We start from the raw sequence: 57,671 nt of genomic DNA, 5'->3' as shown, positions 1-57,671 counted from the left end.
TTTCGTCATCGGGTCGGCTGCGCGTGCTGCGCGCGCCATACTTGCCCTGCAAGGTCAGATAGACGTCATTCCAGCGCGAATAGTCGCGCCCCACGTCGCGGCCGCTGGAATCGAACAGCACGATGCCGTGCCGGTCCGTGATGGTGATACGGTAATCGAGGGTTTGCTTGCGCACGCCATTGATATTGACGTCCACGCCATGGCGCGCATAGTCCTGCATGCGCTCGGCCACGGGCGACTGCGCCAGCGTACCCGCCTTCAGATCGGGCGCCACCAGGCTGGCCAACAGTTGCGAGGTATCGACCAAGGTATCTTCCAGGGTCGAACGCACGCCCGGCTTGACCTGCTCCATGAAGACATTCAGCAGGAACCACGCGGCCAGGCCCACGATCAGGAAGTAGCCCAGCAAAATGCGCAGGCCGATCCTCATGCGCCGGCCAGGCTGTAGCCGAGGCCACGGTGGGCGTGGATGGGATCGACCTGCGCATCGACGGCGCGCAGCTTGGCGCGCAGCGATTTGACGTGCGCATCGACCGTGCGCTCGAGCGTGTCGGGCGCTGCGCTCCACACGCGCTCCATCAACTGCGCGCGCGACAGGACGTGGCCGGGATGCTCGAGCAAGGCCTTCAACAGCAGATACTCGTAGCGGGTCAGGTCCAGCGGCTGGCCATGGAACAGCACGCGCGCCTCGAGCGCGCGCAACTCGAAGCGCGCCGGCACCGGCGCACCTGGCAAGACGGCAGCAGCTATCGTCATGCCAGTCTCGCGTGGCACTTGGGCGACACCTGCACGGCGCAGGATGACGCGAATGCGCGCCACCAGTTCGCGCGGCGAAAACGGCTTGGTGACGTAATCATCGGCGCCGATTTCCAGGCCCACGATGCGGTCGATTTCATCGCTGCGGGCCGTCAGGAAGATCACCGGCGCCTCGGAAAACTGGCGCAGCCGGCGGCATACTTCCAGCCCGCTCATGTCGGGCAAGCCCACGTCGAGCACCACCAGCACGGGCAATGGAGCGGTGTCGCCGGGCGTGGGACGCAAGGCGGCCAGGGCCTGTTCGCCCAGCATCACATGGCGCGGCGTAAAGCCGTCCGTGCGCAGGGCATAGGCGATGCTGTCGGCTATCGCCTGTTCATCTTCCACGATCAGAACAGTCTTGGACATGGCGGCGGCACGCATTGATGGACAAGCCCGGAGTATCCCTGAAGCGGGCAAGCGGCGTCAATCGCGCGCCTTGCCGTGCGCTGGCGAAAAGCCGCCCATACCAAAAAAACTTATAGTATATTTATCACAGCATGACTCCACTGATACACCGTGTCCAACACCCGTACGAGGAGACTATGAAGACCCATACCATCAGCCTGCTATGCGCTGTCAGCCTGCTGGCCGCCTGCGCGGCGCCAGCGACACTCACCACCTCCAACGCACAACACGACGCCTGCAACGCGGCCGAACTCAAAGGCCAGTTTGGCGAAGCAGAACTGGCTTGTGTGCAGGCGCTACGCAGCGCCGAGCAGGCAGGAGCCAGCGCAGACATCCTCTCCCAGCGCCAGTACAACCTGGGCCGCATCAAGCGCTTGCAGGGCAAGAATGTCGAAGCGGAGCAACTGTACCGGCAAGCCCTGGCCACGGAAGAAGCGGCGCAGCCACGCAGCGATGCGCGCGTCGGCCGCCGCATGGTGGAACTGGCGTCGGCGCTGGCGGCGCAAGGCAAGTGGCAGGAAGGCACGGGCTATCTGGAACGCGTGCTGCCGCTGTTGCCGAAGCTGTCGCCCGCCTCGCGCACCTATTCGGCAGAAGTGCTGCGCCAGTACGCCAGACAACTGCAAGGTGGCCCGCAAGCCGCGCTGGGCGCGCGCTTTGACGTGGTGGCAGCCAGCCTGCAATAAGGCATCTCCTCGGCCCAGCCTAAGGCTGGGCGACGTGGATGCTGGCCTTGATGTGCTTGAGGTGGGCCACGATGGTGAACGTCATCACCACCAGCAGCGACCAGGAGCTCCATTTGCTGACATGCACCGCCGACCAGGCGCCAAGCTGGTTCGGATAGCGCCACACGCCCCAGAAGGTGCTGATGTTTTCGGCCAGCCAGATAAAAAAGCCGACAAGCACGAAACCGAGCAGCAAGGGCATGCTGCGGTCGCGGTCGAGCGGGCGGAACACCACGGTGGTGCGCGCGTACAAGCCCAGCGCGCAAGCGGCCAGATACCAGCGATAGTCGCCGATGTAATGATGGGTGAAGAAGTTGGCGTAGATCAGCAGCGCGATCAGCACCGCCATCCAGTACGGCGGATGGTGGCGTATCCGCATATCGAGCAGGCGCCAGGTCTGGATGATGTAGCTGCCGACGGCGGCGTACATGAAACCGGAAAACAGGGGTACGCCAAGCACCTTGCTGTAGGCGAAGTCGGGATAGCTCCACGACTGGATCGTTCCCGATACCTTGAACACCTCCAGCCCGAAGCCGACCGCATGAAACAGGCAGATGGCTTTCAACTCATCCCACGTTTCCAGTCCGCTCCAGACCATCGCGCCCTGGATCGCCAGCGCCACCAGCAGCAGCACGTCATAGCGCGGCAGGCCGAACAGACCGGCGCGTGGCACCAGGAACACGGCAGCAAAAAACAGCCCCACGAACAAGCACGACCTCGCCTCCTTGATGCCGAAATACAGGAATTCAGTCAGGAAGCGTGGCCAGCCGCGCAAGCGGCTACGGGGCGCGGCATTTAACAGGTGAGTATCGAGGGCATTGAGCATGCAGCAACTTTATCGACCGGCCGCGACACTGTAAAGCGATTTTGCACGCGTACGGCGGCCACCCCTGTTAGTCATGCACCAATAGCAATGGGGCCGGGCGCACTCACGATTGTGAGCAGGCCCGGCCCCATCATCAGGCAGCGGGACACCCCGCCGGCCTGGAACAGCTGTCAACACCTGATGCTACGGTATTGTCAGCCGCCCTTGAAACTCTTATTGCAGTTTGATTTCAACATCAACACCAGCTGGCAGGTCCAGCTTCATCAGCGCGTCAACGGTTTTGTCCGTTGGGTCAACGATGTCCATCAGGCGTTGGTGCGTACGGATCTCGAACTGATCGCGCGAAGTTTTGTTGACGTGCGGGGAACGCAGCACATCGAAACGTTGAATACGGGTAGGCAGTGGTACTGGGCCTTTGACGACAGCGCCGGTGCGCTTCGCGGTTTCAACGATTTCCAGAGCGGACTGGTCGATCAGTTTGTAATCGAAAGCCTTCAGGCGAATACGGATTTTTTGGTTTGGTGCCGACATGATATTTCCTTAAAAGAACGAACCGCGCGGTCTGCACGGCAATGAGGTCATACTGGAATTTCTGACGCAACAACCGTCAGGGTCGACATGATAGCACCAAAATGCTTGCCAACCCCGGCAGTTGAATAAAAAGAAGGGCGCCGGGCGACGACGCGTCTTCTTTTATGCAGGCTTAAGAATTAAGCCAGGATTTTTGCAACAACACCAGCGCCGACGGTACGACCGCCTTCACGGATAGCGAAGCGCAGGCCTTCTTCCATCGCGATCGGGTTGATCAGCTTGACGGTGATCGACACGTTATCGCCTGGCATGACCATCTCTTTGTCTGCTGGCAACTCGATCGAACCAGTCACGTCCGTCGTGCGGAAGTAGAACTGTGGACGATAGTTGTTGAAGAATGGCGTATGACGGCCGCCTTCGTCTTTCGACAGAACATAGATCTCGCCGGTGAAGTGGGCGTGTGGCTTGATCGAGCCTGGTTTTGCCAGAACTTGACCACGTTGCACGTCTTCACGCTTGGTGCCGCGCAGCAGCAGACCAACGTTGTCGCCTGCTTGACCTTGGTCCAGCAGCTTGCGGAACATTTCCACGCCGGTGCAAGTCGTTTTGACGGTATCGATAATACCAACGATTTCGATCTCTTCGCCGACTTTAACAATGCCGCGCTCGATACGACCGGTCACAACAGTACCGCGACCCGAGATCGAGAACACGTCTTCCACTGGCATCAGGAAGGCACCGTCAACAGCGCGCTCTGGCGTTGGGATGTACGAATCGAGGGCATCGGCCAGACGCAACACTGCATCCACGCCCATTTCGCCTTCTTTGCCTTCCAGCGCCATACGTGCCGAACCTTTGATGATAGGCACGTCGTCGCCAGGGAACTCATACTTCGACAACAGCTCGCGCACTTCCATTTCAACCAGTTCCAGCAGCTCTGCGTCGTCGACCAGGTCGCACTTGTTCAGGAACACGATGATGTATGGAACGCCAACTTGGCGGGCCAGCAGGATGTGTTCGCGGGTCTGTGGCATTGGGCCGTCAGCTGCGGAGCACACCAGGATCGCGCCGTCCATCTGCGCAGCACCGGTAATCATGTTTTTGATGTAATCGGCGTGGCCTGGGCAGTCAACGTGCGCGTAGTGACGCGCTGCCGTTTCGTACTCGACGTGAGCGGTGTTAATCGTGATACCGCGCGCTTTTTCTTCTGGTGCTGCATCGATCTGGTCGTATGCTTTAGCTTCGCCGCCGAATTTCTTCGACAGAACCGTTGCGATTGCAGCGGTCAGCGTAGTTTTACCGTGGTCGACGTGGCCGATGGTGCCGACGTTGACGTGCGGCTTGGTCCGTTCGAATTTACCTTTTGCCATTTTATTCTTCCTTAGAACAATGATTTAAATGTAGGGACCGGCATTCTCGTGAAAGCCGGCCCGGAACTTCTATTACTTAGCTTTCGAGCTTACGATTGCTTCAGTCACATGCTTAGGTGCTTCAGCATAGTGCTTGAATTCCATCGTGTAAGTCGCACGACCTTGGGTCGACGAACGCAACGATGTGGCGTAACCGAACATTTCCGACAGAGGCACTTCGGCCTTGATGATCTTGCCGCCACCACCAGCAATTTCATCCATGCCTTGCACCATACCGCGACGCGACGACAAATCGCCCATCACGGTACCGGCGTAGTCTTCCGGCGTTTCCACTTCCACGGCCATCATCGGCTCCAGGATGACTGGCGATGCTTTGCGGCAGCCATCTTTGAATGCCATCGAAGCGGCCATGCGGAATGCATTTTCGTTCGAGTCAACATCATGGTACGAACCGAAGAACAGCGTGACTTTAACGTCAACAACTGGGTAACCAGCCATCACGCCCGAAGTCAGCGTGTCGCGCACACCTTTTTCAACTGCAGGGATGTATTCGCGAGGAACGGTACCGCCCTTGATCGCGTCAACGAATTCGAAGCCCTTGCCCGGTTCTTGCGGTTCGATCTTCAGAACCACGTGACCGTATTGACCACGACCACCCGATTGCTTGACGAATTTGCCTTCCGACTCTTCGCACACTTTACGGATCGTTTCGCGGTAAGCCACTTGTGGCTTGCCGACGGTCGCTTCAACGTTGAATTCGCGCTTCATGCGGTCAACGATGATGTCCAGATGCAACTCGCCCATACCGGCGATGATGGTCTGACCCGATTCTTCATCGGTACGCACGCGGAACGATGGATCTTCTGCTGCCAGACGGTTCAGCGCCAGGCCCATTTTTTCCTGGTCAGCCTTGGTTTTTGGCTCGACTGCCTGCGAAATCACCGGCTCAGGGAAGACCATGCGTTCCAGAACGACGCTTGCCTTTTCGTCGCAAAGCGTATCGCCAGTGGTGGTGTCTTTCAGACCCACGACGGCAGCGATGTCGCCAGCGCGCATTTCCTTGATTTCTTCGCGCTCATTGGCTTGCATCTGCACGATACGGCCAATACGCTCTCTCTTCTGCTTCACGGAGTTCAGGACCGAATCGCCCGAATTCAATGTGCCCGAATAGCAGCGGATGAAGCACAGCTGACCCACGAACGGATCGGTTGCGATCTTGAACGCCAATGCCGAGAATTTCTCATTGTCGTCGGCTGCGCGCTCAACTGGCTGCTCGTCCTCGTCCAGACCTGGGACAGGTGGAATGTCGATTGGCGATGGCAGATACTCGATCACCGCGTCCAACATTGCCTGTACACCCTTGTTTTTAAAGGCGGTACCGCACAGCATTGGAACGATTTCGCTGGCGATGGTACGCTGACGCAGAGCAGCCTTGATCTCGGCTTCCGACAGTTCGCCTTCTTCCAGGTACTTGTTCATCAGTTCTTCGGACGCTTCAGCAGCGGCCTCAACCATGTTTTCGCGCCACTTGGCAGCTTCAGCAGCCAGGTTGGCAGGAATTTCGCCGTATTCAAACTTCATGCCTTGCGAAGCGTCATCCCAGATGACCGCTTTCATCTTGACCAGATCGATAACACCGGTAAAGAGGTCTTCAGCACCGATAGGCATCTGAATTGGCACTGGGTTGGCTTTCAGACGCGAACGCATCTGATCGTAGACCTTGAAGAAGTTGGCGCCGGTACGGTCCATCTTGTTCACGAAGGCCAGACGTGGCACTTTGTACTTGTTCGCCTGACGCCAAACCGTTTCCGATTGTGGCTGCACGCCGCCGACTGCACAGTAAACCATGCAGGCGCCATCCAACACGCGCATCGAACGTTCTACTTCAATGGTGAAGTCAACGTGACCTGGGGTGTCGATGATGTTGATGTGATGCGGAGGGAAATTGTTTGCCATGCCCTTCCAGAAGCACGTAACAGCAGCCGAGGTAATCGTGATGCCGCGCTCTTGCTCTTGCGCCATCCAGTCGGTGGTGGCAGCGCCATCATGGACTTCGCCCAGCTTGTGGTTCACGCCCGTGTAGAACAGAACGCGCTCGGTGGTGGTCGTCTTACCTGCATCGATGTGAGCGGAGATACCGATATTGCGGTAGCGCTCAATGGGGGTCTTGCGGGCCATAATTAATCCTAAATGAATGGACAAAACCGAGCAGCATTTTTTTGCAAAAATGAGCCCGGCCTCGAACAACAGATGCTTGACAGCCACCTTGCGGTAGCTGGCTTTATATTAGAAGCGGAAATGCGAGAACGCTTTGTTCGCTTCAGCCATACGATGGACTTCGTCGCGTTTTTTCATCGCGCCGCCGCGGCTTTCAGCCGCTTCCATCAGCTCACCGCCGAGGCGTTGTGGCATCGATTTTTCGCTGCGCTTGTTAGCAGCTTCACGCAACCAACGCATGGACAGAGCCATACGACGGACTGGGCGAACTTCGACCGGCACCTGGTAGTTTGCACCACCGACGCGACGGGATTTCACCTCAACCAGCGGCTTGGCGTTGTTGATTGCGGTAGCAAAAACTTCGAGCGGATCTTTGCCCGATTTTGCTGCGATGTGCTCGAAAGCACCGTAGATGATGTTTTCTGCAACCGATTTCTTACCGGACAGCATCAGCACGTTTACAAATTTAGCGACATCAGTGTTGCCGAATTTTGGATCTGGCAAAATTTCGCGCTTGGGTACTTCACGACGACGTGGCATATCAATTCCTTTCAATCTTCAGTTGAGCGCGCGTTCTTCGCACACTCGCGGACGACCATCATAGTCTTCCACTTACTCGACCAGATGCGGTCGACTACATTCACTTAGCTAGTTGCCACTGAGCGAAACTTGGGTTTGCTGCATACAACTTATTACTTCTTGCCTGCTTTAGCGCGCTTGGTACCGTACTTCGAACGCGATTGCTTACGGTCTTTAACGCCTTGGGTATCCAGGGCACCGCGAACCATGTGGTAACGCACACCCGGCAAATCCTTAACGCGACCGCCACGCAACAGCACAACACTATGCTCTTGCAGGTTATGGCCTTCACCGCCAATGTACGAAATGACTTCGAAACCATTGGTCAGGCGAACTTTAGCGACTTTACGCAGAGCCGAGTTAGGCTTCTTTGGAGTCGTGGTGTAAACACGTGTGCAGACGCCACGTTTTTGCGGGCTGTTTTCCAGCGCCGGCGATTTGCTCTTCACGGTCAAAGCGACGCGTGGATTGCGAATCAATTGATTGATGGTTGGCATCGTTATAAATCCAACAAAAAACTACGATTAATAACCCGGGCAAGATGCCCGGCGACTAAAACCTCGTCCCGCTTTCATCTACTGCGCACCGGAGGCGCCCGCAGCCACTCGATAAGGAGCGGCCATGAAATGCCAAGCAATACGTAAACGATGAGCAGAATAAAATCGAGAACTCGCTAGTTTAGACCTTGTGTTACAGGGGGTCAATCAGTTTACCGCTTTTTGCTATAAAAAAAGGCAAAAGATACGGGTTTTTGTGGCATTTTGACTAATCTTTGGCGATGCGGCGCGCACGACGGCACCCCGGAACGATTAATTATTTGGAATTCTTTCCCTGCAGCCAAGCATCGGACGCGCGCATTCTTGTATGACCGCAACACAACAAAAGGACTGATAATAGCGGACATTTTTCGCTGCGCTCCTGCCCCCTTTATGCACCCCTTGCTTCGCCCCGCCAATCTGTTCCTGCTCCTGACATATGCCTTGCTGACGACCGTGCCCTTCATCCCCATGCTGCTGGGACGTCCGCTCGAGCATCCCTGGCAGATGCTCACGTTCGAGCTGCTGGCCTGGCTGGCCGTCTGGAGCATATTCAAGCGCCCCGCGTATTTCCACTGGCTGCTGGTGCCCGCCTTCCTCGCCCTGCCGACGGAAATCTACCTGTTCATCTTCTATGGCCAGGGCATTTCCACGCACCACCTGGGCATCATCTTCGAGACCAGCCCCAAGGAAGCGATGGAATTCCTGGGACAAAAAGTGTGGCTGATGGGCGCTGTCATGCTGGGCGTGATCGCCTGGTGTGCGGTCAGCTGGTTGGCCGCCATGCGCACGCGCGACCTGGACTGGCGCGGCAAGACGCGCCCGGCCGCCTTCCTGCTGCTGATCCTGCTGGGCGGCTTCTGGTGGTATGGCTACGAATTCGGTTTCGACGCCAAGGCCCTGCATCGCGCCGCCGCGCCAGCCAAAGCCAGCACGCCGGCGGCCAGCGGCAAGGCGGGCGCCTCCGGCTTCGGCGACGCCAGCTCGGCCGAAGACGAGACGGCCGAGGAAGACGACGAGAGCAGCAAGCCGGAGAACGCCAGCATCGCCGGCGCCGATGAAACGGGCCTGGGCTGGCCCAGCCTGCCCCACTGGGCGCGCCTGCCCTACGCGTTCGACACCGTCAGCAATTCCTGGCCGTTCGGCCTGGCCGCGCGCGGCTTCGATTTCTACAAGGAGCGCAAATACCTGGCCGAGCTGGGACAGAAAAGCAGCAGCTTCCGTTTCGGCGCGCACCAGCAAGATCCCGATCCCCATCCGGAAGTGGTGGTCATGGTGATCGGCGAATCGTCGCGCTACGACCGCTGGAGCCTGAACGGCTATGAGCGCGACACCAATCCCCTGCTGAAACAGGAAAGCAACCTGGTGCCGCTGGCCGACGTCATCACGGCCGTTTCCGCCACGCGCCTGTCCGTGCCTGTCATCATCTCGCGCAAGCCGGCCACGCAAAGCCTCAAGGATGGGTTCTCGGAAAAATCCTTCCTCACCGCCTACAAGGAAGCGGGCTTCAAGACCTACTGGCTGTCGAACCAGATCTCGTTCGGCCAGTTCGATACGCCCGTCTCCGTGTTTGCCAAGGAAGCGGACGTGGTGCAATTCCTGAACCTGGGCGGCTTTACCAACAATTCAAATTTCGACCAGATCCTGTTCGATCCGTTCAAGAATGCGCTGGCCGACCCGGCACCGAAAAAACTCATCGTGCTGCACACGCTGGGCAGCCACTGGAACTACAGCCAGCGCTACCCCAAGCAATTCGACAAGTGGCAGCCGTCGCTGTTCGGCGTCGACAAACCCGTCTACACGGACACGGCCATCAAGCCGCAGCTGAACAACAGCTACGACAGCTCCATCCTGTACACGGACTGGTTTTTATCGCAAGTGATCGGCATGCTGAAGGACGATGGCCAGCGCACTGCCCTGCGCAGCTCGCTCGTCTATGTGGCCGACCATGGCCAGACCCTGTACGACGGCACCTGCCGCCTGGCCTTCCACGGACATAACACGCAGTTCGAATTCCACGTGCCCGCCTTCGTCTGGTATTCACCGCAATTCCAGCAGCACTATCCCGACAAGGTGACGCAGCTGCAACGCCATCAAAAGGCACGCCTGTCGACGGAAAACATGTTCCACACCCTGCTCGACCTGGGCGACATCCGCTTTGCCGGCGAACAGCCTGAATGGAGCATCGCCAGTCCCCGCTTCAAGCAGCACAAGCGCTATGTCGACAGCTACGGCTGGACCAACTACGACAACGCCATCATCCGTGGCGATTGCCGCGAAGTGATCGACAAGAGCACGCCGGAAAAACAGGACAAGTAAGGGCGGTCATCAGGCCCGTTTAAGGACGCCGCCGCAATCGGCCGGTTGCGCCATGTGCGTGCTGAGCCAGTCGAAGACCTGCCCCGCCTTCGCCTCGATGGCGCTGCCGAAGCCCCGCTGCGCCAGCAGGGCGATGCCGTTGGTGGCCTGCAGCACGCCAGGTGCCAGCAGCAGCGCGCCGGCGTCATCGCGGCGCACGCACCACGGCGCCAGGCAGTCTTCCAGCAGCGGTCCCAGCACCAGGTTGTGCGACGAGACGATCACCAGGTGGCGCGCGGCCAGCGTATGCAGCACGGCGGCCGCCGCCGCCACCGATTCGAGGTGGTTCGTGCCGCGGAAAATTTCATCGATCAGGAACAAGGCCGGCGCGCCGCTCTCGGCCAGCGCCAGCAATTCACGCGCGCGCCGCAGCTCGGCGATGTACAGGCTCTCGCCCCCATCGAGCGAATCTTCATTCTGCATACTTGCATACACGGCCAGGCGCGGCACATCAGCGCTGTCCGCATGACAAAAGCCAAAGGCCCGCGCGCAGACCAGGTTCAAGCCTATGCAACGCAGCAAGGTGCTCTTGCCGATACCGTTCTGGCCGGAGATGAAGCACCCCTTGCCTTGCACGCCGAACGACAGCGGCGCGGCGTTCTCCAGCAAGGGATGCAGCATGCCCTGCAAGGCCAGCGCGCGCGGCGCCGCGGTGCCCGCCCAGCAAAACACGGGGGCCGCACGCAGCTGCCTCGCCAGCGCCAGGTCCGCTTCCAGCTGTGCCACCTGGGTAAAGCTGTCACGCAGAAAAGGCAGCTGCTGCGCCACCAACTGGCGCGTGCGGAAGTAGCGCTTGACGTTTTTCAGCAGGAGCCAGTCGCCATACTCGACCAGCAGCGTATCGACGAAGGGCACGTAATGCAGCAGCGAGCGCTCGATGGCGCGCGTCAGCTTGGCCGCCTGCGCGCCGCCGGCCGCCAATGGCAAGGCTGCCGGCACATCGAGCCGCGCTAGCGCGGCACGGGTTTTCAGCAGGTGGCGCAAGGTATCGAGCGTACGTTCCCATAGCTTGGCGCTTTCGTAAAAACGCACCTGCACGGTCATCAGCGCAACACAGGCGGCCAGCACGCCAAACAGCGCAGGCCAACCCACCAGCCAGCTGGCGGCAATGGCCAGCAACAAGGCCAGCGGCACCAGCCATAGCCAGGCACTCCACCGGGGCGCCGATGCCAGCGTCGCACCGAACAGGGTCTCGCTCACTTCCGTATCGGCCTGACGCAAGGGCAAGCAGGCGCGCTGCAGGCTGGCCGCCTGGGCCGGATCGTCCAGCAATCGTCGGATGCGCCCAATGGAGCCGGGATCGGCCTGGCCACCGCTCAGGCGCCGGTGCAGCTCCTGCTGGCCAAAGATGCTGGTCTCGCGCGCCAGCTGCGCCGCATACTGGTCGAGCAGCAGCTCGTTCCAGGTCTGGCCATCGAGCGATGGCGCCTCGCCCGTCAACCGCTGCAGCATCGCCACATCGCTGCGCGCGAAAGGATAATCAAGCGCCGTCGCAAAGGCGCGGGCAGGGAAAAGTTGCTGGAGGGATGGATGCATGGCGCCTGGGGAGGGGTCAAAAAAGAAGTCGCCACAACAGATGCAGGCGATTGCCAATTTATCAAGTGCAAGCTGCGCGACGGACACGTTGGACAACGCGGACACGGCGGACAGCCGGACGCTAAAAATTTTCCCCATTCAAATCAACGACTTAATAACTGGCACGGATCGTGCATTGGAAAAGTCATCCTTCACGAGACCTGACCATGATCCGCGATACTTCCTCCCAAGATGCCGTACTGTCCGCCCCGCCGGGCCAGCGCCACAAGCAACGCGCCCTGCTGCTGGCTGGCGCCGTCATCGTCATCGGCGCCGTCATCGCTGTCGTTGCCGGCTGGCGCAACAGCGAGCATTCCGTCAACAGCAGCCGCCTGCGCATCGCCGACGTCACGCGCGGCACCCTGATCCGCGACGCCGCCGTCACCGGCCGCGTGGTCGCCTCGATCAGCCCCACCTTGTATTCGACCACGGTGGCCACCGTCACGCTGAAAGCGAAGGCGGGCGACACCGTGAAGAAAGGCGATATCCTGGCCGTGCTGGAGTCGCCGGACCTGTCCGACGCCCTCAAGCGCGAACAATCGAGCGTGCAGCAGCTGGAGGCGGAAGTGGCGCGCCAGCAGATCCTGGCCAAGAAACAGAAACTGCTGGCGCGGCGTGAAGCCGATACGGCCGAAATCGATCGCCTGTCCGCACAGCGCACGCTCGAGCGCTATGAGAGCGTGGCGCAGGTGGGCATCATCGCCAAGATCGATTACCAGAAGGCCAAGGATGCCTTGAATTCAGCCGATATCCGCAGCAAGCACGCCTCGCAGGCGGCGGGCCTGGAAAGCGAAGATGTGACCTTGGCACTGAAAACGAAAAGCAATGAACTCGAACGCCAGCGCCTGGTGCGCGACAACGCCCAGCGCAGGGTCGATGAACTGACCGTGCGCGCCCCCGTCAACGGCTTTATCGGCACCCTGTCGGTAGCCAACCGCAGCGTGGTGCAAGCCAATACGGCCCTGATGACCTTGGTCGACCTGTCGCAGCTGGAAGTCGAGCTCGAGGTGCCTGAAACCTACGTCGCCGACATGGGCCTGGGCATGCGCGCCGAGATCGAAACGGGCGTCATCAGGGCGACCGGCAAGTTGTCGGCGCTGTCGCCCGAAGTGGTGAAAAACCAGGTGCTGGCGCGCGTGCGTTTCGATGGCGTGCAGCCAGCCGGCCTGCGCCAGAACCAGCGCGTGGCGGCGCGCCTGCTGATCGATGAAAAGCCGAATGTGCTGATGCTGGCGCGCGGCTCCTTCGTCGAAGCCGAAGGTGGCCGTTTCGCTTACGTCGTGCGCGACGGCGTGGCCATCCGCACGCCGATCAAACTGGGCGCGACCAGCGTCTCGGCCGTGGAAATCCTCGACGGCTTGAAACTGGGCGACAAGGTGGTGGTCGCCGGTACGGAAAACTTTGCGAACGCTGCCCGCGTCTCGCTCAATTGAATCTCCTTCATCTCACTATACAAGAGGCCCCTCCATGCTGCGCATGCAAAACCTGAGCAAAGTCTATCGTACCCACATGATCGAAACCCACGCGCTGCGCGGCTTCGACATCCATGTGCAACAAGGTGAATTCGTCACCGTCACCGGGCCGTCCGGTTCGGGCAAGACGAGTTTTCTGAACATCGCCGGCCTGCTCGAGGAATTCACCGATGGTGAATACATACTCGACGGCGTCAACGTCAGGGGCATGGACGACAATGCCCGTTCGCGCCTGCGCAATGAAAAACTCGGATTCATCTTCCAGGGTTTTAATCTGATCCCCGACCTGTCGCTGTTCGACAACGTCGACGTACCGCTGCGCTACCGGGGCTTCAACCGCGCCGAACGCAAGGAACGCATCGAGGAAGCGCTGGCCAAGGTCGGCCTGGCGTCGCGCATGAAACACTATCCGGCCGAATTGTCGGGCGGCCAGCAGCAGCGCGTGGCGATCGCGCGCGCGCTGGCCGGCTCGCCCAAGCTGCTGCTGGCCGATGAACCGACGGGCAACCTGGACACGCAGATGGCGCGCGGCGTGATGGAGCTGCTGGAAGAAATCAATGCGCAAGGCACCACCATCCTGATGGTCACGCACGATCCGGAACTGGCGCTGCGCAGCCAGCGCAATGTGCACATCATCGACGGCCAGGTGTCGGACCTGGTGCAGCATGGCGCCACGCTGTCGGCCAAGCCGCAGCACGCCGTGACCGCCTGAGGAGAGACCATGTTCCGCTACTATTTCACGCTGGGCCTGCGCAGCCTGCGCCGCAACCGCGCCCTGACCGCATTGATGATACTGACGCTGGCCGTCGGCGTGGCCGCCAGCGTCTCCACCGTCACCATCCTGCACGCCATGTCCGGCGATCCGCTGCCGCACAAGAGCGACCGCATGTTCGTGCCGATAATCGACATCCTGCCCCTCAAAGGCTACGTCCCCGGCGAAGAACCCGGTTTCTCGCAAGCCCAGATGAGCTATATCGATGCACGCAATTTCATGGCCAGCAAGATGGGCGTGCGCCGCACCGTCATGTACGGCGTGGCCGGTCCGGTCGAGCCGGCGCGCAAGGATATCGGGTCCTTCAACTCCCAGGGCCTGGCGCCCACGCGCGATTTTTTCAGCATGTTCGACGCCCCCTTCCTGTACGGCCAGCCGTGGAGCGAGGCCGATGACGCCAGCGGCGCCGACGTGATCGTCCTGAGCCGCGCACTGGCCGAAAAACTGATGGGCACCAGCAACCCCGTCGGCCAGCGAGTCACGGTACTGGGCCGGCCCTACATGGTGACGGGCGTGCTGGCGACCTGGGACGTGGTGCCACGCCCGCACCGCATCATCGGAAGCAAGGGTGCCTTTGGCGCAGAAGACGAATTCTTCATCCCGTTTGCCAGCGCGATTCGTCACGAGACGGAGCACGACGGCGGCATGAGCTGCAATAATGAGCAGAACGTCCCCCCCGGCTTCCAAGGCCGGCTCGTTTCCGGCTGCACCTGGCTGCAGTTCTGGTTCGAAATGGCCAGCAGCGGCGAGCGCGGCCAGTTGCAGCAATATCTGGATGCTTATGCGGGCGAGCAGCGCAAGCTGGGGCGCATGAAGCGCAACGCGCCGAACCGGCTGTACGACCTGAACGAATGGATGAGCTATTTGCATGTGGTCGACAACGACAACAAGCTGGCAGCCTGGCTGGCCTTCGGCTTTCTGTTGCTGTGCCTGGTCAACACCATCGGCCTGCTGCTGGCGAAGTTTTCCGTGCGCGCCAGCGAAGTCGGCATCCGCCGCGCGCTGGGCGCCACGCGGCGCGACATCTTCCGCCAGTTCCTGATCGAAAGCGGCGTGATCGGCCTGGCCGGCGGCGTGATCGGCCTGCTGCTGGCGTTTGGTGCACTGGCCGTGGTCAGCCAGCAGTCGAAGGAACTGGGCACCGTGGCGCACATGGATGTACCGATGCTGCTGCTGACGTTTGCCATGTCGGTGCTGGCGGCCGTACTCGCTGGCCTCCTGCCCACCTGGCGCGCCTGCCAGGTGACGCCGGCGATCCAGCTCAAGTCCCAATGACATCCACTTATCCACTATGAGGTCCAGCATGGAAATCCGTCCCATCCTGTCGGCGCTGATGCGCAGCAAAACCGGCGCCATCCTGGTGGCCGTGCAGATCGCGATCAGCCTGGCCATCCTGGCCAATGCCCTGCATATCGTCAACCTGCGCCAGGCAGTGGCCGCGCGGCCCACCGGCGTGGCCGCTGAAAACGACATTTTTTATGTCAATATCCAGAACATGGATCGCGGCAGCCACCAGCGCCAGCTGTCCGAGCAGAAGCGCCAGGCAGCCCTGCTGCGCGCCTTGCCGGGCGTGCTGTCGGTGGCGCAAACCTCGCAGGCGGTGCTGTCGCGCTCCGGCCACTCCACCGGCGTGGCGGCGAAACGCAGCCAGGCCACATCCAGCGCCAACCTGTCGACCTACTACTCGCCCGATTCACTGGTCAAGACCTATGGCTTGCAATTGGTGGAGGGGCGCGACTTCCGGCCCGACGAAGTGCCCGAGATAGACGAAGATGTCGACGATAGCTATCCCACGGTGGCCATTGTGACGCGCGCTGCGGCACAAAAAATCTGGCCCGGCGAAACCAGCTTTGTCGGCAAGACACTGTACCAGGGTACGGGCGCCGATGATCCTGAACTGCACGTGGTTGGCGTGGTCGAGCGGCTGCAGACGCAGGTCGCCCAGGTGAAGGCCGAAGGCGAATACTCCATGCTCATGCCGGTGCGCCTGACGGGCGGGCGCGATTCGCTGCTGTATGCGGTGCGCGCCGAACCGGGCCAGCGCGACCGCCTGATGAAGGAGGCAGAGCAAGCCATCCGCACTTCCACCAGCGACCGCCTGCTGGTGCGCGTCGACACCCTGGAAAAGCACCGCCAGTTGCGCTACCGGGCCGACAAGGGCCTGTCCTGGATGCTGATCGCCGTGTCGACCCTGCTGCTACTGGTGACGGCCAGCGGCATCGTCGGCATTGCCAGCTTGTGGGTGACCCAGCGCAGGAAGCAGATCGGCGTGCGGCGCGCGCTGGGTGCCCGCCGCATCGACATACTGCGCTATTTCCTGACGGAGAATTTCATGATCACCAGCGTCGGCGTGGCGTGCGGCGTGCTGCTGGCGCTGGGCTTGAATCAGCTGCTGGTGAGCCAGCTGGAAATGGCGCGCCTGCCACCCGGCTATCTGCTGGCCGGTGCGCTGGTATTCTGGCTGCTGGGCGTGGGCGCGGTGTACGGCCCGGCATGGCGCGCCGCCAGCATTTCGCCGGCCACTGCCACCCGCAGTACCTGATTCGGCACCTGAGTGATATGCTGCGCGCATGCCTACCGTACTGATTATTGACGACAATGCCGCCGTGGCCATCGCGCTGGACGTGCTGTTCTCCCTGCACGATATCGACGCCGTGCGCGCCGCCTCGCCCGAGGAAGGCCTGCATCTGCTCGAACGCCACGCCATCGACCTGGTGGTGCAGGACATGAACTTCACGGCCGACACCACCTCGGGCGAGGAAGGCAGCGCGCTGTTCCACGCCATCCGCGCGCGCTACCCGGACCTGCCCGTGATCCTGCTGACGGCATGGACCCAGCTCGACGCGGCCGTCGACCTGATCAAGTCCGGCGCGGCCGACTACCTGGCCAAGCCATGGGATGACCGGCGCCTGATCGCCAGCGTGCAGAACCTGCTGGAACTGGGGCAGGCCAACCGCGCGCTGCGCCAGCGCGTGGTGGCCGAGCAGCGCCAGCGCCACGCCCTGGAACACGACTTCGACTTGCGCGGCATGGTGTGGCAAGACCCGGCCACCGAACGCGTGGTGCACCTGGCTTGCCAGGTGGCGCGCGCCGACGTGCCCGTGCTCATTTCCGGGCCGAACGGCAGCGGCAAGGAACGCATCGCCGCCATCGTGCAAGCCAATTCCCAGGTCGCCGGCGGCCCCTTCGTCGTGCTCAATTGCGGCGCCGTGCCGGTGGAGCTGATCGAGGCGGAACTGTTCGGCGCCGAGGCGGGCGCCTACACCGGCATCACTCGCGCACGCGATGGCAAGTTCGACGCGGCCGACGGCGGCACGCTGTTCCTCGATGAAATCGGCAACCTGCCGCTGGCCGGGCAAATGAAACTGCTGCGCGTACTGGAAACGGGACGCTTCGAGCGCCTCGGCTCGAACCGCGAGCGACAAGTGAAGGTGCGCGTCATCAGCGCCAGCAACGCCGACCTGCCGGCGATGATCAAGGCGGGCACGTTTCGCGAAGACCTGTTCTACCGCTTGAACGTGATCGAACTGCGCCTGCCGCCGCTGGCCCAGCGCCCGCTTGACATCCTGGTACTGGCGCGACATTTCCTGGGCAGCGAAAAAACACTGGATACGCAGGCGCAGGCCACCCTGCTGGCCCACGGCTGGCCGGGCAATGTGCGCGAACTGAAAAACGTCATGCAGCGCGCCAGCCTGCTGACGGCAGGACCGGTAATCCGCGCGCAGGAAACGGGCTTGCCACTGGCGGGACTGCCATCGCTGCGCGCACCGCAGGATGCAGCCACGACGGAACCGGACCGCGACAGCGTCGCCGCCGCCCTGGCGCGCGCACACGGCGTGGTGGCGCAGGCAGCGCAGGAACTGGGGCTGTCACGCCAGGCGCTGTACCGGCGCATGGAACGCCTGGGCATTGCGCGCGGCTGATGGCATACCGCCCCATGCGTCTCTCGCTGCTCACGCGCTGGACGGCGCTGATCATCACCTTGCTGGTGTTGGGCATAGTCATCGTCCTGCTGCTGGCGCTTGTCTTGCCTGACCAGCCGTTGCTGGTGCTGGCGGGTACCTTGCTGTGCGTGCTGCCGGTGGCCATCATTACCATCCGCGCGCAGCTGCAAGCGATGCTGTCGCTGTTTCGCGCCTTGAGCGGCACGGTCGCCAGCTACCAGGACGGCGACTTCGGCTTCAGCTTGCGCTGGCCGCAGAACGATGAACTGGCCGACCTGGTGGCGGCCCACAATGCGCTGGGCGACGTGCTGCGCAAGCAGCGCCTGGACCTGGTGCAGCGCGAACTGTTGCTCGACACCATGGTGCAAAACACGCCGGTGGCCATGCTGCTGGTGGCCGAAGGCAGCGTCATCGTGTACGCCAACCTGGCCGCGCGCCAGCTGCTGCACCACGGCCGCCGGCTCGAAGGACGCCACCTGGCAGACATCGTGCGCGAGGCGGCACCGGCCTTGGCCGAGGCGCTGGCGCGCCGCAACGACGGCCTGTTTACCAGCGGCGAAGGAGAACAGGAAGAGGTGTATCACCTGGCGCGGCGCAGCTTCAGCCTGAACGGACGCAAGCACGAATTGCTGCTGTTGCGCCAGCTGACCCTGGAACTGCGGCGCCAGGAGGTGCAGACCTGGAAAAAAGTCATCCGCGTCATCAGCCATGAGCTCAACAACTCACTGGCGCCACTGGCATCGCTGGCCCATTCCGGCGCCGAGCTGGTGCGCCGCGGCCAGACCGAACGACTGCCGCAAATTCTCGCCACCATCGAGGAGCGCACGCGTCACCTGGAAACCTTCATTCTCGGCTATGCGTGCTTTGCCAAGCTGCCCGCACCGCGCCTGGCGCCGTGCGAGTGGCAACCATTCCTCGAAAGCCTGGCCTCGCAAGCGGCCTTCGCGCTCGACGGCACGCCGCCTGCGCAGGCGGCCGTGTTCGATGCGGCGCAAATGCAGCAAGCCCTGCTCAACTTGCTCAAGAATGCGCTGGAATCGGGCTCGCGGGAAGAGCATATCGGCCTGCACGTCAGCCAGGCGCATGGGCAGCTGCGCATCGAAGTGCGCGACCGGGGGCCGGGCATGAGCGGCGCCGTGCTGGAAAATGCACTGGTGCCGTTTTATTCCACCAAGCGCAGCGGCACCGGCCTGGGCCTGGCTCTGGCGCGCGAAATTGCCGAAGCCCATGGCGGGCGCATCACCCTGGCCAACCGCGAAGGCGGTGGACTGGCGGTGACATTGATACTTCCATTGCCAGACAGAAATTAATTCCCCTCGAAACGATTTTTTGCTCACATTTTGCGCATTTATTTTTCAGTATTATATTGACAATTAGAGTTTTAAATATTGCAACATCGTGAGCGCCATGCCCGTATGTTAGAAATAAGCTATTTAAGTTTGCATAATGATATAAAAATAGCTCATTGACAATGAAATGTCTTGGCGATAATTTATCTGAGCGGCACGGTTTTTTTGAAACATCAATCGTTTTCTCGCGGGGATAAATATGAAACTGAAATCACTCATTGCAGTGGCGTTACTGAGCGCGGCCTCCATCGGCGTAGCGCAGGCGACTGCGTATAACGTGGACCTGAGCAACACCACCGGCAACCTGTGGACAGGCGGCTTCAACGCCACGCCCACTCCGCTCGGCGGCTTTACCGACACCTTCACATTCACTCCCGATGCCACTTTCGGTTCGACCGCACAAGCTTTCCTGGCCAACCTGTCGGTCACGGGCAGCGATGCTTCCTCCATCAACTTCAGCGGTGCCAACCTGAACGGCATCGCCCTGACTGGCTTCGGCGGCCCCTCCGTCTTCGGCTATGCCCAGGGCGAAGTGCTGGCGCAAACCAGCCTGCTGTTCAACGGCCCGATGGTCCTCACGGTCATGGGAACCAGCAATGGCGGCAGCTATGGCGGCACCTTCAACCTGAACCTGGCCCCGGTCCCCGAACCGGAAACGTATGGCATGCTGCTGGCCGGCCTCGGCATACTGGGCTTCCTGGCACGGCGCCGCAAGCAAGCTTGAGCGCACCACCCCAAAGACGCCACGGCGTCTTTTTTCATGCGGCTGCTACACTGGCGCCATGACGACCGACTTTACCTCTACCAGCCATACCGCCTTCAGCCACCCGGGCCACCCACCGGCCACCACCACCGAACACCGCGGCATCCGCTACCTGCACCTGGGTACCAAGTGGGTGCAGGGCGCGATGCGCCTGGACAAACCCGACGCCATCGAGCTCGAATACGTGCAGATGATGATGATGTGGATGCTGTTCAAGACGCAACCCAAACGCATCGTGCAGCTGGGACTGGGCAGCGCTGCACTGACCAAATTCAGCTACCGCCGCTTCCCCGACGCCTCGGTCACGGCCATCGAACTCAATCCGAATGTGATCGCCATCTGCGGCGCCCAGTTTGCGCTGCCGCCGAACGACGCGCGCCTCGATGTGCGCGAAATGAATGCGCTCGACTTCGTGCTCGATCCTGCCAACCATGGCACCATCGACGCGCTGCAAGTGGACCTGTACGACGAGGACGCGCGCGGCCCCGTGCTCGACACGCCCGAGTTCTACCAGGCTTGCTTCGACTGCCTGGCAGACGATGGCATCATGTGCACGAATGTCTTCGGCGACTTTCCCAACTACGACAAGAATTTGCAGGCGATGGAACTGGTCTTCGACGCCGTCGTCTGGGTGCCGGAAATGGAAGATGAAAACATTGTCGTGCTGGCCTTCAAAAAATCGCCGTCGCTCGACTTCAGCGACTTGTACGAACGCGCCGCCACCATCAAGAAGCAGTTCAACCTGCCCGCCAAGAACTGGGTCAACGGCTTGAAGCAGTGGATGCAGGACCAGCAGTAATGCAGCATCACGCCGGCAGCAGCGCGCCCAGGCGGCGCGCCAGACCATCCATATTCTCGGCCGGCACCTGCGCATAGCCGAGCAGGAAACCGTTCCAGCCTATGCCCTCGCCCCTCCTCTCGCCCGTGCCATGCGCGTACAGCGCCAGCGCCACGATGCTATCCTGCGCGGCGCGGCGGCTCAGCGCCAGGTCATCCCATGCCGTGTCGTGAAAACGCAGCGCCAGGTGCATGCCGGCCGTGCCGCCATGGATGGCCGCGCCAGCACACGCATGGCGCTGCAATGCCTCGCTCAAGGCATCACGCCGCTGGCGGTACAGGCGGCGCATGCGCCGCACATGGCGCGTAAACAGGCCGCTACGCAGGAACTCGGCCAGCGCCAGCTGTTCGGCCACGCGCCCCCGCGCGGCACCCTGCGCCTGCATCTGCGCGAAGGCCCCGGCCAGCCCCGCCGGCACGACGATAAAAGCCAGCCGCAAGGCGGGAAACATGGTCTTGCTGAAGGTGCCCAGATACACGACGGGCGCGTCAACCACCAGTCCCTGCATGGCCGCCAAGGGCGGGCCGCCATGGCGAAATTCGCTGTCGTAATCGTCTTCGATGATCATGGCGCCGGCGGCGCGCGCGCGTTGGAGCAGCGCCATGCGGCGCGCGGGACTGAGCACGCTGCCGGTCGGATACTGGTGCGAGGGCGTGGTGTAGATCAGGCGCGGCGGCGCCGCGTTCCAGTCGTCGTCTGTCGGTGCGATGCCATCCATGTCCACCGCAATGCCCGTCACCTGCAGACCGGCGCCGCGACCCGCCGCCAGCGCGCCGCCGTAGCCGGGATGCTCAATCCACAAGGTGTCACCCTGGTCGGCAAAGGCGCGCAGGCACACATCGAGGCTGCTCTGCGTGCCGTCCGTGATGAACACCTGGCCCGCGTCGCACACGACGCCACGCGCGGCGCGCAAATGGTCGGCGATGGCCATGCGCAGCTGCGGCTCGCCGGCAGGATCGCCGTAATTGAGCTGGCGCGGCGTCAGCGCGCGCCACGCGCGGTCCAGCATGCGCCGCCACTGCGCCAGCGGAAATTCATCGAGCGCCGGCACGCCAGGCGCGAACGCCCCCATCGCGTCGGCGGGAAACACCACCGTCGCATTCACATCCTGTCCCGCCACGCCGCGCAAATGCCGGGCGCGGCGCGACAAGCCATCCTTGCTGCCTGCCGGCGGCGCCGACACCGGCACGCCGGCGCTGCCAGCGACCACGGTGCCGCGTCGGTCCGGCAAAACAAAACCTTCGCTGGCCAATTGCTCGTAGGCGTACAACACGGTATTGCGCGCCAGTCCCAGTTCGGCCGCCAGCACGCGCGTCGCGGCCAGCCGCGTGCCGGGCGCCAGCTGGCCGCTGCGGATCCCCGCGCGCAGGCATTCATGCAACAGGCGCTGGCGCGGCCAGCCCCGCTCGCGGTGCGTGCGCTCGAACGCGCCCAGCAGCAAAGCAAAATCCATGCGCCTCCTTGTGGCTCTACATTATTTGTCAGGTCTGGATCTTTTTTCAGGGCCAGATGCCGATTATAGTGCGGCCTGCTACTTCAACCAACCGGACTTCCACCATGACCGCTACCACCCTGCCTCCCAGCCTCCGTACCCGCGTGCGCCGCGTCGCCGAACTCGCCAGCTATGAGCAGAGCACCCTGTATGCCATCCTCGACGCCGCCTACCTGTGCCATATCGCCTTCCGCGACGACAAGGGCAGCCATTGCATCCCGACCGCCTGCTGGCGCATCGGTGGCCACCTGTACATCCACGGCTCGAACGGCAGCCGCATGCTCAAGCAGCTCTTGCACGATACCGACGTGTGCGACGTGTGCGTGACGGTGACCCATCTCGACGGCCTGGTGCTGGCGCGTTCGGCCTTCAATCACACCATGAACTACCGCTCGGCGATGGTGTACGGGCGGTTTGAAAAAGTAAGTGATATCGGCCAGCAGCATGCGGCCATGGATGCGCTGATGGAAAAGCTGGCACCGGGACGCCTGGCACATGTGCGCGGCGGCAGCACCAAGGAATATGCGGCCACCACCGTGCTGCGCATCGCGCTCGACGAATGCGCCGTCAAGCAGCGCAGAGGCGGCCCGCTCGACGACGCGGTCGACATGGCGCATGTCGTCTGGACGGGCGAACTGCCCTTCACGCATGGCCATGGCGCGGCCATCGCCGATGCGCTCAACACCAGCGAGATGCCAGCGTATGCCGCCGCATGGGGTACGGAATCCGCTTGACCGGCCGGCGTGCTTGCCCGATGATCGGCGTTGATGGCGATCGCCACCAATTTACCAACCGATCCAATCACGCATGGAGCATATGATGATGAAGCGAGTATCCCTGGCCGCGGCCTTGACGGCAATGCTGGCCTGCGGTGGCGCGGCACTGGCCGCCGATATGGGCGACGCAGCCCTGAAGGCCGCCATTGCCGGTAGTGCGCGCACGCCGGCCAACGTGGCACGCGACAGCGCCCGCCACCCGTATGAAACGCTGACGTTCTTCGGCATCAAGCCAACCATGACAGTGGTGGAACTGGCGCCAGGCGGCGGCTGGTACACGGAGATCCTGGCGCCCTACCTGCGCGACAACGGCAAGCTGATCGCCGCCGGCAACGATCCGCAATCCGCCAGCGAAGGTGCACGCCGTGGTGCGGCGCGTTTCCAGCAGAAACTCGATGCCAACCCGACCGCTTTCGGCAAGGTGGAACTCGGCGCCTTCGCGCCGCCCACCACCTACCGCATCGCGCCCAAGGGCACGGCAGACATGGTGCTCACCTTCCGCAATATCCACAACTGGATACCCATCGGCGACGAAGGCATGAAAACCCTGTTCAAGGAAGTGTATGACAGCCTGAAGCCGGGCGGCGTATTCGGCGTCGTCGAGCATCGCCTGCCTGTCAGCAAGGCGCAGGATGCCACGGCCAGCAGCGGCTACATGCACGAAGCGTATGTGATCAAGCTGGCCGAAGGTGCAGGGTTCAAACTGGCGGCCAAGTCCGAGATCAACGCCAATCCCAAAGACATGGCAGACCACCAGGGCGGCGTCTGGGCGCTGCCGCCCACCTACGCCAACGAGGATGTAGAGCGGGCCAAATACACGGCCATCGGCGAGAGTGACCGCATGACCCTGAAGTTCGTCAAACCGTAGCGACTGACAGGCGGTGCGCCGGCCTGGCGCGCCGCCAACTGAGGTGAAGCTTACACGTGGATGCCATACACGCCGCACAGGCGTTTCACCAGAGCACAATCGTTTTCATTGCCGTCGGCGAGACAAGAATCGCGGGCTTCTTCACACGTTTCACGCGAAGGCAAGGCATACGCGGAAGAACTGATGGCGCCGGCAAAACCGACGGCGGCGCAAAAGACAAATACGGCTTTTTTCACATTGATCATTTTCATCCCATTCCCAAGAGTTGAGTCGTTATAAAAACCACTGGAAGACCAAGACGTCAGCCGCCAGAAACCGCCTGTCGATAGACGAATTTTATGGCGTAAGGAAATAGTAGCACCTTGAAAAATTATTAAATACGCAAACAAGAAAACAAGATAACGTTTCTTTTTCGTCCCATTTCATGGAATAAAAACCGGCCCGCTGTCCTCCGGCCGCGCATTTGCATGGAAACCCGCGAAAAAAAACCGCAGGCCAGGCTGCGGTTTTGGTATCGACACCTTATTTCTTCGCTTCCTTCGGCTTCACCGGCACCAGGCTCAAATCCTGGAAGTCATAGCTGAAATCCGTCTCGGCCGACACGGGCGCCATCTTCACCCGGTCGATGCTGCCGTCGGGATTGAGCGAGAACGTCACGTAGGCGTCAGCGTTGAAGTTACGCTCCTTCCAGCGCACGATGAAGGTGTCGTGCTGCCAGTGTTCCAGCTCGCCTGTCAGGTCCGGCGTGCGCGTGAAGCTGAGGATGTGCTTCCTGCCCTCGGGTCGGATGGTGACCTTGCCATACCAGGCATCTTCATACTCGCCGTCATACGCTGCCAGCGGCAGCGATGGCTGCGATTTCGCCGCGCGCGCGCTCGACGCCTTGCCCTGTTTTTTCACCTCTTCCGCATGCTGGTCCTGCTCCACCTTGGCCACCAGTGCCAGCCAGTCCGACGGCGCCGCCTGCAGATAATGGTCGAGGATACGCCATTGCAGCGCCGTCATCGAACCGCCATTTTCCGCATTGGTGAGAATGGCCACGCCCAGCTTTGCTTCCGGCACCATCACCACGCGCGAATAAAATCCCTGCAACGCGCCGCCGTGCATGGCCACTTTCATGCCCTTGTAGTCGCGCAACTGGAAGCCCAGGCCATACGCGCTGAAGTTCGGCTTGGTCGCGGCCAGCTTTGGCTTCGGCTCGGCAATCTTGATCGGCGTTTGCGCCGTCCACATCTCGCGGCCCTGCTTTTCACTGAACAGGCGCGCTGGCTTGCCCTCCTTGTCCGTCACGCCGGAGATCTTGCCTTCGTCGAGCAGCACCATCATCCACTTGGCGATATCTTCCGCATTCGTGTTGATGCCGACGGCGCCCACGGCGTTCGGCACCGGCATGGATTTGACGGCGGCGATCTTGCCGTCGATCTTGCTGTGCGCATTGGCGACGTCGGGATTGCCAACGTTCTCGGCCAGGCTGGTGGTGGTGCCCGTCATGCCCAGCGGCGCCAGGATGCGTTCGTGCATGGCCTCGCCCCAGCTCTTTCCCGCCTTGTCTGCGATGATCTTGCCGGCGACGATGTACAGCAGGTTATCGTAGGCATAGCTGTTGCGAAAACTCGTGGCCGGGCGGATGTAGCGCAGCTTCTCGATGATCTCGTCGGTGCTGAACGTGGTGGTGGGCCACCACAGCAAGTCGCCGGCGCCCAGGCCCAGGCCACTGCGGTGCGTCAGCAAATCGCGGATGGTCATGGCGCCCGTCACGTAGGAATCGTGCATCTGGAAGCCTGGCAAGTGCTTCGTAACGGGATCGTCCCAGGCCAGCTTGCCCTCGTCAACCAGCATGGCCAGCGCTGCGGCCGTGAAGCCTTTCGAGTTCGATGCCACTTCGAACAGGGTCTTGGCGTCGACGGATGCCGGCTCGCCCAGCTTGCGTACGCCAAAGCCCTTGGCGGTGATGACCTTGCCATCCTTGACGATGGCGATCGCCATGCCGGGTACGTCGAAAACCTTCAGGGCGGTGGCGACGTCACGCTCAAGATCGAAAGCAGGCGCGGGCGCCGGCGCAGCGACGACGACGGGGGCATCGGCGGCCAGCGCCGGCATGGTGATGCTTGAAAACGCCAGCACGATGGCGGCGGCGAGACGGTTCATGGTATGCATGGTCAGGATGTCCAAAGAAGGTTCAATGCGCTTGCGCGGCCATCAGTTTGTCGACGCTTTCCTGCGTCACCGGGTGGTAGCGTGCGCGCGCCTGCGCATACACGTCCTTGGCCCAGGCATGGCCTTGCGGCGTCTTCATCAGCGCGCTATACAGGGGCACGACGAACTTCTGGCGGCCCACGCTCATCAGGAATGCCTGCAAGGGCTGCCGCACGTCGTAGCCGGCGTTCACGGCAGCGAGGTAAAAGCGGTAGGCCACTTCATTGTTGCCGCTCTTGCCCACACCGTAGACCTGGTCCAATTCGCGCAATTGCGCCGCGCTCGCCTTGTTGTTGATGTCGTTCAAGAAGTGCATCGATTCAATGGCGACCCACTTGTCCATGCCCAGCCCTTTCGTCGCCAGCTCACCCTTGAGCCAGGCGTCGCGGTGCTGGTCGAGCAGCGCCAGGCGCGGCGAGACAACGCGCTGCGCGCTGGCCGGCACGCCCGTGCCATACAGCCACTCATCGAGTTCCGCTTCCGGCATCACGTCCGGATGCTGCGCCAGCAGGTTCTTGCGCAGGTAGGTGATGAACTGCTCCGTCGTCACGCTCTGGAACGCGTGCTGGTCGAACCAGCCGCGCAGGAAGGGATCGAACACGGCACGGCCGGCACGGCGCTCCATGGTGGCCAGGAACCAGGCGCCTTTCGGGTAGATGATGCCGTCGTCCGTGTACGTTTCAGCGGGATTGGCATCCGCATCGCGCGTGATCAGCGCCGTTTTCGCCGCCGGCAATGTCTTGATCGACGCGGCCAGTTCTTCCTGGTCGACTTGCACGCCCATCTGCGCCACTTCGCTGCCATACAGCTGCTCGACGATGCGCGTGGTGACGTAGGTGGTGAAACCTTCGTTGAGCCACATGTGCTTCCACGACGCGTTGGTGACCAGGTTGCCCGACCATGAGTGGGCCAGTTCATGCGCGATCAGGTCGACCAGGCTGCGATCGCCCGCGATCATGGTCGGCGTGAGGAAAGTCAGGCGCGGGTTTTCCATGCCACCGTAGGGAAACGATGGCGGCAGCACGATCATGTCGTAGCGTCCCCATCCATACGGGCCATACAGCGCCTCGGCTGCCTGGATCATCTTTTCCGTGTCGGCCAGCTCGTATTCGGCCGCCTTGATGCGCGGCGGTTCGGCATACACGGCCGAACGGGGACCGAGCTTGCGCACTTCCAGTTCGCCGATGGCAATGGCCAGCAGGTACGATGGAATCGGCTGCGGCATCCTGAATTTCCAGCCGCCCTTGCCCGTCGCCTTTTCATCATTCTCGGCGCTCATCACGACGCGCATGCCGCTCGGCGCCTCGATGCGCGCGCTATAGGTAAAACGCACGGCCGGCGTATCCTGCGACGGCACCCACGAGCGGGCGTTGATGCTTTGCGACTGGCTGAACATGAAAGGCAGCTTGCCCGACATGGTCTGCTGCGGCGTGAGCCACTGCAGCGCGATGGCGTTGGGGGCCGTGTGATAGTAGACGCGGACCTTGCCCGGCTGGCCCGTGGTGGTGATGCGCAGCGCCTGGCCCTTTTCCGGGTCGGCCTTGTCCAGCTGGTACGGTGCCATCTGCCATGCGCCGCGCTTGTCCTGCACCTGCACTTTCGTGATCGACAAATCGCGCGTATCGAGCACCAGGGTGCGCGCCGCCGGGTCGATCCAGTTCAGCGACAACTCGGCATAGCCGGAGAGCGTCTTTTGCTTGAAATCGGCTTTCAGGTCCAGCTGCAGGTCGCGCGTGCGCACCTGGTCGTAGCGCGCGTAGCTGAGGGGGTCGGCGTGCGCAGCCAGGGTTACCTGGCAAAGTAGCGCACAGCCCAGGGCGCGCAGGAAGGTCAAAGTTTGCATGGTCGTCTTTTGAATGATTTGCGAAAGCCCCGGTCCGTGTGCGCCGAGGCGTCGCGCAGAATAGCACTTCCGGCGCAGGCCGGCAGAAAAAAAGCGCCGGACTGGCCGGCGCTGTTTCACTGTTTCTTCTCTGGCCGGGCTTCGGGCTTGGTCTCGACCTTGGCCTCGGGCGCCTTGAGCGGCGCATTAAAATCCTTCATCAGGTTATTCTTGTCGCGGTCCAGCTTGAACAGCTCCAGGCGCGATGGCGTGATTTTGCGCGGCCAGGCGTTGTTGCTGGTGTCGATATCGGCCGTCTCCCAGTACGGGTCCTGCACCAGCCCCACCATAGGCTCATCCGTGATGATGACCTTGCTGATCTTGTGCGGCGAGTAGCGCCACACTTCAGCCGGCACGCGCTCGATGATCTTCTTGCCGCTTTTCAGTTCGATTTCCAGGATCAGCGGCATCACCAGGCCACCGATGTTCGAAAAATCGACCAGGTACAGATGCTTGCCCATATTGCGCTGCTCGAGCAGTTTCCGCTCCCACGGCTCCAGCGCTTCCTGCTCTTCCGCATAGCTGTTGCGGTCCTTGTTGGTGACGGTGAATTCATCGTGCCGGTTATAGAAATCCTTCAGCGCGGGGTCCAGGTCCACCTTCTTTGGCAGCGCCTTGTTGCGCTGGTCCGAGATCGAGATGGGCTGCGCGGCCTTCTGCGCCTTCTTCCACGCCTTTTCCGTTTCTGGATTTTTCGTGCTCACGCCATATTCGCTGATGCCGTCGATGCTGATATCAACCGCATCGGTGGTATAAAACCAGCCGCGCCAGAACCAATCCAGGTCGGTGCCGGAAGCGTCTTCCATGGTGCGAAAAAAATCGGCCGGCGTGGGCCGCTTGAACTTCCAGCGCAAGGCGTATTGCTTGAAGGCGAAGTCAAACAGTTCACGCCCGAGTATCGTTTCGCGCAGGATGTTGAGCGCCGTGGCCGGCTTGTCGTAGGCGTTCGCCGTGAACTGCAGCAAAGACTCGGAATTGGTCATGATGGGCACCTGGTTCTGGCTGCGCATGTAGTCGACGATTTTGCGCGGCTCGCCATTCCAGGATGGGAAATGCTCTTCCCACGCCTGCTCGGCCAGGTACTGCAGGAAGGAATTGAGGCCCTCGTCCATCCACGTCCACTGGCGCTCGTCCGAGTTGACGATCATGGGAAAATAATTGTGGCCCACTTCATGGATGATCACGCTGATCAGGTCATACTTCGTCGTCTTCGAATATGTCAGCTCGCCCGTCTTCTTGTCCTTCACGGGACGCCCGCCATTGAACGAGATCATCGGATACTCCATGCCGCCCACGGCGCCATTGACGGAAATCGCGTTCGGATACGGATAGTCGAAACTGTACTTGTTGTATTGCTCGATGGCATGCACGACGGCGCGCGTGCTGTACTGCTGCCACAGCGGATTGCCCTCGTTAGGATAGTACGACATGGCCATCACGCGCTTGCCGCCGCTATTCAAACCCTGCGCGTCCCAGATGAACTTGCGGCTTGAGGCCCACGCCACGTCGCGCACATTGGCAGCCTTGAAGTGCCAGGTTTTCATCCCCGCTGCCCGCCCCTTTTCCGCTGCCAGCGCCTCGGCGGGCGTGATCACCAGCAGCGGCGTATTGCTGTTTTTCGCCAGCGCCAGGCGTTCGCGCTGCGCCGCGCTCAGCACGCTGGAAGGATTCTGCAGTTCGCCCGTGGCAGCCACCACGTGATCGGCCGGCACCGTCAGATACAGCTCGTAGTCGCCAAACTCCAGGGTAAATTCACCGGAGCCGAGGAACTGCTTGTGCTGCCAGCCGACGGCGTCGTAATACGCGGCCATGCGCGGGAACCACTGCGCAATCTGGAAAATCGTGTTCTTGTCGTCTTCAAAATATTCATAGCCGGAGCGCTCGACCAGCACCTTCTGGTCATTGATTCGATACGACCAGTCGATGCCAAAGCTGATGCTCTGGCCGGGCGCCAGCGCCACCGGCAAATCGATGCGCAGCATGGTCTGGTTGACGACATACGGCAGCGGCTTGCCGCTGGCCGCTTTCACGGCGGTGAGCTTGAAGCCGCCGTCGAATTCGCGGCCCGCATGGATGGCGCGCAAGTCCTCGAATTTCAGCGCTTCCTCTTCAGTGCCGCTGAGCCAGGCCTGGCGCGACGGCGCGCTCAGGACGCGGCGCTGGTCGGCATCCTGGCGCAAGCCATTCTGATCCAGCTGCAGCCACAGATACGCGAGGCTGTCCGGCGAGCGGTTGTAATAGGTGATCTGTTCACTGGCCGTGATTTCGCGGCGCGCTTCGTCCAAGGTGGCGCGGATCACGTAGTCGGCGCGCTGCTGCCAATAGGCGTGGCCCGGCGCGCCGGAGGCGGTGCGGTAGACGTTGGGCGTGGGCAGCAATTCTTCGAGCTGGCGGAACTTGTCGTCGAAGGGCGCGGCGGCGCAGAGGCCGGGCAAAGGAGCAAACAAGGTGAGGCACAAGGCAAGCAAGCGGACGAGGACCGGCATGGCGCATTCCATCTGGGAGTCGTGGACAGACTGCATTCTAAGTCGAGTCTGTTTGCAAATCGCTCATTGTTGTGGAAGTCCCACACACAAGGCCGCGTGGCGCCCCGGCGGCACTGGCGCGGACGCAGGCATTGGCGTATGATGCGCCTCGAACATTGGGGAGTAGTCGTCCCGCGGTCCCGCCGCGGGAACCTGTATCAACATAATTGGCCCGCAGGCCATGGTGCAGGTGGTTGCAGAACTTGACGAGACCATTGATCCAGGGCGGCCGCATGGGCCGGAGTCGCCCATGGATCATTGGTTAATTCGTCCGGCCCGCGTACCTCTTGCAATCTCATGGAAGCATTCCTCATCTCCACCGGCATCGTCGGTCTCGCTGAAATCGGCGACAAAACCCAACTCCTGGCCTTTCTGCTGGCTGCCAAATTCCGCAAGCCCTTGCCCATCGTGCTGGCGATTTTCGTCGCCACCATCGCCAACCACGCATTTGCCGCCGCCGTCGGCGCCTGGATCACCAGCATGCTGGGACCTGACGTGCTGCGCTGGGTACTGGGCGTGTCATTCCTGGCGATGGCCGCCTGGACCCTGATTCCCGACAAGCTCGATGAAGACGAAACGAAGCTGGCCAAGTATGGCGTCTTCCTGACCACCCTGATCGCCTTCTTCATGGCGGAAATGGGCGACAAGACGCAGGTGGCGACCGTGGCGCTGGCGGCGCGCTACCACGACATTGTTTCCGTCGTGCTGGGCACCACCTTCGGCATGATGCTGGCCAACGTGCCGGCCGTGTACCTGGGTGACAAGATCGCCAACCGCGTGTCGCTGCGCCTGGTGCACGGCATCGCGGCGCTGATCTTTGCCGTACTGGGCGTGGCAACCCTGCTGGGCGCGGGCGCAGCCCTGGGTTTCTGATGTAGCGAAAATAATTTCTCATTTACAATATTCATGTCCATAACTACAATGTCGCCGACATGAACACCGGCGCGGTGCTACCTGGTGGCCACCGCGCTTTCTTGAGGAATGTATGTATTTGAATGGAAAGATGGCGGCGCTGTGCCTGGCCGCCTGCGCAAGCCTGCTCCCCGCCGCCACGGCGTCACCCACGAACCACCAGACGGCAACGCAATCCGAGCCCGAAGTACGCACACGCGACCTGTTGCTGCTGGGCGCCGGCCTGATTCTGCTGCTGGGACGGCGCCGGCCCGAACACGACACGTGGCAAGATTAAAGCAACAGTAGCACCGCGTACTCGCGGCCCTCGTCACGCAGGGCGATGCTGTTGCCATCCTGCGCTACGCCATCGAGCGACAGTCCTGCAGGCCGCCCCTGTGCCTTTTCCACCGTGATGGCATAGCTGCTGGCACCGAAGCGATAATGCAGCTTGAAGCGGTCCCATTCGGCCGGCATGGTCGGCAGCAGGCGCAGCATGTTCGCTTCGCGCGTCAAGCCGAGCAGGGATTCGACGATCAGCCGGTACAGCCAGCCCGACGATCCCGTGTACCAGCTCCAGCCGCCGCGCCCCACGTGCGGCGCCACCGCATACACGTCGGCCGTCACCACATACGGTTCCACCTTGTAGCGTGCCACCGCTTGCGCGTCGACGCCATGGCGCACGGGGTTGATCATGCGCAGCAGTTCCCACGCCTTTTCGCCATCGCCCATGTGGGCAAACGCCATCGCCGTCCAGATGGCCGCATGCGTGTACTGACCGCCGTTCTCGCGCACGCCCGGCACATAACCGCGGATATAGCCGGGATTGAGATCGGATTTGTCGAACGGCGGATCGAGCAGCTGGATCACGCCAGAGTCACGGCGCACCAGGCGCGCATCGACCTGGCGCATGGCGCCGGCCACGCGCTCCTTGTTGGCCGCACCCGACAGCACGCCCCAGCTTTGCGAAATCGAATCGATCTGGCATTCCTCGTTCGTATGCGATCCCAATGGCGTGCCATCGTCAAAGTAGGCGCGCCGGTACCACTCGCCATCCCAGGCATGCTCCTCGACGTTGGCCGCCAGCTTGACGGCTTCGTCGCGGCAGAACTGGGCGAAAGCCGCATCGCCGCGCAGCACGGCCACGTCGGCGAAGCGCTGCAGCACTTCGTACAGGAAGAAGGCCAGCCACACGCTCTCGCCCTTGCCGTGCTCGCCCACCTTGTCCATGCCGTCGTTCCAGTCGCAGGAGCCCATCAGGGGCAAGCCATGCACGCCCAGGCGCAAGCCATGGCGGATGGCGCGCACGCAGTGCTCGTACAGGTCGGCCGACTCGCCCGAACGCACGGGCAGGTCGTAATACGAATCTTCCTCCGGCTTGACGGCGCGCCCTTCAATAAAGGGCGCCACTTCGGACAGCACGTTGACGTCGCCCGTGGCGATCACATAACGGCAAGCGGCCAGCGGCAGCCACAGGTAATCGTCGGAGCAATGCGTGCGCACGCCCCGGTCCGACGGCGGATGCCACCAGTGCTGTACGTCGCCTTCGACAAACTGGTGCGCCGCGCACAGCAGCAAATGGCCGCGCAACAGTTGCGGCGCCGTGTGGATCATGGCCATCGCATCTTGCAGCTGGTCGCGAAAACCATACGCGCCGCCCGACTGGTAATAGCCGCTGCGCGCCCACAAACGGCAGGCGATGGTCTGGTACATCAGCCAGCCATTGGCGATCACGTCCAGCGAAGGGTCGGGTGTTTCGATGCGCACGGCGCCCAAGGTACTTTCCCAGTGTGCGCGTACCGCGTCGAGCGCCATGCGGGCCGCATCCTTGCCCGCATGGCGCTGCACCATGGTGCTGGCATCGGCATTGCGGCGCCCGCCCACGCCGAGGAGGAAGACGATTTCGCGCTCCTGCCCCGGCTGCAGTTCAAACGGCACCTGGATCGCTGCGCACGGGTCCAGCCCCGTGCCCGCCTTGCCGGACAGGCGCACGCGGCGCAAGGCGGCCGGTCGTGCCAGGCTGCCGTTGCGGCCGATGAATTCATTGCGGTCGCAGGTGATGGAGCGGATGCTGGCGTCGGTGTTGAAAAAGCCGACCCGGCCCGAAAACTCCGTGTTGTAGTTATTGCGCGCAAACAGCGCGCCGCTGATCGTGTCGACTTCGGTCGCCACGTGCATGCCGGACTTGGCGCGCAGGTCGGCCAGCACCCATTCCACGTAGCCCGTGACGGACAGGCGGCGCGGCACGCCGCTGTCGTTGCGTACCTTGATCACGGAATATTTGACAGCCGCATCCAGCGCCACATAGGTGCACAGTTCCGTGGCGATGCCACCCTCGCTGTGTTCAAAAATGCTGTAGCCAAAGCCGTGGCGCGTCACGTAGTCGCCGCTGCCGCGCGCCGGCAGGGCCGACGGCGACCAGAACTGGCCACTCTGCTCGTCGCGCACGTAAAACGCTTCGCCGGACAAGTCGGATACGGGGTCGTTCTGCCATGGCGTGAGACGGAATTCATGCGCATTCTCGCTCCAGGTATACGCCTGACCTCCTTCGGACACCACCGTGCCGAATTGCGCATTGGCCAGTACGTTCGACCATGGCGCCGGCGTCTGTTGGCCTTCGCCCGTGGTGATCACGTATTCGCGCCCGTCGGGCGTAAAGCCGCCCAGGCCATTTTCCAGGATCAACGCGCGCTTTGGGGCCAAGTGCGGCACGCCGCCATGTTCGCGGGCAGGGTCCTGCAGCAGCGGCGGCATGCGCAGCACGGGGCTGGGCGGGCGCTTGACCTGCTCGGCCAAGGTTCCGCGCAAGTCGCTGATGATGGCGCGCGCCACCGATTGCAGCAAGATGCGGTCTTCATTGGCAATCTGCTCGGCCAGGCGCACGAAGATGCCGCCCGGGCGGTCGATCGCCTGCGCATCAATGCCCGAGGCGATCAGGCCCATGATCTGGTCGTGCAGCAGCTGGCGGTAGCCAGATTGTTCCTCGTACCAGATCACCAGGTCCACCACCAGCCCTTTCAGGCGCCAGTAGGCATGCGCCTGCACCATCTGGCGCGCCAGTTCGATATTGGCCGCGTCACGTATCTGCAGCAGCACGATGGGCAGGTCGCCCGAGATGGCATACGCCCACAGGCCGGACTGGCCGCGCTGGTTCTTGATCAGGATACCGGCTTCGGCGCGCAAGGCCGCATTCGGATAGATCACGGCATTGGCCAGGCGCGCATACAGCTGCGCATCGGCTTCGCTGGCATTCAACTGGCGCAGCACCACCTGGCTGTGCGTCCAGGCCAGTTCGAAGACGCGGTCGGCCAGGTGGCGGTCCTGGTATTTGTCGATTAGGTGCAGCGCCGCCTCGCGCTGCTCCACCATGCCGGTCACGCTGTCGACCGTCACGGCCTGGTCGGGTTCGAGCGTGATGACGTAGCGGATGGCCACGATGGGGTCGAGCACGGAACCGTGGCCACCACCGAGCGGACCACTCTCCTGCAGCGCCTGCGGCAGCTGCGCCGTGTTGCCGCGGCCGATGAAACGGGCGCGGTCCGTCTCGAACGACACGGCATAGTGCTCGATATCGTGCACGGTCATCACATGCAGCAGCCACGGCATCTGCTCTTCCTTCGAGCGGGGCCGGCGCGTGCACAAAATCGCATTTTCATGCGCCAGGATTTCCGTCTGCACGAACAGCTTGCTGAACGCGGGATGCGCCGCGTCAGCCGCCGCCGGCGCCATCACCACTTCGGCAAAGCTGGTGATCTCGATGCGCCGCTGGCGGTTCGAATTATTGCTGATGCGCGTGCGCCGGATTTCGATGTCGTCCTCGGGCGAGACGACGATTTCCGTGTACAGGTCCAGGCCATGGTCGGCACGGCGAAATTCCGCGCGCCCCTCGGAAAAGATCACCTCGTATTTCTTCGGTTCGGCCAAAGTCGGCTGATACGTGGTGGACCAGACGGCACCGTCGTCGAGGTCGCGCAGGTAGCAGAAGTTGCCCCAGTTGTCGCGCGTGCAGTCTTCGCGCCAGCGCGTCACGGACAGGTCTTTCCAGCGACTGTAGCTGCCGCCCGCATTGCTCACCATGACGTGGTAGCGGCCATTCGACAGCAGCTGCGTTTCGGGCACGGCGCTGTTGGCCTGCGTGAGGATGCGCGTCGGCATGGCCTGTTCGGGCGCGCCGCTGCGCAGCACTGCCAATTCGGCCGTGTTCGAGTAAAACGCACCTGCCTGCGGCGTACGTTCCTGCAGCACCAGCAAGGCCGATTGCAGCAGCGGATCGGACTCGAAGCGGCGCTGCATGGGGCGGTCATGCAGCAGGTAGCTGAGAGCCAGGAAGCCCATGCCCTGGTGGTGCACCATGAACGAGCGGATGACGGCGCTGCCCTGCCCGCGCGGCAGGCGCGCCGTGGTGAAGTCGATGGCCTCAAAAAACCCGTAGCGGCCCATGTAGCCGGCCGCCTGCATGCGCTGCAGGTTCTGGCACGACGCTTCCGGCTGCACCATCAGGCCCATCATGCTGGCGTACGGCGCCACCACCAGATCGTCGGCCAGGCCCCGCTTCAGGCCCAGCCCCGGCACGCCAAAGGCGCGATACTGGTAATTCAGGCTGGCATCGACCGTGTTGTAGCCGGACTCGGAAATCCCCCACGGTACATCGCGCTGGCGGCCATAGTCGATCTGCGCCTCGATGACGGAGTGATACGTCTGGTCGAGCAGGGTGTTGGGATAATTCGGCATCACCAGCAGAGGCATCAGGTACTCGAACATCGAGCCGCTCCACGACAGCAGCACGGGCTGCCCGGCCACCATGCACAGCTGGCGGCCCAGTGCAAACCAGTGCTCCTGCGGCAACTGGCCCTGGGCGATGGCGATGAAGCTGGCCAGGCGCACTTCGGAAGCGAGCAAGTCGTAGTAGCTGGGGTCCAGGCGCCGTTCGCTGACGTTGTAGCCGATGGCCAGCAGTTTCGTGGATGGGTTGTACAGAAACGCGTATTCGATCTGCGCGAAGTCGCGTGCCTGGCCCGCCGCATGGGCGATGTCGCGCATGTGGCGACCCGCCTGCTCGCGGCCTTGCACCAGCCATGCGGCCAGCTCGGAAGGCATACCTTCCGGTACCTCCAGATCGGCCAGTTCGCGTAGGGTCGGCACGCGCAGCCACGCCGCATCGAGGCCTGCCTGCGCCGCCCACGGCGCCAGTTGCAGCAACTCGGCCAGCGCCGCGCGGCACTGGCGCGCCAGCGCGCCGCTCCACATGGCTAGCTCGCCATCCTCGCTTTGCAGGGTCAGCGACAGCAGCGCGTCGGCCGCGCCATTCGCTGCACTCAGGTAGGCATGCCATTCGGGCAGGCTGGCTGGCGCGGCCGGCATCTGCAGCAGCGCCAGCGACGCGCGCACCTCCTTGCCTTCGCCTTCGGCGGCAATGAACTCCTGCAGTACCTGCGCCGTCGTGCGGATGCCGTCCACAATTTGCTGGCCCATGATGGGAGCGTCATACAGTTCCACCAGACCGGGCTGCAAGGTCAGCAGATGGCCGGCCAGGTTGCCGCTGTCGACCGTCGAGATATACATGGGCTGCAACGCCTTGAGCGTTTGCGTGTCGTACCAGTTGTAGAAATGGCCCTGGAAGCGCTCCAGTTCCCCCATGCTGCGCAAGGTGGCGCGGCTGCGCTCGATCAGCTGGCCCATGGTGAGATAGCCGAAGTCGTAGGCCGTCAGGTTGGCCAGCAGCGCCAGGCCGATATTCGTCGGCGAGGTGCGGTGCGCCACCACCAGGTTCGGATGCTCCTGCATGTTATCGGGCGGCAGCCAGTGATCGTCCGGTCCGACAAAGGTATCGAAATACGCCCAGGTCTTGCGCGCCACGCCATGCAGGAAACGCCCCTGCTCGGCCGACAGGCGCGCCACGGCCCGTTCGATGGGGCGGCTGATCCACCAGGCGATGGCGGGCGCGGCCAGCCATAGCAGCAGCACCAGGGCGGCAACCGGCAACGCTGCCGGGCGCCAGTGCAGCAAGGCAGCAAAGGTGGCCAGTGCCAGCGCTGGCGAGCACCACATGGCGCGCCAGCTGTCTGTCTGCGAGCCGGAAGACGTATGCAGGTTCGAGGCACGCCAGTCGAGCAAATGCTTGTGCGACATGCCCAGGCGCCACAGGGTACGGGCTATGGCGTCCAGGCTGATCCAGGCCTCATAGGGCAGGAAGACGAGGGTCAGCATGGCATGCGAAAACTGTACGCCGCAGCGCCGCTCGAACGCTGCCAGATGCTGACGCCACAGGGTGTCGCGCGGTTTGCGCAACAGATCGTACAGTGCGGAAAAGACGGGCGGCAGGAAGATGATGGCCAGCACGGCCGCGCTCCAGAATGCCACGTGCGGCAAAAAGCCCCACACCAGCAGCAGCGACAAGGTGGTAGCCGGCGCCACGATGCTGCGGCGCAGGTTGTCGAACAGCTTCCAGCGCGACAGCATCGACAGGGGATTGCGTTCGCGCTTGCCGGCGCGGCCCGGCACGCGGCCCAGCAACCAGCCGATCAGCTGCCAGTCGCCGCGTATCCAGCGCTGGCGGCGGCTGACGTCGGCATCATAACGGGCGGGGTATTCTTCATACAGTTGCGAGTCGCTGAGCAAGCCGGCGCGCAGGTAGCAGCCTTCCAATAAATCATGGCTGAGGATTTTATTGTCGGGCAGTCGCTGTCCCAGCACGCGCTCGAACATGTCGAGGTCATAGATGCCCTTGCCGATGAAAGAGCCTTCATAAAACACGTCCTGGTACAGGTCCGAGACGGTGCGCGTGTAGGGATCGATGCCCGGTTCGCCGCCACACAGCAGCTCGTAGCGTGAAGCGTTCGCGCTGGGCAGCGCCACGGCCACGCGCGGCTGCAAGATGCCGTAGCCGGCCACCACGCGCGTGCCGGCTGCGTCGAGCACGGGTCGGTTCAGCGGGTGCATCATGGTGGCGATGAATTCGCGCGCCGCGTCGCGCGGCAGCTGCGTATCGGTGTCGAGCGTGATCACGTATTTGATCGTGCGCAGGCCACGCAACTCGCCTTCCACCAGCGAGAATTTGTCGCGCGCGCCGCCGCGCAGAAACGCGTGCAGGTCGGACAATTTGCCGCGCTTGCGCTCCTGCCCCATCCAGGCATTCTGCTGCGAATTCCACAGGCGCGGACGGTGCAACAGCAGGAACGGCCCCATATGCCCCAGCTCTTCGCGTTCGGCCGGGTCGCCGTTTTCCTTGAACTCGCTGCCCTCCACACGGTACTTGTCGTTCAAGCCACGGATGGTGTCCTGCGCCTGGCGCAGCAAGGCTGCGTCACCGGGCATCGTTTGCGCATCCGCGTCGACAAAGTCGGTCAGCAGGCAGAAACGCAGGTTCGGATCGCGGTTGGCCAGGTAGCGCACTTCCAGCGCCTCGCACAAGGCTGCCACGTTTTCCTCGCTGTAGATCAGGGTCGGCACCACCACGATGCCGCGCCCGTCCGACGGAATGCCGGCTTGGTAATCCATGCGCGGCAGCGGATGGGGCGACGTCATCAGGGTCGCCAGCCAGTTCACCATGGCCACGGCCAGCTGGCTGCTGCCCAGCAGCGCCAGCGCACCCAGCGCCACCAGTGGCCAGCCCTGCACGCCATGGCGCACGGCGCGCTCGAGCAGCAGCGCGCTCGTCGCCAGGCTCAGGAAGCAGATCGCGCCGAGGTAGACGGCCAGCGGCGCGGCGCGCGCCGTATGCTGCAGCGCCACGATGAAGGGCAGCTTCGCGCCGGCCTGCTTTTCCAGCACCAGCACGCCGCGCCCCACCAGGTAAAAGCCGATATGGCCACGGCGCGCATCATTGCCGTTGCCGTGCGTGTGCGCCAGTTGCACCACCATCTCGGCCACTTCCACTTCGCTGCGCGCGCTGCGCCGTGCGATGCGCTCGATGACGTGGCGATAGCTGTCGCGCGTGGCGAAATCCATCAAGCCGTAGGTGCCGGCCGGGTCCAGCCGCAAGGTCTGCTCGACGACGCTCATGGTCTCGACAAATTCCTGCCAATCCATGGTGCCCAGAAAACGCAGGCTGCCGATGCTGTTGGCAATCGACACCTGGTCGGCCGCCTGCTGCCCGATCTCGGACTGGATCTGCTGCTCGATGGTGAGACCCGATTCGGCCAGCTTGTGCGTCAGCCACGACAGGGCCAGGGTCAGCGACGAACTTTGTCCCTGCAGGCGGCGCGACAATTCGGCCACGAAGGCGCTGGTCATCGGCGGATTCGAGCGCGCCATGTCGGCTACCAGCAGGATCAAGCCGCTGGGATTGCGCTCGGCGATGTCCGTCATCTGGTCGGCCCATGTATTGGCCAGGTCACGCTGCATGCGGTCATCGGCCACGCGCACGGCCACGCGGCGCAGGTTTTCGATCAGGGCCAGGCGCAGCATGATGGGCACGGCCCACAATTCGCCCAGGGTCAGGGTGGCGACATCCTGGTAGGCCTCGATGAAATGACACAGGTTTTCCAGGTCGACCCGGCCATCGCCATGCGAGATGATTTCCAGCGCAATTTTATACACGCGCGGACAGCCCGCGTCCACGCCCGACGTCAGCCGTGGCAGCTCCTTGCTGTAGTTCTTCGGCAAGTGGCGCCGCGTGGTGCGGATCTGCTCTTCGATCAGGTAAAAATTATCCAGCAGCCACTCCGAGGCGGGCGTGACCTGACGCCCGCTCTTGACGGTGGCCGTCAGTTCGTTGACGGTGGCCGTGATCAGCGCCGCATTGTCGGCCAGGCGCGCCAACAAGCGGTCGCGGCCATGATGCCGTCCCACCGCATGGCCGGCGGCCACATGCTTGCCGTGGGCGGCCATCTGCATGGCGCTGAATAACTCGGAGCGCAGGGGCAAGGCATCGTCGCGCGCAGCGTCGAAACTGTCCGGTGCAAGGGGATGGTCGCGGAAGATTTCCTTGAATTTGGAAATCTGTTCCTTGACCTGCTGCGTGACTACTGCGGTGTACTCTTTCAACTTGGCCTCGCTAGGTGCGCGCAGGCAGCCGGCGGCCACCGTCACGCCAGCCCAGTCTGGAAGAACACGATCGGACACTGGCGAAGACGGAAAGCGAAGCGCCGGAGCGTTGCGACGAATCTCAGGGTATAGGGAGATTTTCTGAACTTCATCGTAGGTGCGCGCTGTGCGCAAGACCGTGCGCTAGCGTACATACCCGAGGTTTTAGGGACGTGCAGGCAAAGAAATCAGCCCGTTCAGAGTAGAAAAATGTCTAGAGGAAATGAAGGGGAGAAAATGAACTGAAACACCGTGCCAATGATGGCACGGTGCAACATTCCAGAGGAGAAACTTCAGCCCCGTCAAGCCGCGATGGCCAGCGGGTGACGCGTCGCTTCCGCCATCGCCATGCCGCCATTGAGTTGCCATGCAGCAGCATGGCCCAGGCGGCGCAGACAGGCGGCGGCACGCGCGCTGCGGTTGCCGCTGCGGCAGAAAAAGACCAGGGGGCGCTGTGGCTGCTGCAGCCATGCGGCCACCTGTCCTGCCAGGCGGCTCAGCGGTACGCTGTGCACGGCGCAGCCCTCGAACACCGTGCCGGCGCAGGCCGCGTGTTCATACGCTTCGCGCACGTCGACGAGGATGGCGTCGGGATGCTGGCGCAGGAAGGCGGGCAGGCCGGCCGCATCGAGCTGCAGTTCGGCGGTCGGCACGAGGCCGTCCTGCACCGTGCGCACGGTGCTGCAGATGCTGCCGTCGTCGCATGCGCCGCACAGCACGGTATCTTGCGTCACCAGCGCCGCATCCAGCAAGGGCGTCAGCGCCCCGGGCGCCAGGGTGCCGATGAAGGCGAAGCGCTGCCCCAGCAGGTACACATGGGTGGCATGATCTTGGCCGCACTCGATCCGGCGCAGGCGCTGCTGGCCCAGCTCCAGCTCACCGTCGATATCGATGCGACCCACCTGTTCGATAGCGAGTTCCTGCAGCAACGCCAGGCGCGCCGCGCCATGGTCGGCGGGCGCTGCCGTGTGCACGATGGCGCGCAAGGCCAGGTGCTGGCAGCGGATGAAGGCGGCCAGGCGCGGCACCAGCGCGGCGACAGGATCGATGACGACACAACTGGCGCTGGCAGCGTCGCTGAGCAGCCAGGTGCACTGGTCATCCACGCTCAGCTGAATTATGCCGTCCTGCGCGCCGTCCTGCGGCGATGGCGCCAGCGCCGACGGCAGCAAACAGCTGCTGCGCAAGGCCTCGCCGCAACGCTCGATGCGCGCGCAGGCGGCGTCTATCGTCGCTGCGTCAATCAGGGGGCCGAACGACAGACGGATGGCCGAGCTGGCACGCCATTGCGGCACGTGCATGGCTTCCAGCACATAGCTGGGCAGGGCCTTGGCGGCGGAACAGGCGCTGCCAGAGCTGACGCGCACGCGCGCCGCATCGAACAGGTCCAGCAGCTCTTTCGAGGACAGGCCGGGCACGGAAAAATTGAGCGTGGTCGGTAGCGACAAGTCGAACGGCATATTGAAGACGATGCCGGGGAAAGCGCGTTCCAGGCTGGCCACCAGCTGCTCGCGGAAAGCGGCCAGGTCGGCGTGGCTGCGGAAGGTCTTGCCATCGTCCAGCGCGGCCAGCACGGCGCCCAGGGCGGCGATGCCGGCCATGTTCTCCGTACCCGAGCGCAGGCCCGCTTCCTGGCCGCCGCCCATCATCAACGGTGTAAAGGGCACGCCGGCGCGCACGTACAGCATGCCGATGCCCTTGGGCGCATACAGCTTGTGGCCGGAAAACGGCGCGTAATCGATGCGCGTGGCGGCCAGATTCAGTTTCAGCTTGCCCAGCGCCTGCACGCAATCGACCATCCAGTAGGCGTCTGCACCGCGTTCCTGCAGCAGCTGCGCGATGGCGGACAAATCGCTGATGACGCCCGTTTCATTGTTGGCCGCCATCGTGCACAGCATGGCCGCCTCGCCGATCAGCGCACCGAGTGCCTGCAGATCGTGGCGCCCCTGCGCATCGACGGGCAGCTTGCGCACTTCCAGGTTCAGGCCCAGCAGGCGGTTCCAGTGCGCCAGGCTTTCCGGCACGGCCTTGTGCTCGGTCGCGCCATACAGCAGCAAACTGCCGATGTGCTTGCCTTGCGCGCGCCGCTCGCGCAGCGCGCACAAGGCCGACAGCACGGCCGTCTGGATGCCTTCGGTAGCGCCGCTATTGAACATCAAGCGGCCATCGCCCACGCCCAGCAAGCGGCTGGCGCGCTGGCGTACGCCATCCATCATGGCCTTGGCCTGCAATCCCGTGGCGTGAGTGCTGCTGGGATTGCCATAGCCCTGCTCCATCGCTTGCCGGGCGGCGGCAACGGCGGCGGGCAGCACGCAAGTGGTGGCATTGCTGTCGAGGTAGATTTCTTTCATGATGGCCGTCTGAGTATTCTATAAAAAGGGTGCAGCTAAAAAAGGCACAGCGCAGGCGTCTGGAACGTATGGATAGTCTACTGGCACGCTGCCGTGAAGATATGCCAAAAGACACTGCAAACGAGTTAATATGTAGCATATGCATGCTACAAAATAGAAAATAGAAAAATGAATTCACCAAACACATCGCTCGATAAATTCGACTGTGCCATCCTCGCCGCCCTACAGCAGGATGGCACCCTGTCGATCGCCGCCCTCAGCGAGAAGATCGGCTTGTCCAGCACGCCCTGCTGGAAACGCGTCAAGCGCTTGGAAGAAGAGGGCTATATCGAGAGTCGCGTGGCCATCGTCAACCGGCAAAAAGTAGGCTTGCCCGTGACCGTATTCGTCAGCGTGCGCACGGGACAGCACGATGAAAAATGGCTGCGCCGCTTTGCCGCCGCCGTCATTGTCTTGCCCGAGGTACAGGAATTTCACCGTATGAGCGGCGACATCGACTACCTGCTGAAAGTCGTCACCACCGACATCAAGGGTTACGATACCTTTTATAAAAAGCTCATCAAGGCCGTACAACTGACAGGCGTGTCGTCCGCCTTTTCCATGGAGCAAATCAAGTGCAGCACGGAATTGCCGCTGGAATTGATCGCCCACGGCTTGCCTGCCTGAACATTTTTTCACCCGGCACGGATGCGCATGAGCAGCGATTATGTGCGCGAGCGCGTCGTCGGCCAGGAACTGCCAGCCCAGGTAGGCGAAATCCGCAACGATGTGCTGCGCCAGATCAACCAACCGCTGTCGGTGGTGCAAACGATGGCCAATGATATCTTTCTGCAAGACTGGGAAGACGCAAGCCTGACGGAAAACGGCCTAGCCACGTTCCAGCGCTACACCAAAAAGCTCAAGGAAAAAAACAAGGCGGCCGTCGTCAGCTGGAGTTCGCAAACTGCGTCCAGGTACATGACCGATGCTGGCCTGATCCGCACACTGGACAAGCAACAGCCATCCGATCATTGGTTCTTCAGCATGCTCGACGAAAACAAACAGCACACGATCAACCTGGACCGCGATCCAGCCTCGGGCAGTTTCATGCTGTTTCTGAATGCGCGGGGCCAGACGGCCGGTGGCAAGGCCGTCATTGCAGGCATGGGCTTGAGCGTCGATGCCATGGCCGACACCATCCGCAGCTACAAGATCGGCCAGACCGGCCATGTCTACCTGGTGCGCGCCGACGGCAGCTTCCTGATCCACCGCGACCCGGCCCTGGCCGACGGCAAGCATCAACTCAAGGAGTTGCCCGGCTTTAGCGATACCCTAAGCAAGAGCCTGCTGACGGGCAAGAAATACGCGTACGCCATCTACGATGCGCCTGCGGGACGCCAGTTCGTCGCCGCCTCCTTCGTACCGGAACTCAAGCTGTATGTGATGGCTGAAGTGCCGGAGACGGAAGTGCTGGGCAATGTCACGCGTTCGGCCCTGATCGCCGCCTTGATCGCCGGCCTGGTCGGTGCGCTGGCCGCCGCCTTCAACCGCTTCGTCGCATCGCTGAACGTAACGATACGCGAAGTTCGCGACAGTACCGGGGCTATTGCGAGCGCATCGAGCCAGATCGCCTCGGGTAACCTTGACCTGTCGGCGCGCACGGAAACCCAGACATCGAGCCTGGAAGAGACAGCGGCGGCAATGGAAGAACTGACGTCGACCGTAAAACAGAACGCGGACAATGCGCGCCAGGCGAACCAGCTGGTGGTATCGGCCTCGAGCCACGCCGTTAAGGGGGGTGAGGTGGTGGGCCAGGTGGTGCAGACGATGGGCGCGATTACAGAAAGTTCGCGCAAGATCGCCGACATTATCGGCGTGATCGACGGCATTGCCTTTCAAACCAATATCCTCGCCCTGAACGCGGCAGTCGAGGCGGCGCGCGCGGGAGAGCAGGGCCGCGGCTTTGCCGTGGTGGCGACAGAAGTGCGCAACCTGGCGCAACGCTCGGCAGCGGCGGCCCGGGAAATCAAGGACTTGATCGTCGACTCGGGCAGCAAGGTGGAAGCAGGCAGCAAGCTGGTCGACTCCGCCGGCGCCACCATGCAAGACATCGTCGTGTCGGTCCAGAGGGTCGCCGACCTGATGGGAGAAATCGCTTCAGCCAGCCAGGAGCAAAGCCAGGGCATCGCGCAAGTCAATGCCACCGTCACGCAGATGGATGACGCGACCCAGCAAAATGCGGCCCTGGTGGAAGAGGCGGCAGCAGCAGCCCAATCCTTGCAAGATCAGGCTGGCAGGCTGGCACAGGTGGTCAGCGTCTTCAAGCTGGAAGAAACGGGGCATGCGGCGCCGCAGCAACCGGCCCGCAAGCCAGCGCTGGCCAAGGCGTCCCGCCCGGCGCTGACCAATGCAGCGGTCCCCGCCGCGCGCCCGAAAGCGCCGGCCAGCGGTGCGTGGGAAGAGTTTTAAAGGCGATTAAAGCGCCGGCGCTTTCACGCTCGCCGCTTGCTTGAAGAAATCATAAATGCCGCTCTCGCTCATGCGGCGTGCATTCGCCAGTTCGCCGCCCTTGGTGGCGTACAGCACCTGGTTGTTGTCGCTCGATACGAGCACGGCAGCCGGGATGCCTTTTTTGAGCGGATTGCCATAGGTTTGCGCCACGTCCAGGTTATGGTCGAAGTTACCCACGTCGACCTTGACGACCTTGAACTGCTGTTGCATCAACTCGGCGTTCTTGCCTTCCTTCAATGCCTTGTCGAGCGCACGGCAATCCTCGCACCAGTTGGCGCCAAAGATCAGCAAGACAGGAACGTGGGCCGCCTTGGCCTCGGCCAGCGCGCGGGCCACGTCGGCCTTGGCGTCGGCTGCCGCGTTGTACGGCAAGTGCGGCGTGGCGACAGGGTTGGCCGGTGTCGGGGCGGCGGCAACGGCGGTGCCGGCAAGCAGCAGGCTGGCAAGGAAAAGGGAAACGCAAAGGGAAAGGCGCATGCAGGGCTCCTGAGAGAAATCGTGAGGCCAGCTGGCCAGTTGCCAGCGGGCGTGACTGTCTAGAATATGCCTGCTTGTGGGAAATATCCACCATTTAATTGCACTGTGCTTATGCGGAAAACGTATAAGCATCACCAAGTAGAAGCTACTGGAGCATGACAGATACCCTGCCCCCATCGCAGCCCCAGGAAGCTGCTGGCACGGCATGGCTTGCAGGCCGTCTGTGCCGAGGACTAGGCTCCGCCGGCAGCGAAATGGAACGCATGGGATAATGTCGGGCTCACACTGAGCAACGCCGCCCGAACGCGCCCTCCTCCATGACGACTTCTTTCCTGGCACGCTGGCTGCCGCAACCGAACAACGGCAGCCGCCGCGAACAATTGCGCGCCTGCGCGGGCGCCATCTGCGGTTTGCTGCTGACGGGCCTGATCTGCCATTTCCTGCTGGCCCCCGACAGCGCCAGCGTCTACCTGATCGCGCCCATGGGCGCCTCGGCCGTGCTGCTGTTTTGCCTGCCAGCCAGCCCGCTGGCGCAACCGTGGTCCGTGGTGGGCGGCAATGTGGTCTCCGGCATGGTGGGCATGGCCTGTGTGAAATGGCTGGGCCCCAGCGTGGGCGTGGCGGCGCTGGCCGCCTGCGTGGCCATCGCCGCCATGTTTGCCCTGCGTTGCCTGCATCCGCCGGGCGGCGCCGTGGCCCTGACCACCGTGGTCGGCGGCGCCAGCGTGCATGCGGCCGGCTTTGAATTCGTCTTCATCACCGTGCTGTTCAATTCAGCCGTACTGGTCGCCTGCGCCGTGCTGTACAACAACCTGACGGGACGCCGCTACCCGCACACCCAGCAACTGGTCGCGCCGCATCCACACGCCACCAAGGATGACATCCCCAGCACCCGCCTGGGATTTTCGCCGGATGATCTCGATGCCGTCTTGCGCCAGCACAGCGAAGTGCTCGACATCAGCCGCGACGATTTGCAGGCAATCTTCCTGCAAACGGAAATGCGCGCCTACCAGCGCCGCTTCGGCGTCGTCACCTGCGCCGACATCATGTCGAAGGACGTGCTCAGCGTGGAATTCGGCACGCCGCTCGATGTTGCCTGGCGCACCATGCGCGAGCACGATGTGGGCGCCCTGCCCGTCGTCAACCGGGCGCGCCGGGTCATCGGCATCATCACACAAACGGATTTCCTGCGCCATGGCGGCCTCGACGATTATCAGGGCATGCGCCAGCGCCTGCGAGGCCTGCTGCAGCGCAGCGGCCTCACCCACAGCGACAAGCCCGAAGTGGTGGGCCAGTTGATGACGCCGTCGCCACACACGGCCCGCCTGGGCACGCCCATCATCGACCTGGTGCCCCTGATGGCCGACGCCGGCTATCACCATATTCCCATCCTCGACGATGAAGAGCGCCTGGCCGGCATCATCAGCCAGTCCGACCTGATGGCGGCCTTATATGAAAGCCGCTTTGCCGAGGCGGCCGCATGACGCCATTCCAGGCACTGCTGACGGGCCCCGATGGCGGCCCGGCTGGCACGGCCGTCAGCGCGCATTTTTTCGGCAGGCAGTTGGCCATCGACGCGCCCGGCCATAACGTGGATGTGGCGCAACTGGTCGTCAGCGTGGGCGGTGTCGACGGGCCGGAACTGTTCCTGAACTGGCTCGACGCACAAGGACGGCAAGCGTCGCTCAAGCCGCTGACAGCGAGCGACATCGCCATCGTCTTGCGCGAAGCGCCGGCCGCGCTGCAGCCGCAACTGCAGCGCCTGTGGGGGGAGCGCCAGCGCAACCGGCGACAAGTGTCGGGCTGGCTGGCCGGTTTGACGGGCGCGGCCGTGGTCGCCTCTGCCCTGCTGTGGTGGCAAGGCGGAAACGCCATCGGCGCGCTGGCGGGATGGATCCCCTTGTCGACGGAAAAACAGCTGGGCGAACTGGCCCTGGCGCAAGTGCGCGCGCAGGGCGGCATCCATGACAGCGGCGTGGCGCAACAAACGGTGCAGGACATCGGCCGCATGCTGACGGCCGGTTCGCGCTACCAATACCGTTGGCTGGTCAAGCAGGACGACACGGTCAACGCCTTTGCCATGCCAGGCGGCATCATCGTCGTGCATACGGGATTGCTGCGCCAGGCAGGCGACCCGGGCGAGCTGGCCGGCGTGCTGGCGCATGAAGTGCAGCACGTGGAACAGCGCCATTCGCTGCGGCAAATGATCAGCAGCCTGGGCTGGGGCGCCCTGATGGGCGTGACCATCGGCGACATCAGCGCCGTGGTCGCCATGCTGGCGCACCAGGCCGGCACCCTGTATTTCAGCCGCGACATGGAAGAGGAAGCGGACCGGCTCGGCTTGCTTGCCTTGCAGCGCGCACACATCCGTCCCGACGGCATGCTGCGCTTTTTTCAGATGCTCGATGACAAGGATAAAGGGGCGACACCGGGCTGGATTTCCTCGCACCCGCAAACGGCGGCGCGCGCCCGGCAGATCCGCAGTCTGATCGCCGCCACGCCCTGCCCCGCCTGCGTCCCATTGGCCAGCCAGCACTGGCAGGCCATGAAAGCGGCCCTGCCGCCTACGGCGAAATAGCAACATTCCCACCCTATAATTTATCCAAACGCACTGGGCAATGGCGTATGCTTACGCCCCGGCTGCTCCTTCGCGAGCGGTCACCCCGACCTCGCTACGCCCCCGTTCATTCTCCTCCTTACAAAGGACATCGCGCATGAAGCATCGTTTTGCCGCCGGCACCCTCGGCACCCTGGCCATCGCCCTGTTACTCGCCTACGCGCCCATGGCGCAAGCGGTCCAGCCCACTGCCAACACCGTGGCCGTCAGTGCGCCGCAAGCCAAGCAGCGATTGCAGGTCGTGGCCGATCAGTACTACGATGCGCTGGCCCGTTTCGAGCCGATCAATGCGACCGAGAGCGGCGACAACCGTTTTGACGACCAGCTTGGTTCAGCCATCGTGCCTGCCGCGCGCGCAAAACAGTTCGCCCTGTACCGCCAGTACCAGAAGATCCTGCGCAGCATTGCCCGCGCGCAGCTGTCGCACCAGGACCAGATCAACTACGATATCCTTGACTATGAACTGGCGACGGCGCTGAGCTTCGAGCGCTTCCCCGAATACCTGCTGCCACTGAACCAGATGGACAGCATGCCTGTCACTCTGGCTAATTATGCGGGTGGCGAGGCATCGCAACCGCTGACCACGGTCAAGCAGTACGACGCCTACCTGAGTCGTATCAGCCAGCTGCCGGGCTGGATAGACCAGGCCATCGCCAATATGAAAGTCGGCATGCAAAAGGGCATCGTGCTGCCGAAAGCGCTGACGGAGTCGGCCCTGCCGCAATTCAGGAAACTCGTCAGCGCCACGCCGCAAGACAGCGTTTATTACACGCCCATCAAGAACTTGCCGGCCAGCTTTTCCGACGCGGACAAGGCGCGCCTGACGCAAACCTACACCGTCATCATCGAGGCCAAGCTGATGCCCGCCCTGCAGCGCCTGGCCACCTTCATGGAACGCGATTACCTACCAGCCGGCCGCAGCAGCAGCGGCTGGAGCGCCCTGCCCGATGGCGCGGCCTGGTACCAGGCGCGCGTGGCCAGCAGCACCACCACGGACTTGAAGCCGGAGCAAATCCACGCCATCGGCTTGAAGGAAGTGGCGCGCATCCAGGAACAATACGCGATCGTCGGTCCGAAGATGGGCTACAACGGCCCGGCCGCCGGCTTGCCCGTATGGGTCTCGGAACAAGCGAAATACCGCCCGTTCAAGACGGAACAGGAAGTGCTCGACGTCTACCGCAAGCTGAACGTGCTATTGGACAGCAAATTACCTGCCCTGTTCACCCTGGTGCCGAAGGCGCCGCTGGACTTGCGCCTGGAACCTGAACTGAGCCGCGACACGGCCGCCGACCACTACACGGCGCCGGCGGCTGACGGTTCGCGCCCGGGCGTGTTCTGGTCCGTCGTCACCGATCCGAAACTGTATGGCGACACGGGCATGACCACCTTGTTCTTGCACGAAGGCAAGCCTGGCCACCATTTCCACCTGGCACTGGTGCAAGAGATGGACTTGCCGAATTTCCGCCGTTTCGGCGGCAATAATGCCTTCACGGAAGGCTGGGCACTGTACGCGGAAACGCTGGGCAAGGAAATGGGCCTGTTCGAGGATCCGGCCCAGTACTTCGGCCACTTGAACGACGAGATGCTGCGCGCCGTGCGCCTGGTGGTCGATACGGGACTGCACACCAAGGGCTGGACGCGCGAGCAGACGATCAAGTACATGCGCGACACCCTCGGCTATGACGCCGTGGCGAAAAGCGAAACGGAACGCTACATGGCCTGGCCAGGCCAGGCGCTGGGCTACAAGATCGGTTCGCTGAAGATCGTCGAACTGCGCCAGCGCGCGCAACAGGCGCTGGGCGACAAGTTCAGCTTGCCGAAATTCCATGAAGTCGTGCTCAGCGACGGTACCCTGCCCCTGAAACTGCTGGAAGCCAAGGTCGACCGGTGGATCGCGCAGCAACAGTAAACGCAGCGCCTGAAGGCAAAACGGCAGCACCTCGATGGCGCTGCCGTTTTTTTTCGCCGGTAGCGTTTTCAGCTACACCAGCAGCGCCGCACTCATCGACCGCACTTCTTCGGCCGATTCGGCCAGGATGCTTTGCAGGGTTTCGTTATCGATAATGAAATCGATGACGGAATCGGAGGGCGTGAGCATTTCCACATACGTCACTTGTAACGGCGATGGCACGGGTGATAGTTGCTTGGCCAACAATAAGGTGTCGAGCAGGGAGTCGGGCGGGATCGATAGCAAGCCATCGCGCAAGCCTTCGATGGCTACACTCACCACCAGCGGGATCAGCAGCTTTTTCATGACTTCGCGGGAAATGATTTCTTCGGCAGACTCCATCCAGTGATCCGCATCGTCGTCGAGCAGGCCGGGAAATTCATCCGCACGCGACAACAAATAAAAACCGCCCACCTCATGCACGATACCCGCGAACAGTGCCGTGTCGGCATCGACGTGGGTCACGCGACGGGCAAGCACATGCGCCAGCGCCGCCACGTGCGCCGTGTGCTCCCACAGCTGTGTCGCCTTCTGGCGCAGGATGGGGTCGATGATCTTGCTGCCGAACTGGCGCACCACCATGGCAGCCACCAGCGCATACAGATTGCGGTAGCCCATGCGCATGACGGCGGCGCGCACGCTGGTCACGGGCGCCGCATCGCCGCGGCTATATACGGCGGAGTTGGCCAACGCGACCGTGCGCGCCGCCAGCAAGGGTTCGGCCAATACCAGTTTGATCGCATGGTCGATATGACAGTCCGGTTCGGCCAAAGCCAATTGCAATTGCAGTGCGGAATTAACACTCGTGGGGAAAATTAATTCTCCGCGCACTGCCTGCGAAACAATTAAACCGAAAGCCTGTAGTTTATTCATCATACGATCAATCCGCCTCAGATAATTTTCTAGCCAATAACTTCATACATCAGAAATTGCATGTCAAACCTGGCCTTTAGAAAACAGATGGCATGCCATTCTCTTGCAAGGAAGTATCTGGCAATGCCAGCGCATGCAATAGCGATTCATCACCGATGACAAACAATTTCGGCTGCTGTAATACCTGCAGCAGAAATGGCTGGCCTTCACGCAGACGCCGGCGATAATCGGCCAGCGTATATAAATTGGGATTGATTTTACGCCGCAAGGTTCGCTCGGCCGGGGCCAATCCCGTCAACAGATCGCCATAATTGGCTTCTTCACCCACCAGCAGCAGATCGATGGCGCTGCCAGGCATATCCTGTCCCTTCGCCGTGGCACCGGACACGAATGCCAGGTGCAGCTGGGCACGCAAGGGCGCCAGGGTCGCGCTGAGCACGCCGACGATGCCGAAGGTTTTCTGCACCAGTCCGCTCAACTCAGGATACACGAGGCTTTCCTTGTTAGGCCAGAAGCGCCGCACATTGCCGATCCGCTCCGAGGTAATCAGGCCGGACTCATGCAGGCGCCGCAGTTCCCGCTGCGCCGACGCGCTGCCCAGCCCCGTCAAACGCATGATCTCGTTCAAATGAAAGCCTTCATTCACGCGGACAAAGAGCAACCCCAGCAGTTTCTGCTGGGCTGGAGTAAACAGGGCTTGGGCAATCATGCGCCAAATCTTAGCATGAATGAACTGAAAACTGGCGTGCCTTGGGGCAATAGTGCGTGACAGCACAACAACGCAGCGATACGTCGTCACAAGCAGTTAGGCGAACACATGCGCAGCGACGGAGCGATGACATGACAGCAGGCAGCCGGCAACCCACCATCACTGTGAGCGCTCACTTCAAATTCCTACGCGCGACGGGCAGATGTCCCGGTCCGCCACATCTGCCAGTCTTGCGCCAACGGCATCACCGGGGTTTTGGCCTGTCAACTCAAGCATTCCCGATGCAACGCTAACTCGGCCGTATTTATACGGCAACCAGGATAAATGGAGGCGTATCGATTTAACTGTTAATCCCGGCCATGAATAACAATAAGACTAGGCAGGACTCTCAATGCATCGTGCGCCTTCCATTTATCCATACTACCAATACAAAAATAACAGGCGTGAATAAGCAATAGCCGAAAATAGCGTTCTTTTTAATGCAGTGCATAATTCCTTTTGTAATGGGAATACTGCTGAATATACATGGGCCACCGTGATTTTCCGCGTTCCACGTTATTCTGTCCGCATGTGTTGAAGAAGCGCGCAGGCATAAAAAAACGGCACCCGAAGGTGCCGTTCTTGTCAGCTGGCAGCGTAGATTACGCTTCGTCGCCGTGGTGTTGCTGGGCTTCGATATCCTGCAGCGCTTCGGCAGCTTCGCCGGCCATCGAGGCTTTCTCGGCCAGCAGCAGTGCTTGACGCTCTTCCACTTCCCACGCTTCTTTTTCTTTGCGTGCGCGGTGGAAGGCCAGACCCGTACCGCCAGGAATCAGGCGGCCGACGATGACGTTCTCTTTCAGGCCGCGCAGACCATCGCGCTTGCCCATGATCGCCGCTTCGGTCAGCACGCGGGTGGTTTCCTGGAACGATGCGGCCGAGATGAACGAATCGGTCGACAACGACGCCTTGGTAATACCCAGCAGAACGTTTTCGTAGGTTGCAGGAATTTTGTTTCCGGCTTCCATCAGGTCGTTCTGATCCAGCAGTTCCGAACGCTCTACCTGCTCGCCAACGATGTAGTTGGTGTCGCCGGCATTGACGATCTGAACACGGCGCAGCATCTGACGCACGATTACTTCGATGTGCTTGTCATTGATCTTCACGCCTTGCAGACGGTACACGTCTTGCACTTCGTCAACGATGTAACGTGCCAGCGCTTCGATACCCAGCAGACGCAGGATGTCTTGCGGATCGGCCGGGCCGTCCACGATCATCTCGCCCTTGTTCACGACTTGGCCGTCATGCACCAGCACTTGTTTGTCCTTGGTAATCAGGAACTCATGCTTGTTGCCGTCCATGTCCGTGATTTCCAGACGCTGCTTGCCCTTGGTTTCTTTACCGAACGCAACCGTACCCGTGACTTCCGCCAGCATACCGGCATCTTTCGGCGAGCGCGCTTCGAACAGTTCCGCAACGCGTGGCAGACCACCGGTAATATCGCGCGTTTTTTGCGATTCGGTAGGAATACGTGCCAGCACTTCACCAACCGATACCTGTTGGCCGTCTTTCACCATGATCAGCGCGCCGACCTGGAAGCCGATCGCCACCGAGTGTTCGGTGCCGGCGATCTTGACTTCTTCATTCGCGTCGTTGATCAGCTTGACTTGCGGACGCAGGGTCTTGGTCAGCGAACCGCGACGTTTCGCATCGATCGCCACCAGGGTGGACAGACCGGTCACTTCGTCGACCTGACGGGCTACGGTAACGCCTTCTTCGACGTTCTCGAAACGCACTTGACCGGCGTATTCGGTAATGATCGGACGGGTCAGCGGATCCCACGTTGCCAGGGCCGTACCGGCCTTGATGACCATGCCATCCTTGACGATCAGGGTCGCGCCGTACGGTACTTTATGACGCTCACGCTCACGGCCATGGTCGTCGGTGATCAGCACTTCGCCGGAACGGGAAATGACGATCTGCGAGCCCTTGCCGTTGGTCACGTAACGCATGGTTGCCGTGAAGCGGATGGTACCGTTCGACTTGGCTTCCACCGACGATGCCACTGCTGCACGCGATGCCGCACCACCAATGTGGAACGTACGCATGGTCAGCTGGGTACCAGGTTCACCAATCGACTGCGCTGCCACCACACCGACGGCTTCGCCGGCGTTGACCAGCATGCCGCGGCCCAGGTCGCGGCCATAGCACTTGGCGCACAGGCCGAAGCGCGTGTCGCAAGTCAGTGGCGTACGCACCTTGACTTCATCAATGGACAGACGCTCGATCTCTTCGACCATGTCTTCGTCCAGCAGCGAGCCGGCTTCGTACAGCGTTTCCTGGGTTTCAGGATTGACGACATCGTGCACGGTAACGCGGCCGAGGATACGGTCGCGCAGCGCTTCGATGACTTCACCACCTTCGACCAGCGCCTTCATCAGCGCGCCGTTCATGGTGCCGCAATCGTCCTCGATGACGACCAGATCTTGCGTCACGTCGACCAGACGACGCGTCAGGTAACCGGAGTTAGCCGTTTTCAGCGCCGTATCGGCCAGACCTTTACGGGCACCGTGGGTCGAAATGAAGTACTGCAAAACGTTCAGACCTTCGCGGAAGTTCGCGGTAATCGGCGTTTCGATAATCGAGCCATCCGGTTTCGCCATCAGACCACGCATACCGGCCAACTGACGAATCTGGGCTGCGGAACCGCGCGCGCCGGAGTCGGCCATCATGTAAATGGCGTTGAACGATTCTTGCGTCGACTTGGTGCCGTCGCGGCGGATCACGTCTTCGACTTTGAGCTGGTCCATCATGGCCTTGCCGACTTCATCCGAGGTTTTGCCCCAGATATCGACTACCTTGTTGTAACGCTCGCCGGCGGTCACGAGACCCGAGGCGTATTGCTGTTCGATCTGCTTGACTTCTTGTTCGGCGGCCGCGATCAGCGTAACTTTTTGCGGCGGTACCAGCATGTCGTCGACGCAGATCGAGATACCGGCGCGTGTCGCCAGGCGGAAACCCGATTGCATCAGTTTGTCTGCAAACACCACGGTGGCGCGCAGGCCGCACTTGCGGAACGACGTGTTGATCAGCTTGGAAATTTCTTTCTTTTTCAGCGCGCGGTTCAGGACGGAGAACGGCAAGCCTTTAGGCAGAATTTCCGACAGGATCGCACGGCCGATCGTCGTTTCGTAACGCGTTACCGTTTTCTCGAATTCGCCCGTTTCGGCGTTTTTCGGGTATTCGGTAATACGCACGGTAACGCGGGTCGTCAGTTCGACTTCCTTGTTGTCGTAGGCGCGGATCACTTCCGACACGTCAGGGAACATCATCCCTTCGTTCTTCGCATTGATCGCTTCGCGGGTCGCGTAGTACAGACCCAGCACGATATCCTGCGACGGCACGATCGACGGTTCGCCGTTCGACGGGAACAGGATGTTGTTCGATGCCAGCATCAGGGTGCGTGCTTCCATCTGCGCTTCGATCGACAGAGGAACGTGGACCGCCATTTGGTCACCGTCAAAGTCGGCATTGAATGCCGCGCAGACGAGTGGGTGCAACTGGATGGCCTTGCCTTCAATCAGGACTGGCTCGAACGCCTGGATACCCAGACGGTGCAGCGTCGGTGCGCGGTTCAACATGATCGGATGTTCACGGATCACGTCTTCCAGGATGTCCCACACGACCGGCTCTTGAATCTCGACCAGCTTTTTCGCTGCCTTGATCGTGGTCGCCAGACCCATCAGTTCCAGTTTATTGAAAATGAATGGTTTGAACAGTTCCAGCGCCATCAGTTTCGGCAAGCCGCACTGATGCAGTTTCAATTGCGGGCCCACGACGATGACCGAACGACCGGAGTAATCGACGCGTTTGCCCAGCAAGTTTTGACGGAAACGGCCGCCCTTGCCCTTGATCATCTCGGCCAAGGACTTCAGCGGACGCTTGTTGGCGCCGGTCATCGCTTTGCCGCGACGGCCATTGTCCAGCAGCGAATCGACTGCTTCTTGCAGCATGCGCTTTTCGTTGCGCGTGATGATCTCTGGAGCGCGCAGCTCCATCAGGCGTTTCAGACGGTTGTTACGGTTGATGACGCGGCGATACAGATCGTTCAGATCCGAGGTCGCGAAACGGCCACCATCGAGCGGTACCAGCGGACGCAGTTCCGGCGGCAGCACTGGCAGCACTTCCATGATCATCCAGTCAGGCTTGATGCCCGAACGTTGAAACGCTTCCAGCACTTTCAGGCGCTTCGCGTATTTCTTGATCTTGGCTTCGGATTTCGATTCCTTCAGTTCCACGCGCAGGGTTTCGGCATCGCGGTGGATGTCGATCGAGCGCAGCAGTTCACGGATACCTTCGGCGCCCATGAAGGCGGTGAAGTCGTCGCCGTACTCTTCGTACTTGGCGGCGTAGTCGTCTTCCGACATGATCTGGCACTTCTTCAGCGGGGTCATGCCTGGATCGGTCACGACATATGCTTCAAAGTACAGCACGCGTTCGATGTCCCGCAGGGTCATGTCCAGGACCATGCCCAGACGCGACGGCAGCGATTTCAGGAACCAGATGTGCGCGGTCGGCGAGGCCAGCTCGATGTGACCCATGCGCTCACGGCGCACCTTGGCCAGCGTGACTTCGACGCCGCACTTTTCGCAGATCACGCCGCGGTGTTTCAGGCGCTTGTACTTGCCGCACAGGCATTCGTAATCCTTGATCGGGCCAAAGATCTTGGCGCAGAACAGGCCATCGCGCTCAGGCTTGAAGGTACGGTAGTTGATGGTTTCCGGCTTCTTGACTTCGCCGTAGGACCACGAACGGATTTTCTCAGGCGAAGCGAGACCGATCTTGATTGCATCGAAGGTCTCGTTGGTCTGTACTTGCTTGAATAGATCGAGCAGTGCTTTCATGTATCACTCCAGAGGTGATTAAATTTCTATATTCCTGAGACTACATTGCCCGGCGTGGTTTCCCAGCCGGGCTTTGTGTTTCCCAAACCAAATGACAGGTGGCTGTCTTTTAGTTGCGTTCGAGGTCGATATCGATACCCAGCGAACGGATTTCCTTGACCAGCACGTTGAACGATTCAGGCATGCCGGCGTCGATCACGTGGTCGCCCTTGACCAGGTTCTCGTACACTTTGGTACGGCCATTCACGTCATCGGACTTGACGGTCAACATCTCTTGCAAGACATACGACGCGCCATACGCTTCCAGTGCCCAGACTTCCATCTCACCGAAACGCTGACCACCGAACTGGGCTTTACCACCCAGCGGCTGCTGCGTTACCAACGAGTAAGGACCGGTCGAACGCGCATGCATCTTGTCATCCACCAAGTGATGCAGTTTCAGCATGTGCATGACGCCGACAGTAACCTTGCGCTCGAACGCTTCACCGGTGCGACCGTCATACATGGTCACCTGGTTTTTCGAAGCGGTCATGCCCAGGTTCTTGGCGATGTCATCCGGATACGCCAGGTCCAGCATGCGGCGGATCTCTTCTTCGTTCGCGCCGTCAAAC

The 57,671-nt window shown here is 61.9% G+C and carries 40 protein-coding genes and 1 riboswitch (2 of these 41 cut by a window edge); of the genes, 19 read left to right on the top strand and 21 right to left on the bottom strand.

Annotated features, from left to right (window positions below):
- Window positions 1-430: the 5' end (the start) of a two-component system sensor histidine kinase CreC gene (gene creC, locus ACQ4W0_RS08995; RefSeq protein ID WP_436576440.1), read on the bottom strand. It extends 992 nt beyond the left edge of the window; the window shows 430 of its 1,422 coding nt (coding positions 1-430); its start codon is at window positions 428-430; its stop codon lies beyond the left edge, outside the window.
- Window positions 427-1,164, bottom strand: a complete 738-nt coding sequence (gene creB / locus ACQ4W0_RS08990; RefSeq protein ID WP_436576439.1) for a two-component system response regulator CreB — start codon at window positions 1,162-1,164, stop codon at window positions 427-429. Before creB ends, creC begins: the two co-directional genes overlap by 4 nt.
- Before the next feature lie 176 nt (window positions 1,165-1,340).
- Between creB and ACQ4W0_RS08985 the strand changes: the two genes are divergently transcribed.
- Entirely contained in the window at window positions 1,341-1,889 is a 549-nt protein-coding gene (locus ACQ4W0_RS08985) for a tetratricopeptide repeat protein (RefSeq protein WP_436576438.1), read from the top strand.
- A 19-nt stretch (window positions 1,890-1,908) separates the two neighbouring features.
- On the opposite strand, the gene ACQ4W0_RS08980 is transcribed toward ACQ4W0_RS08985, so the two are convergent.
- From ACQ4W0_RS08980 to rpsL, 6 genes are all read right to left on the bottom strand, one after another.
- On the bottom strand, window positions 1,909-2,754 hold the full coding sequence (locus tag ACQ4W0_RS08980) for a DUF817 domain-containing protein (RefSeq protein ID WP_436576437.1): 846 nt from the start codon (window positions 2,752-2,754) through the stop codon (window positions 1,909-1,911).
- 213 nt (window positions 2,755-2,967) lie between these two features.
- The gene (gene rpsJ / locus ACQ4W0_RS08975) at window positions 2,968-3,285 is read right to left on the bottom strand and encodes a 30S ribosomal protein S10 (protein WP_010394389.1); all 318 of its coding nucleotides are present in this window, start codon (window positions 3,283-3,285) and stop codon (window positions 2,968-2,970) included.
- 179 nt (window positions 3,286-3,464) lie between these two features.
- Window positions 3,465-4,655 (bottom strand): elongation factor Tu, encoded by a 1,191-nt coding sequence (gene tuf / locus ACQ4W0_RS08970; RefSeq protein ID WP_096233366.1) that lies wholly within the window; start codon window positions 4,653-4,655, stop codon window positions 3,465-3,467.
- 72 nt (window positions 4,656-4,727) lie between these two features.
- On the bottom strand, window positions 4,728-6,833 hold the full coding sequence (gene fusA, locus ACQ4W0_RS08965; RefSeq protein ID WP_426074968.1) for an elongation factor G: 2,106 nt from the start codon (window positions 6,831-6,833) through the stop codon (window positions 4,728-4,730).
- Window positions 6,834-6,941: 108 nt separating this feature from the next.
- Window positions 6,942-7,412, bottom strand: a complete 471-nt coding sequence (gene rpsG, locus ACQ4W0_RS08960) for a 30S ribosomal protein S7 (RefSeq protein WP_010394377.1) — start codon at window positions 7,410-7,412, stop codon at window positions 6,942-6,944.
- Between the two features lie 152 nt (window positions 7,413-7,564).
- Window positions 7,565-7,948 carry a 30S ribosomal protein S12 gene (gene rpsL / locus ACQ4W0_RS08955; protein ID WP_010394376.1) on the bottom strand — a complete coding sequence of 128 codons (384 nt, stop codon included), beginning with the start codon at window positions 7,946-7,948 and terminating at the stop codon, window positions 7,565-7,567.
- 432 nt (window positions 7,949-8,380) lie between these two features.
- Between rpsL and ACQ4W0_RS08950 the strand changes: the two genes are divergently transcribed.
- Window positions 8,381-10,306, top strand: a complete 1,926-nt coding sequence (locus ACQ4W0_RS08950) for a phosphoethanolamine transferase (RefSeq protein WP_436576436.1) — start codon at window positions 8,381-8,383, stop codon at window positions 10,304-10,306.
- A gap of 9 nt (window positions 10,307-10,315) precedes the next feature.
- Here ACQ4W0_RS08950 and ACQ4W0_RS08945 read toward each other — a convergent pair whose 3' ends face one another.
- Complete coding sequence (locus tag ACQ4W0_RS08945) at window positions 10,316-11,881, bottom strand: MutS-related protein (protein ID WP_436576435.1); 1,566 nt, start codon at window positions 11,879-11,881, stop codon at window positions 10,316-10,318.
- 206 nt (window positions 11,882-12,087) lie between these two features.
- Here ACQ4W0_RS08945 and ACQ4W0_RS08940 point away from each other — a divergent pair, with 206 nt between their 5' ends.
- The 8 genes from ACQ4W0_RS08940 to ACQ4W0_RS08905 all read left to right on the top strand — a co-directional run bounded on the left by ACQ4W0_RS08940 (window position 12,088) and on the right by ACQ4W0_RS08905 (window position 21,019).
- Window positions 12,088-13,353, top strand: coding sequence for an efflux RND transporter periplasmic adaptor subunit (locus ACQ4W0_RS08940; RefSeq protein ID WP_436576434.1), 1,266 nt, complete (start codon window positions 12,088-12,090; stop codon window positions 13,351-13,353).
- 34 nt (window positions 13,354-13,387) lie between these two features.
- Window positions 13,388-14,104, top strand: coding sequence for an ABC transporter ATP-binding protein (locus ACQ4W0_RS08935; protein ID WP_436576433.1), 717 nt, complete (start codon window positions 13,388-13,390; stop codon window positions 14,102-14,104).
- Window positions 14,105-14,113: 9 nt separating this feature from the next.
- Window positions 14,114-15,439 carry an ABC transporter permease gene (locus tag ACQ4W0_RS08930; RefSeq protein ID WP_436576432.1) on the top strand — a complete coding sequence of 442 codons (1,326 nt, stop codon included), beginning with the start codon at window positions 14,114-14,116 and terminating at the stop codon, window positions 15,437-15,439.
- 28 nt (window positions 15,440-15,467) lie between these two features.
- The gene (locus ACQ4W0_RS08925; RefSeq protein WP_436576431.1) at window positions 15,468-16,706 is read left to right on the top strand and encodes an ABC transporter permease; all 1,239 of its coding nucleotides are present in this window, start codon (window positions 15,468-15,470) and stop codon (window positions 16,704-16,706) included.
- Window positions 16,707-16,734: 28 nt separating this feature from the next.
- Window positions 16,735-18,087 (top strand): sigma-54-dependent transcriptional regulator, encoded by a 1,353-nt coding sequence (locus ACQ4W0_RS08920; protein WP_436576430.1) that lies wholly within the window; start codon window positions 16,735-16,737, stop codon window positions 18,085-18,087.
- Window positions 18,087-19,418 (top strand): sensor histidine kinase, encoded by a 1,332-nt coding sequence (locus ACQ4W0_RS08915; RefSeq protein ID WP_436576429.1) that lies wholly within the window; start codon window positions 18,087-18,089, stop codon window positions 19,416-19,418. The genes ACQ4W0_RS08920 and ACQ4W0_RS08915 overlap by 1 nt, the downstream gene beginning before the upstream one ends.
- Before the next feature lie 238 nt (window positions 19,419-19,656).
- Window positions 19,657-20,181, top strand: a complete 525-nt coding sequence (locus tag ACQ4W0_RS08910) for an FxDxF family PEP-CTERM protein (protein WP_436576428.1) — start codon at window positions 19,657-19,659, stop codon at window positions 20,179-20,181.
- A gap of 58 nt (window positions 20,182-20,239) precedes the next feature.
- A complete protein-coding gene (locus ACQ4W0_RS08905) occupies window positions 20,240-21,019 on the top strand; it encodes a spermine/spermidine synthase domain-containing protein (protein ID WP_436576427.1) in 780 nt (259 codons plus the stop codon).
- 7 nt (window positions 21,020-21,026) lie between these two features.
- Here ACQ4W0_RS08905 and pdxR read toward each other — a convergent pair whose 3' ends face one another.
- Entirely contained in the window at window positions 21,027-22,511 is a 1,485-nt protein-coding gene (pdxR, locus tag ACQ4W0_RS08900) for a MocR-like pyridoxine biosynthesis transcription factor PdxR (RefSeq protein ID WP_436576426.1), read from the bottom strand.
- A 104-nt stretch (window positions 22,512-22,615) separates the two neighbouring features.
- On the opposite strand from pdxR, the gene ACQ4W0_RS08895 reads away from it, so the two are divergent.
- Together ACQ4W0_RS08895 and ACQ4W0_RS08890 are read left to right on the top strand one after the other, a co-directional pair.
- On the top strand, window positions 22,616-23,284 hold the full coding sequence (locus ACQ4W0_RS08895; protein ID WP_436576425.1) for a pyridoxamine 5'-phosphate oxidase family protein: 669 nt from the start codon (window positions 22,616-22,618) through the stop codon (window positions 23,282-23,284).
- 85 nt (window positions 23,285-23,369) lie between these two features.
- Window positions 23,370-24,194: a class I SAM-dependent methyltransferase gene (locus tag ACQ4W0_RS08890; RefSeq protein ID WP_436576424.1), complete on the top strand. Its 825-nt coding sequence runs from the start codon at window positions 23,370-23,372 to the stop codon at window positions 24,192-24,194.
- A 50-nt stretch (window positions 24,195-24,244) separates the two neighbouring features.
- Here ACQ4W0_RS08890 and ACQ4W0_RS08885 read toward each other — a convergent pair whose 3' ends face one another.
- The 4 genes from ACQ4W0_RS08885 to ACQ4W0_RS08870 all read right to left on the bottom strand — a co-directional run bounded on the left by ACQ4W0_RS08885 (window position 24,245) and on the right by ACQ4W0_RS08870 (window position 30,758).
- Window positions 24,245-24,445: a hypothetical protein gene (locus ACQ4W0_RS08885; RefSeq protein WP_436576423.1), complete on the bottom strand. Its 201-nt coding sequence runs from the start codon at window positions 24,443-24,445 to the stop codon at window positions 24,245-24,247.
- 271 nt (window positions 24,446-24,716) lie between these two features.
- Window positions 24,717-26,351 (bottom strand): serine hydrolase, encoded by a 1,635-nt coding sequence (locus ACQ4W0_RS08880; RefSeq protein ID WP_436576422.1) that lies wholly within the window; start codon window positions 26,349-26,351, stop codon window positions 24,717-24,719.
- A 22-nt stretch (window positions 26,352-26,373) separates the two neighbouring features.
- On the bottom strand, window positions 26,374-28,233 hold the full coding sequence (locus ACQ4W0_RS08875) for a M1 family metallopeptidase (RefSeq protein WP_436576421.1): 1,860 nt from the start codon (window positions 28,231-28,233) through the stop codon (window positions 26,374-26,376).
- Window positions 28,234-28,349: 116 nt separating this feature from the next.
- The gene (locus ACQ4W0_RS08870) at window positions 28,350-30,758 is read right to left on the bottom strand and encodes a M1 family aminopeptidase (RefSeq protein WP_436576420.1); all 2,409 of its coding nucleotides are present in this window, start codon (window positions 30,756-30,758) and stop codon (window positions 28,350-28,352) included.
- A 145-nt stretch (window positions 30,759-30,903) separates the two neighbouring features.
- Window positions 30,904-31,073, top strand: a riboswitch (yybP-ykoY riboswitch).
- A 21-nt stretch (window positions 31,074-31,094) separates the two neighbouring features.
- Between ACQ4W0_RS08870 and ACQ4W0_RS08865 the strand changes: the two genes are divergently transcribed.
- Both ACQ4W0_RS08865 and ACQ4W0_RS08860 read left to right on the top strand, forming a co-directional pair.
- Window positions 31,095-31,670, top strand: coding sequence for a TMEM165/GDT1 family protein (locus tag ACQ4W0_RS08865; protein WP_436576419.1), 576 nt, complete (start codon window positions 31,095-31,097; stop codon window positions 31,668-31,670).
- A 112-nt stretch (window positions 31,671-31,782) separates the two neighbouring features.
- The gene (locus ACQ4W0_RS08860; protein WP_436576418.1) at window positions 31,783-31,986 is read left to right on the top strand and encodes a hypothetical protein; all 204 of its coding nucleotides are present in this window, start codon (window positions 31,783-31,785) and stop codon (window positions 31,984-31,986) included.
- On the opposite strand, the gene ACQ4W0_RS08855 is transcribed toward ACQ4W0_RS08860, so the two are convergent.
- Window positions 31,983-40,610, bottom strand: coding sequence for a glycoside hydrolase family 94 protein (locus tag ACQ4W0_RS08855; RefSeq protein ID WP_436576639.1), 8,628 nt, complete (start codon window positions 40,608-40,610; stop codon window positions 31,983-31,985). The two genes, ACQ4W0_RS08860 and ACQ4W0_RS08855, sit on opposite strands and share 4 nt — an antisense overlap.
- Before the next feature lie 404 nt (window positions 40,611-41,014).
- Window positions 41,015-43,063, bottom strand: coding sequence for an aminotransferase class V-fold PLP-dependent enzyme (locus ACQ4W0_RS08850; protein WP_436576417.1), 2,049 nt, complete (start codon window positions 43,061-43,063; stop codon window positions 41,015-41,017).
- Window positions 43,064-43,231: 168 nt separating this feature from the next.
- On the opposite strand from ACQ4W0_RS08850, the gene ACQ4W0_RS08845 reads away from it, so the two are divergent.
- Together ACQ4W0_RS08845 and ACQ4W0_RS08840 are read left to right on the top strand one after the other, a co-directional pair.
- On the top strand, window positions 43,232-43,729 hold the full coding sequence (locus ACQ4W0_RS08845) for an Lrp/AsnC family transcriptional regulator (RefSeq protein WP_034783259.1): 498 nt from the start codon (window positions 43,232-43,234) through the stop codon (window positions 43,727-43,729).
- Between the two features lie 27 nt (window positions 43,730-43,756).
- Window positions 43,757-45,511 carry a methyl-accepting chemotaxis protein gene (locus ACQ4W0_RS08840; RefSeq protein WP_436576416.1) on the top strand — a complete coding sequence of 585 codons (1,755 nt, stop codon included), beginning with the start codon at window positions 43,757-43,759 and terminating at the stop codon, window positions 45,509-45,511.
- Window positions 45,512-45,517: 6 nt separating this feature from the next.
- Here ACQ4W0_RS08840 and ACQ4W0_RS08835 read toward each other — a convergent pair whose 3' ends face one another.
- Window positions 45,518-46,030 (bottom strand): thioredoxin family protein, encoded by a 513-nt coding sequence (locus ACQ4W0_RS08835; RefSeq protein ID WP_436576415.1) that lies wholly within the window; start codon window positions 46,028-46,030, stop codon window positions 45,518-45,520.
- Between the two features lie 317 nt (window positions 46,031-46,347).
- Between ACQ4W0_RS08835 and ACQ4W0_RS08830 the strand changes: the two genes are divergently transcribed.
- The 3 genes from ACQ4W0_RS08830 (at window position 46,348) to ACQ4W0_RS08820 (ending at window position 50,556) form a co-directional block, all read left to right on the top strand.
- Entirely contained in the window at window positions 46,348-47,514 is a 1,167-nt protein-coding gene (locus tag ACQ4W0_RS08830; RefSeq protein ID WP_436576414.1) for an HPP family protein, read from the top strand.
- Complete coding sequence (locus ACQ4W0_RS08825) at window positions 47,511-48,608, top strand: M48 family metallopeptidase (protein ID WP_436576413.1); 1,098 nt, start codon at window positions 47,511-47,513, stop codon at window positions 48,606-48,608. The genes ACQ4W0_RS08830 and ACQ4W0_RS08825 overlap by 4 nt, the downstream gene beginning before the upstream one ends.
- Window positions 48,609-48,744: 136 nt before the next feature.
- Window positions 48,745-50,556 (top strand): DUF885 domain-containing protein, encoded by a 1,812-nt coding sequence (locus tag ACQ4W0_RS08820; protein ID WP_436576412.1) that lies wholly within the window; start codon window positions 48,745-48,747, stop codon window positions 50,554-50,556.
- Between the two features lie 72 nt (window positions 50,557-50,628).
- On the opposite strand, the gene ACQ4W0_RS08815 is transcribed toward ACQ4W0_RS08820, so the two are convergent.
- From ACQ4W0_RS08815 to rpoB, 4 genes are all read right to left on the bottom strand, one after another.
- The gene (locus ACQ4W0_RS08815; RefSeq protein WP_436576638.1) at window positions 50,629-51,468 is read right to left on the bottom strand and encodes an HDOD domain-containing protein; all 840 of its coding nucleotides are present in this window, start codon (window positions 51,466-51,468) and stop codon (window positions 50,629-50,631) included.
- Between the two features lie 76 nt (window positions 51,469-51,544).
- On the bottom strand, window positions 51,545-52,177 hold the full coding sequence (locus ACQ4W0_RS08810) for an ArsR family transcriptional regulator (RefSeq protein WP_436576411.1): 633 nt from the start codon (window positions 52,175-52,177) through the stop codon (window positions 51,545-51,547).
- A 641-nt stretch (window positions 52,178-52,818) separates the two neighbouring features.
- Window positions 52,819-57,060 (bottom strand): DNA-directed RNA polymerase subunit beta', encoded by a 4,242-nt coding sequence (gene rpoC, locus ACQ4W0_RS08805; protein WP_436576410.1) that lies wholly within the window; start codon window positions 57,058-57,060, stop codon window positions 52,819-52,821.
- 109 nt (window positions 57,061-57,169) lie between these two features.
- Window positions 57,170-57,671 carry the 3' portion of a DNA-directed RNA polymerase subunit beta gene (gene rpoB, locus ACQ4W0_RS08800; protein ID WP_436576409.1) on the bottom strand. The gene runs 3,605 nt beyond the window's last position, so 502 of the gene's 4,107 nt are visible here — the last part of the coding sequence; its start codon lies beyond the right edge, outside the window; the stop codon is at window positions 57,170-57,172.

The sequence above is a fragment of the Janthinobacterium breve genome, assembly GCF_051380895.1.
Lineage (GTDB): Bacteria > Pseudomonadota > Gammaproteobacteria > Burkholderiales > Burkholderiaceae_D > Janthinobacterium.
The sequence above is the reverse complement of the archived record's forward strand: the minus strand, read 5'-3'. Positions and strand labels throughout refer to the sequence as shown.

Coding starts and splice junctions, on each gene's coding strand:
- creB (WP_436576439.1), bottom strand. CDS start 1,164: ATGTCCAAGACTGTTCTGATCGTGGAAGATGAACAGGCGATAGCCGAC.
- ACQ4W0_RS08985 (WP_436576438.1), top strand. CDS start 1,341: ATGAAGACCCATACCATCAGCCTGCTATGCGCTGTCAGCCTGCTGGCC.
- ACQ4W0_RS08980 (WP_436576437.1), bottom strand. CDS start 2,754: ATGCTCAATGCCCTCGATACTCACCTGTTAAATGCCGCGCCCCGTAGC.
- rpsJ (WP_010394389.1), bottom strand. CDS start 3,285: ATGTCGGCACCAAACCAAAAAATCCGTATTCGCCTGAAGGCTTTCGAT.
- tuf (WP_096233366.1), bottom strand. CDS start 4,655: ATGGCAAAAGGTAAATTCGAACGGACCAAGCCGCACGTCAACGTCGGC.
- fusA (WP_426074968.1), bottom strand. CDS start 6,833: ATGGCCCGCAAGACCCCCATTGAGCGCTACCGCAATATCGGTATCTCC.
- rpsG (WP_010394377.1), bottom strand. CDS start 7,412: ATGCCACGTCGTCGTGAAGTACCCAAGCGCGAAATTTTGCCAGATCCA.
- rpsL (WP_010394376.1), bottom strand. CDS start 7,948: ATGCCAACCATCAATCAATTGATTCGCAATCCACGCGTCGCTTTGACC.
- ACQ4W0_RS08950 (WP_436576436.1), top strand. CDS start 8,381: ATGCACCCCTTGCTTCGCCCCGCCAATCTGTTCCTGCTCCTGACATAT.
- ACQ4W0_RS08945 (WP_436576435.1), bottom strand. CDS start 11,881: ATGCATCCATCCCTCCAGCAACTTTTCCCTGCCCGCGCCTTTGCGACG.
- ACQ4W0_RS08940 (WP_436576434.1), top strand. CDS start 12,088: ATGATCCGCGATACTTCCTCCCAAGATGCCGTACTGTCCGCCCCGCCG.
- ACQ4W0_RS08935 (WP_436576433.1), top strand. CDS start 13,388: ATGCTGCGCATGCAAAACCTGAGCAAAGTCTATCGTACCCACATGATC.
- ACQ4W0_RS08930 (WP_436576432.1), top strand. CDS start 14,114: ATGTTCCGCTACTATTTCACGCTGGGCCTGCGCAGCCTGCGCCGCAAC.
- ACQ4W0_RS08925 (WP_436576431.1), top strand. CDS start 15,468: ATGGAAATCCGTCCCATCCTGTCGGCGCTGATGCGCAGCAAAACCGGC.
- ACQ4W0_RS08920 (WP_436576430.1), top strand. CDS start 16,735: ATGCCTACCGTACTGATTATTGACGACAATGCCGCCGTGGCCATCGCG.
- ACQ4W0_RS08915 (WP_436576429.1), top strand. CDS start 18,087: ATGGCATACCGCCCCATGCGTCTCTCGCTGCTCACGCGCTGGACGGCG.
- ACQ4W0_RS08910 (WP_436576428.1), top strand. CDS start 19,657: ATGAAACTGAAATCACTCATTGCAGTGGCGTTACTGAGCGCGGCCTCC.
- ACQ4W0_RS08905 (WP_436576427.1), top strand. CDS start 20,240: ATGACGACCGACTTTACCTCTACCAGCCATACCGCCTTCAGCCACCCG.
- pdxR (WP_436576426.1), bottom strand. CDS start 22,511: ATGGATTTTGCTTTGCTGCTGGGCGCGTTCGAGCGCACGCACCGCGAG.
- ACQ4W0_RS08895 (WP_436576425.1), top strand. CDS start 22,616: ATGACCGCTACCACCCTGCCTCCCAGCCTCCGTACCCGCGTGCGCCGC.
- ACQ4W0_RS08890 (WP_436576424.1), top strand. CDS start 23,370: ATGATGAAGCGAGTATCCCTGGCCGCGGCCTTGACGGCAATGCTGGCC.
- ACQ4W0_RS08885 (WP_436576423.1), bottom strand. CDS start 24,445: ATGAAAATGATCAATGTGAAAAAAGCCGTATTTGTCTTTTGCGCCGCC.
- ACQ4W0_RS08880 (WP_436576422.1), bottom strand. CDS start 26,351: ATGCATACCATGAACCGTCTCGCCGCCGCCATCGTGCTGGCGTTTTCA.
- ACQ4W0_RS08875 (WP_436576421.1), bottom strand. CDS start 28,233: ATGCAAACTTTGACCTTCCTGCGCGCCCTGGGCTGTGCGCTACTTTGC.
- ACQ4W0_RS08870 (WP_436576420.1), bottom strand. CDS start 30,758: ATGCCGGTCCTCGTCCGCTTGCTTGCCTTGTGCCTCACCTTGTTTGCT.
- ACQ4W0_RS08865 (WP_436576419.1), top strand. CDS start 31,095: ATGGAAGCATTCCTCATCTCCACCGGCATCGTCGGTCTCGCTGAAATC.
- ACQ4W0_RS08860 (WP_436576418.1), top strand. CDS start 31,783: ATGTATTTGAATGGAAAGATGGCGGCGCTGTGCCTGGCCGCCTGCGCA.
- ACQ4W0_RS08850 (WP_436576417.1), bottom strand. CDS start 43,063: ATGAAAGAAATCTACCTCGACAGCAATGCCACCACTTGCGTGCTGCCC.
- ACQ4W0_RS08845 (WP_034783259.1), top strand. CDS start 43,232: ATGAATTCACCAAACACATCGCTCGATAAATTCGACTGTGCCATCCTC.
- ACQ4W0_RS08840 (WP_436576416.1), top strand. CDS start 43,757: ATGAGCAGCGATTATGTGCGCGAGCGCGTCGTCGGCCAGGAACTGCCA.
- ACQ4W0_RS08835 (WP_436576415.1), bottom strand. CDS start 46,030: ATGCGCCTTTCCCTTTGCGTTTCCCTTTTCCTTGCCAGCCTGCTGCTT.
- ACQ4W0_RS08830 (WP_436576414.1), top strand. CDS start 46,348: ATGACGACTTCTTTCCTGGCACGCTGGCTGCCGCAACCGAACAACGGC.
- ACQ4W0_RS08825 (WP_436576413.1), top strand. CDS start 47,511: ATGACGCCATTCCAGGCACTGCTGACGGGCCCCGATGGCGGCCCGGCT.
- ACQ4W0_RS08820 (WP_436576412.1), top strand. CDS start 48,745: ATGAAGCATCGTTTTGCCGCCGGCACCCTCGGCACCCTGGCCATCGCC.
- ACQ4W0_RS08815 (WP_436576638.1), bottom strand. CDS start 51,468: ATGAATAAACTACAGGCTTTCGGTTTAATTGTTTCGCAGGCAGTGCGC.
- ACQ4W0_RS08810 (WP_436576411.1), bottom strand. CDS start 52,177: ATGATTGCCCAAGCCCTGTTTACTCCAGCCCAGCAGAAACTGCTGGGG.
- rpoC (WP_436576410.1), bottom strand. CDS start 57,060: ATGAAAGCACTGCTCGATCTATTCAAGCAAGTACAGACCAACGAGACC.